Source organism: Bradyrhizobium sp. GW821-FHT12B03, from assembly GCF_058807535.1.
In genome coordinates this window covers 1-57,671 of sequence record NZ_JBXAQU010000010.1, presented here as the reverse complement: position 1 = coordinate 57,671, position 57,671 = coordinate 1, and the positions used below count along the sequence as shown (strand labels likewise).

The following is a 57,671-nucleotide window of genomic DNA, read 5'->3' as shown; positions in this document are numbered from 1 at the left end:
GGTGCTGCTCAATGACGGCCACAGTATCCCGCAATTGGGTTTCGGTGTTTGGCGGATCGATAACGCGGGCTCGCCCGAGATTGTCGGAACGGCGATCCGTGCGGGCTATCGTTTGTTTGATACGGCTGCAAACTATGGAAATGAAGCCGGCGTGGGGCAGGCTCTCAAGCGGGCCTCTGTACCTCGGAGCGAGATATTTGTTACCACGAAGCTCCGCAATGAAGCGCACGGCTATGACCAGACGATGCGCGCTTTTGATCTAAGTATTGCCAATCTAGGGTTGGATGTCATCGATCTCTATCTCATCCACTGGCCGTGTCCTCAACGCGGCGCCTACGTGGAGACCTGGCGCGCATTCATCGAATTGAAGAGGCAGGGCCGTGTTCGTTCGATCGGCGTTTCCAACTTTACCGCGGACAATCTGGAGCGCGTTATCGGCGAAACAGGTGTCGTGCCGGCAATCAATCAGATCGAATTGCACCCGGCCTTTCAGCAACGATTGCTAAGGAACGTCCACGAGGGCTACGGCATCGTGACGCAGGCGTGGAGTCCGTTGGGGCAGGGCCGCAGCCTCGCCGATCCGAGGCTTCAAGCAATCGCGGACCGCTGTGAGCGCACTCCAGCGCAAATCGTGCTTCGCTGGCATATTGAAAATGGCATCATCGCGATCCCGAAGTCGGCGGCGCCAGCTCGCATCGCGGAGAACATTGATCTGTTCAATTTCGAGCTGACCACAACCGACCACGCAGTTATTGCCGGGCTCGATCGGCCGGATGGACGAATGGGACCGGATCCGCTGGTTCATGGTCAGATGCGCTTCGTGCGCCGAGTAGCCCGCCGCTTGGGCGGATTGATCCGATCGCGATAGCGCCCTTCCGTTGAGTGCCAGATGGTGTGGCGGAGCAGTCTTGATGGACTGAGCCGATCGACGCTCGCGCTCTTCTCGTTTTCAGCTCCGATGTCGGTCAACCGATTTGATGGTCGTCAACTCGCTGCTCTGGCCGCGTCATACGGTTTGGTTGGCTCGCACCATTCGTATAGGGCGATCCCCGCGATTCAGGAGAGGCCAATGAAAGTTGTCATTCTTGCCGGCGGCTATGGCACGAGATTGAGCGAGCACACTTCGGTTGTCCCAAAGCCGTTGGTCGAGATCGGCGGCCGTCCGATCATCTGGCATATCATGAAGTTGTTTTCTCATCATGGCCTGAACGAGTTCGTCATTTGCCTCGGCTATAAAGGTCAGGTGATCCGCGACTATTTCTTGAACTACTTTCCTCATCAAGGCGATTTGACGATCGATCTTCAGCGTAATCGCATCGAGACCCATCGAAACGAATGTGAACCCTGGAAGGTGACTCTGGTCGACACCGGGGAGAAGACGATGACCGGAGGGCGGCTCAAGCGCGTGCGCGACTATTTGGGAGGCGAGACCTTCTGCATGACTTACGGAGACGGCGTGAGTGACGTCGATATTCGCGAATTGATCCGGTTTCATCATCAACAGGGCGCGCTTGCGACCGTGACCGCGGTACAGCAGCCTGGTCGTTTCGGGGCAATCAATCTCTCATCCGATCGTCCACGAGCAGCGCGCTTTCGCGAGAAGGATGCGCGGGACGGCCAGGTGATCAACGGAGGCTTCTTCGTCATGGAGCCCCAGGCTCTGGACGTCATTGATGGGGACGCCACAAGTTGGGAGAACGAGCCGCTGGCACGTTTGATCGAGCAGGACCAATTGGCCGTCTACAGCCACCGTGGATACTGGCAGAATATGGATACGCTTCGGGACAAAACGGTCCTGCAGGAATTGTGGGATACGGGAAATCCTCCCTGGTGCGTTTGGAACAAGGACTCGGCAGCTCCGAGTGAACCTGTCGCGGCGATCAAGCCGGCGTTTGCTGCCCAATCCAATCGTTGAGGAGAAGCCAAATGCGCGTTTTGTTTACGGGAGCTGATGGCTATATCGGCGCTGTACTCGGTCCCAAGCTGCTCGAGCATGGTTACGATGCGACCGGAATCGACACAGGCCTCTATCGTCGTGGCTGGCTGTACGATGACGGCAGGACGCGCCCGATGGTGATGTCCAGGGATACGCGGCAGTTGTCGAGATCTGATCTGATCGGCTATGACGCGGTCGTTCACCTGGCCGAACTGTCGAATGATCCCCTGGGAGAAAACGACCCCGAGATCACGATGGAGATCAACCATCGTGGGTCGGTCGAATTCGCGCGCAAATGCAAGGAAGCCGGCATTGGGCGGTTTGTCTACGCGTCGTCGTGCAGCATCTATGGGGCTGCAGGCGCCGAGATCAAATCCGAAACCTCGTCGTGCGACCCGCAGACCGCCTACGCGCGATGCAAGGTATTGGTCGAACGAGATCTCCTCGAAATGATCGACTCCAGATTTTCACCGGTGTTCCTGCGCAACTCGACGGCCTTCGGGGCGTCTCCACGCCAGCGCTTTGACCTCGTATTGAATAATTTGTCCGGCTTTGCATTCACGACGCGCAAGATCCGGGTCATGAGCGATGGGACACCCTGCAGGCCTCTCGTTCACGTCGAGGACATCTGCCAGGCGATTCTGTGTGCGCTTGAAGCGCCGACCGAAGCGGTGTGTGGCGAAGCCTTCAATGTCGGAGATGAAAGCCAAAATTACACCGTGCGCGAGATCGCAACGATCGTCAGCGAGACGTTTCCGGGTTGCGAGCTGACATTTGGCCCAAGCGGTCCTGACAGCCGCAGCTATCGCGTATCCTTTGACAAGATCAAGGCGCACTTGCCGAGTTTCCGCTGTCGCTGGAACGCCGGTCGCGGCGCGCAGCAACTGAAAGGCGTCTTCCAGCGAATTCAGCTGGATGAAGCAACTTTCAACTCGGCCCCTTTCACAAGACTATCCGAACTTCGGCATCTTCAACACACGGAGCAGTTGGACACCCATCTCCTGTGGACGCCGATGAGCGAAGTCATCCCAGCGCTGGGCCGCATCTGAGGAGTGCCTTGACTTGGCAATGACTTAAGGTTGCTTGACAGTTTTCAATGGTGAGATATGGTTGTGCACTGCGGAATTAGTTCGCTTAGCTTGCGCTGTGGGTCGATTCAGACTTCACGTCGGATCATTAAGTCCGCTTTTTTTGAGGGAATCGTTCTGCTGCGAGTGTGAGAAGTCCTCGGTGTACGGGGAGTTCGAGGATTGAGCAGTGTCAGTAATTTTATTGGTAGACGAACATAGTATCTATCGGACCGGCCTTCGGGACGTCATTCAGAGCCGGTTTCATTCTCGTGTGGTCGAGGCTTCCCAGCTGGAGAACTTCGACGCGGAGGTGAAGTTCGATTTGATTCTGATCGACTTTAATTGCCTCACGCCTGGCGCGCTTCGGGCGTTGGCGGAAGTCCATGATCTCAGCCCGGCGACACGAATTGCCGTGATGTCTACATCGCACACTCGGGCAGACGTGCTGAGTTGTCTATCGGCCGGCTTTCATGGATTTGTAGTCAAACTTCAATCCGATGAAGAGTTGCTCTCGGCCATCGAGGATCTTTTGTCTGGACGCATCTACGTGCCCAGATGGCTGGCGGAGGACGACCTTGACGTGCCGGCTGTTCCTCGGGTGGCGAATTTCGACCTTGAGGCGTTGCGGCTGACCCGCAGGCAGAACGAGATTCTCCCGCTCCTCGCCTTCGGTATGTCGAACAAGGAGATCGCGCGCGAGCTTAGTATTGCCGAGGGGACGAGCAAGATTCACACGGCAGCGCTTCTACGCGCGCTTGGTGCCCGTAACCGCACGGAGGCGGCGTTTATGGCCGCAAGACTTGTGGGATCAAGGGCGGGACTAGCAGCGCGGTCCAGGACCAAGAGATTTGTGATCGACGGGGCGTACAGTTCGACGGATGGCTTCGGCTTGCGCGCGAATTCGACGTCAGGTCCGCGGGCTGTGCCTCCTCCTCCTCGAAGGCCGACCAATTAATCCACCCTGGAGTGGCGGTTTCTGAAGGCGCCTGAAGCGAGCTGCCGTGATGGCGCTGGCTTGGTCAAAATGAGCACGAATGCTGACCGGTCAGCTGAGCCGCGTCGCATATGCAGAAGCAATCCGCGCAGGAATGTCTGGTTGTTTGCCAACAACCGGCGGAAGCTCGCTACGGCGATCGCTCCATTGCGGGCAGGCGCGTCTGCGCGGTGTCAGTTAGTTGCGAAGCCGCTTTAGGCAAGGGTCTTGTGCTGCCCCCGGGTGTGTGGACGACACCTGATTTTGCGATGGCCGGCGCTCCTGGCGTTGGCGCAACATCCGCGAGAAAGATGCGTCAAAGCGCCGCAAAAATCCAGGCAACCCGCTACAGCCGATTTCGATCCGCGAAGGCAACTGCGACAGCGCAGTTCGAGGCTTTGACTGATCGTGCCTTCGAAGGCACTGCCTCAAACTTCGTAAAGCGAGGGCTGGCGATGAACAGAGGCAGGCGGACGTGCACCTTGCCTGCGTCAGAGAGTCGCGTCGGGCCGGTTAAGGGCCACGTCTCGCCGAGGGGGCTTTCGACACATTGCGAAACACAAAAGTTGCATTCCGCTACAATAGCTGATGCACGCGCCAAAGACATCTTGCCGCTACCTTAGGCTCTTTCAGGGCGTGTATGGGCGGGAAAGCGGCACCGAATAGTTTTGGTGACAAACGGACTAGACTTTTAAGCCTAGCCGGAACCTGCAAAAACCTAGCGCATATGACTGAGTGTATTAACAATTCGTTGCGACTTAGACTGAAGCCTGTCGGATTTATGGCTGAGGTGAAGTACATGCTTAACGAAGCGATGTTTCCGGACAATTGCCATTCATCAAAAGTATCTCTTTTCAAGGCGACGCGGAACCCAGAACTACGCAAGTCCACATCTCTTATTCCACGCGGCCGCGCACTCTTCTGGGAAGGTGAAGAGGAAGCGCAAAAAATTCAGATCGTCGAAGGCGTAGTCCGCGCTGTCCGGCTTCTCGAAAACGGAAATCGCCAAATTCTGGCATTTTATTGGCCTGGCGATGTTGTCATGCCCACCCAATCGGCCTGTCAGCAATTTACCGCTGAGGCTGTTACGGACTGTCGCGTATTTCGGTCGAAAGTCTCCGGAGTGTGCCGCGGGGACGAACCGTGCGGTGCGCATCAGGTCCTGGCAGATACGCTGTCCCTCGTCCTGACCATGAGCCAGAAGAATTGTGTGGCGCGAATAGCTTGGCTCCTGCTGCGTATGCGAGCGCATCTTCCTTCTGATCCGAAGCGACCCGATGCGCTTCGGCTTCAGCTTCCTCGAGCGGACCTCGCGGATCACGTCGGAACGTCACTTGAGACAGTTTGCCGCACCCTTGCAGACTTCAGAACGAAGAGGCTGATCGACCTTCCGACCCGCAAGACCATTCGGTTCATTGACCTGAAGGGGCTGGAACGGATTTCCGGAGAGCAGGCTGGAGCTTGATGCAGCCCGCGGTACTGCTCGCTTCGGCGCGCGGCTGATGAGCGCGCCGGGCGGCGGTTGGCTGCCGCTCGGGAATTGACGATCGTAGACTCCAAACTGGCGACTTCGGATAGATGAGGAGCCTGGGGACTGCGCGTCTCGCGTCTAGAGAGATCGAGGAGAGGGCTGCATGGTCGAACGGAGCTTACGACAGAGAGCGAAGAGCGCTGCACTTCGTCTTCCAGGCGTTGAGAAATTAGTCTCGCTGACGCTGCCAAGGGCTCAGGTTTTCCAGGTGGCCTACGCTGCGCAGGCGTGGGGAAGCGCTGAAAGCGGCTCAGGCGTTGGATCAGAGCTTGCTGCCACGGAAAATGTCAGCGCCTATCTTCCCGAGTTGTTTCGTCGGCTTCAAATCTCCCGGTTCCTGGATGCACCATGTGGTGATTGGAATTGGATGAGAAAAGTTGACCTCGCAGGCGTTGACTACGTCGGGGCCGACGTCGTCGGCAGCGTCGTTGCCCGGAACGGACAGAAATACGCGCGTCCCGGTGTCCGGTTTATCCACGCAGACCTTACCAAAGATCCTCTACCTGCAGTCGATTTGATTATGTGCCGCGATTGTTGGGTTCACTTGTCCTTCTCGGACATGGCGGCGATGCTGAAGAATTTTCGACGAACGGGCGCGACGTGGCTGTTGATCTCTCACACACCCAGCCATGACAAGAACGAAAGCAAGGCGACCGGCATCGGATGGCGACACCTCAACTTGAACTTACCTCCCTTCAGTTTCCCGCCGAAGCTCGAGAGCCAGAAGGATCACTATCCTGACGTTCCGTTCGAGATCGCGCTATGGCGATTGGCTGACATCCCTGACATCAAGCTTTGAAGAAGGCTGCCCTTATTCCCCTGGCCTGGGTAGTCACGGCTCGCCTTCTGCCTGCGAAGGGGTGAGCAACTTCGATTGCTGCGCTTCCCGCTGCAGTAACGCCGCATCAAGGCGGCCACGTTATTGAGATTTGTCAGATTCGGGCAGACGGCGGCAGATACTCTGGATGCACAAGAGGCAATCTAGGGATGAGAAATCATGTCCAATGTGGGCGAACTCGGCCCTGTAGTGGCCCATGCACCTATCAAGGCAACAGCTGAGAAGCGACATTTCAACTGGCCGGCTTTTGCGATGGCGTTTGCGCTGGTCTGTACCCTGGCGTGGAACGTTGCTCTCCTATGGGGCCTGTTCCAAGTCTGCAAACTCGTGTTCGCCTGAACTCACAACGCTCGCCACAGCATGATATTCTCGGAAACCATCCTCGCCGGCGCCTACACGGTGGACATCGACCGGCACCAGGATAGCCGAGGGCATTTTGCACGCGTGTTTTGCGCAGACGAGTTCTCGGCTCATGGTCTAAAGCCAGTGGTGGCGCAGGGCAGCGTCAGCTTCAACGCAAAGCGCGGCACATTGCGCGGGATGCATTTTCAGTATCCTCCGGCGACGGAGACCAAGTACGTTCGGTGCACGAGGGGCGCGGCCGTTGACGTGATCGTCGATTTGCGGCCGGAGTCCCCGACCTATTTGCAGCACGTCGCAGTAAATCTGTCGGCTGATAACGGGCGTGGACTCTACGTGCCCGAGCGTTTTGCTCATGGTTTCCTGACGCTCACCGACGACACCGAGCTCGTCTATTTGATAAGCAATTATCACACGCCAGGCGCCGAAGGCGGACTGCCGTATGACGATCCAGCGCTGGGTGTAACCTGGCCGGTGCCGGTACAGGTCACGTCCGAACGCGACAAGCGGTGGAAGGCCTACAGCGAAATTCAGATCGAATTGAAAGCGCGAATGAGTCAAGCGCTGCGGACCGGTGAATAGGCCGCGTGCTCGTCATGCGAGTGTCGTGGGGCCGTTCGCACTCTTCCAATGATGCAAGATGGCGCGGACAAAATGAAATCCGATTTGACGGTCGTCAATTGCGTTCAATTGGTGAGAACTACGTTGGTTCCATGAACGCCGCGCATTGCGGAGCAGGAGCCAGGCGATGTTGAAGCAAGAAGCCGCACGTCCGTACAGCACGATGGCCCCTTCGGTGCCGGCGGCAAGGACGAGTTGCTGCCGATTTTGCAATGCTCCTCTCGAACAGGTCTTCATCGATCTCGGGCTTTCGCCGCTCGCAAATTCCTATCTCAAGAATGAGGACTTAAAGAGCGAAGAGCAGTTCTTCCCGTTGCGGGCGTACGTCTGTGGCGAATGCTTTCTCGTCCAGTTGGAGGAGTGGGAAACGCCGGAGAACATCTTCGGCGACTATGCCTATTTCTCATCCTACAGCGAGTCGTGGCTGCAACACGCAAAAGCTTACGTAAGGCGGGTCGTGGACAGATTTGGGATCGGTTCTCAGAGCAAAGTGGTCGAGATCGCCAGCAATGACGGATATCTCCTGCAGTATTTTGCCGAGAAGGAAATCCCGGTCCTCGGTATCGAGCCGGCGAAGAACGTCGCGGCGGTGGCTCGCGCGAAGGGCATCCCGACTCGCGTTGACTTTTTTGGCGAACGCACCGCCCGCACATTGCGAAGAGAGGGATTGCGAGCCGATCTTCTGATCGGAAACAATGTCCTCGCCCATGTCCCAAATCTGAATGATTTCGTAAAGGGTATGAGCATCCTCGTGGCGGACCAGGGAATCATTACGATGGAGTTCCCGCATCTGATGCGGCTGGTTGACGAATGCCAGATCGATACGATTTACCACGAACACTTTTCGTACTTTTCACTGATCTCCGTCGAGAAGATCTTCGCAGCGCATGGATTGACACTGTTTGATGTCGAGGAATTGCCGACCCACGGCGGTTCGCTTCGGATCTACGCGCAACACAGCAATACTGGATCGCATCCGATCTCGAGGCGCGTTAATGATCTCAGGACACGCGAGGTGGCCGCCGGATTCGCGCGCCTCGATCACTATTGCGCCTTCGAAGAGCGCGCACTGCGTACGAAGCACAAGCTGATCGAATTCCTGGAAGATGCCAAGGCGAGGGGTAAGACCGTCGTCGGCTATGGTGCCCCGGCAAAGGGAAACACGCTGCTGAATTACTGCGGTATCAGTCCGGACCTGATCGAATATACGGTCGACCGAAATCCTCACAAGCAGGGCTGCCTGCTCCCGGGTACACATATCCCGATTTGCGAGCCGGAACGGATCAGCGTGACCAAGCCGGACTACATCCTGATCCTGCCGTGGAATCTGAAGCAGGAGATCGTCAGTCAATTGTCATTTGCACGCAGTTGGGGGGCGCAGTTCGTGGTGCCGATCCCCGAACTTAGGCTCGTCGATTGACCCGCAGCAGTCTTCAGTTGAGGCGAGGGGCGAGCGATGCATGACATAGTCAGAGATACCAGCCTTGCGAGCCTCAAAGAAGCAGAGATGCCGGTGGACCTGTCAGCCGATGATGGCGGACAGGCCATGCATCGATTCATCTCGGAGATGTATCCGATCTGCCGCAGCATCACGGGCGATGGAGTCAGAAAAACGATTGATCTGATTCGTAAACATATTCCTTTGACGACCTGTGAGGTGCCATCCGGACTTCAGGTGTTTGACTGGACGATTCCACTCGAATGGAACATTCGTGATGGATACATCAAGAACAGCGCCGGTGAGCGCGTCGTTGACTTCCGCAAGTCAAACCTGCATGTGGTCGGCTACAGCGGCCCGGTAAAGCTCAGAATGAGCTTGGCTGAACTGAAGCTTCACCTATTCTCCGATCCATGCCGGCCCGACTGGATTCCGTATCGTACTTCCTACTACAAGCCGACGTGGGGCTTCTGCGTTTCGCACAACCAGCTGCTTGCTCTACCCGATGACGACTATGAAGTTTGCATCGAATCCTCGCTGGAACCTGGCCATCTGACCTATGGCGATTTGCGGCTGCTTGGACGTTCCACGGATGAAGTCCTCATCTCTTGCCATGTCTGTCATCCATCGCTGTGCAATGATAATTTGGCCGGCATTGCGGTGGCAACCGCGCTGGCCCAGCATCTGCGCAACAGGGATCACCGATATACTTACCGCTTCGTATTCGTCCCAGGAACGATAGGCTCGATCGCTTGGCTTGCGCTGAATCAGTCGCACGTCGGGCGCATCAAGCACGGCTTTGTTTTGACCTGTGCTGGTGATGCTGGCTCAGTCACCTACAAGAAGAGTCGCCGCGGAAGCGCCGAGATTGACAAGGCATGGTCGTACGTCCTGGAGCAGAGCGGGCATCAATTCGCGATTCAGGAGTTCTCTCCATTCGGCTATGACGAGAGGCAATATTGCTCGCCTGGCTTCAATCTTCCTGTCGGGTTGTTCATGCGTACGCCACATGGAAAGTTCGCTGAATACCACAGTTCCGCGGATAATCTGGATTTCGTGCGTGCTGACGCTCTTCGCGATACTCTTGAGAAGGCCATCGCCACGGTCGACGTCATCGAAAGCAATGGGTACCATCTCAACCAGAAGCCCTTCTGTGAGCCAAAGCTGGGAGATTACGGCCTGTACAGCGCGATGGGTGGTCTCTCGCCGCCCGACTACCAAATGGCGCTGCTATGGGTGCTGAACATGTCGGACGGGCATAATTCGCTCCTCGATATCGGAGAAAAATCGAAGCTGCCGTGGACGATGGTGAAACAGGCGGCAGCGGCCCTGACCGAGGCCGGCTTGCTACGGCCGATCGAACCCGAATTGGCCAGGGAAGGACGCATTCCTCGGCTAGCCGGAACCACGTGAGCCGTTTTCCATTGTGCGACTATCGCTCGCGCAAACTTTCCTGCCTGTATCGCAGCAGCGGAGAAAGAATGTAGCTGATGATGCTGCGCGAACCATACTTGATCTCGGCAGTCACCGCCATGCCGGCGGAAAGGTTAACGCGCCTGTTGTCGATATCCATTTGATTGCGATCGAGGGACACCCGCGCGGCATAAACCAGCTCTTGCCCCCTCGGTTCACTGCTGCTTGTCTCTGTGCCGGCGGCTCTCGCATTTGCATTCTCCGGCGGCTTGTTTCGAGGAATGGCGTCCTGCGAGATACTGACGATCTTGCCGTGCAGCAGGCCGTATCGGGTGAAGTTGAACGTATCGACCTTGATGGCAGCGTCCTGGCCAGCCTCGACGAAGCCGATATCCTGATTTGAGATCATGGCCTCCACCTCGAGATTGCTGTCGGTAGGAACAATGAGCATCAGCGTTTGCGCTGAGGTGACCACGCCGCCGACCGTGTGAACAGTGAGCTGCTGGACCACGCCATCGATGGGGGCGGTCAGATTTTGCAGTCCTGTATGCCGTTCGGCCTTGATCACATCCTGGGTCAGCCCAGCTGCCTTTTGTTCCGCTTTCGAGAGCTCCTCGAACAGCGTACGCTCATATTCGGCAACGGTCTTGGTTCGTGTTTCCCTGAGTACGGCGATCGCCGCGTCAGCCTCACCGTATTTGCTTTGCTGAACGAGGATCTCCTGGCGCTGGCCGACCAATTCCTGTAACTCCGTCAGATACAGTAGCTTGGAGCCGAGCTCCTTCTGGTATAGTTGCTCACGTATTTCGACACGCTGCTGCAGCGGACCGAGCGTGGCCTTCAATTTGTCGATCGAGGCCTTGGAAGTCGCTCGTTCAGCTTCCTTCTGTGCGATCTGCTGGTCAATTGCAGCGACCTTTGCATTCTGCTCCGCTGTTTGACTAACAAGAAAGCGACGCTGCATTTCGACCAACGACACGGGTGCCCCGGCAGGTGCATTGAGGACGGGATCGCTCTTTCCAGAGAGGGCGGCCGTTAGGCGCATAACATCGAGCTGCGCACTCTGGAGATCTCCCTTCAGGTGATTTAGTTCGGCCGTCGACATGGTCGTGTCGAGATCTATCAGGCGCTCGCCGGCGGCCACCGTTTGCCCATCGCGGACGTAGATTGACCGAACGACGCCGGCTTCAAGGGGTTGGATGGTTTTGGTACGTCCGCTCGGAATGAGTTTGCCTGGGGCGATGGCAACAATGTCTACCGTCCCGATACAAGCCCAGGTGAGCGAGACCGCCAGAATTGCTACAATGCTGAGGCTTATGGCCCGTCCGACGGGTGATGGGGGCGTTTCGACGATCTCGAGCGCCGCTGGCAGAAAGGCAAGTTCGTCAGCGGAACGGCGTTGCTCGCTTGGTCCCAACCTGGCTACAGCTTTCCCGAGTTTGCGTGCGTGGTCGGCGAAGACGATGACTGCGTTTGCCGAGCTTGTGGTTTGAACGGGCGCTTTCGGCTTCGAGGATCGCCGCTTGATGAGCGAGGATACATGGGCGGCCAGCGCGGCGGGGCGGGCAGAGATGTGTGAGAAGGACTGCAGCGCGGCCAGTCGCCAACCACGAAGGCGAAGAATAGACCAGGCGACAATCGGGCGGCGCTTTGTAATCAGAACCAAACGTCCATCCCAAAGACTTTCGAGTTCGGCCCGGGAAATCAAGCTCGGTCGCTCGGCGCCGGGAGCGAGAACGACTGCCTCGTCACCGGACACCTTTCCCAGGAGCAGATAGCTTGCGTTGCGCAGTGGAGCGATACCCGGCAACGGCTGCCTGGTTAATCGATCCCAATCGGTCGGCGAACAACGAGCCGAAAGGCCGGCCTCTTTCGCGTAGGCAATCATTTCCGGGACGCCGATCGATGCGCCATTGAACCGTTGCCGAAGACGGTCGTGATCGCTTTGGACACCTCGCAAGCGAAGGAGGATATCCAGGAGGAAAATCCCGGGATCGTCAACGTGATGGACGGTGGTTTGCCTCATCGACTGTCAGCCGCTCGTACGGCGCCGTTCAGATGCGAAATCCGGCAGGGCAGGAAAGTGGTTCCCAAAGAACAGGATGCGTTAGTACTGCTCATGAACCCCCGCCTGAAGACGATAGAGTTTTGAATAGCGTCCGCCGGCCCTGACCAGGTCCTGGTGCGAGCCGTCCTCCACCAGCTGGCCGTCCTCAATGGTGATGATGCGGTCGGCCATTCGCAGGGCGGATAGTCGGTGGGCGATGATGAGAACCGTGCGACCCTGTGAGATCTTGGCCATGTTCTGTTGCACGATCCGTTCGCTCTCATAGTCGAGAGCGCTCGTTGCCTCGTCGAAAATGAGGATGCGAGGATCGTTCACCAGAGCGCGTGCTATTGCAATGCGTTGGCGCTGTCCGCCGGACAGGCTGCTTCCACGCTCACCAACGATGGTATCGTAGCCTTGAGGCAATTGCAGAATGAAGTCGTGCGCCCCTGCGAGCAATGCCGCTGCAATGACGCGTTCAGTCGAGGTCGCTGGATCGGCGAAAGCGATATTGTCCCGGATCGAGCAGTTGAAGAGGATGCTGTCCTGCAGGACCACACCGATCTGCCGACGCAACCAGGCTGGATCCACCTGCGCGATGTCGATGCCGTCGATCAGGACGCGACCGCGCTCGGGTATGTAGAGACGCTGCGCGAGCTTTGCGAGCGTGCTCTTTCCCGATCCCGATGGGCCGACTATTCCCACGACCTGGTTCGCGGGAATGCTGAGATGCACGTCGCGCAGGATCTCGGCCCCGTCGATACGATAGCGGAACGTGACGTGCTCGAAGCTGACGTCCCCCCGAATTGTGCCGAGCGTCATTTTGCTGGGACTGTATACCGGTTCCGTTTCCGTATTCAGGATATCGCCAAGACGAGCAATCGAGAGCCTTGCCTGATGGAAATCCTGCCACGTTTGCGCGAGCCTCAGGACCGGCGCACTCACGCGGCCCGCGAGGAGGTTGAATGCGACCAACTCGCCCACGGTGAGCTCGCCGTCTATGACCAGTCTTGCGCCGAAATAGAGAATGCCGGCACTGACCAGCTTGCTGACGAATTGTACCGATTGACTCGCAAGGTTTCCCAGGCTGATGACCCGGAAACTTGCGGCGACATAGCCGGCAAGTTGCTGTTCCCAGCGGCGCTGCATCTGTGGTTCGACGGCCATTGCCTTCAGCGTCTCAATTGCGGTCACGCTTTCGACAAGAAAAGCCTGGTTCTCGGCACCTCGTTGGAATTTCTCGTCGAGGCGTCGTTGAAATAGCGGCGTGGCGCCCGCAGAGATCGCGATATAGATGGGAAGCGAGCCGAGCACGATCCACGTCAGGGATGGCGAATAGAAGAACATCACCGCGATGAAGATGATCGTGAAGAACAGGTCGATAATCAGCGTAAGCGCGGAGCTGGTTAGAAAGTTGCGGATATTCTCCAGTTCTCGGACCCGTGCGACCGAGTCGCCGACGCGTCGGGCCTGAAAATAGCCGATCGGTAACGCAAGCAGGTGGCGAAAGAGCCGAGCGCCGAGCTCCACGTCGATTCGGTTCGTGGTGTGGGAAAACAGGTAGGTGCGGAGCATTCCGAGCACGGTTTCAAAGAATGCGATCGCTACAAGTCCGATCGCCAGCACGTCGAGCGTGCTCATGCTTCGATGAACGAGGACTTTGTCGATCACGACTTGAAAGAATAGCGGAGAAACCAGAGCAAAGAGCTGGAGGCAGAACGATGCGACCATGACTTCGGTCAGGAGCCGCCGATACTTGTGAATCGCGCCGACGAACCAGGTGATATCGAACCGACGCGCGAGGTCGGAAAGCGACGCCCGCTTTGTCATAAGGATTACGGCGCCGTCCCACACTGCTTCAAGTGCAACCCGTGACATCAATTTAGGATTGGGCTGCCCCGGTTCGAGCACAATCGCGCTCTCTGCGTCTGCCTTCCCAAGGATCAGGTATTTGTCGTCGCGCAGGATGGCGAGTGCGGGCATGGGGAGCCCCGAAAGACGAGGCCAATTGCTTTTGGCTAGTCGTGCCTTCAGTCCAAGCTCCTTGGCGCAACGAAGCATCTCGGGAATCCCGATAGATCCGCCAAACTGGTGACGAATGCGTTCTGCATCTATCGCGATTCCGTGGAACCGAAGCATCATGACCAACGCGATCAATCCATGCTCGGAGATCGCACGAGTCGGCCCCAGATCTTTAAGCATCTTCTCTCTGCGGAGCGTAACGCAGCCGACGAATGCCTAGCTGCAAGTCCCACGACTATCCGGCGAATAGGGCGGCAATCCGACGCGATCGCAGGACGAAGCTACCTTATCGTACCGCCGGAGGCGGATTTGACGACCGTCAATACAGCTAAGAGGTGGCCACCTACGGTTCACTGATGTCTGGAGTCATATCCACAAGTGCAGCGCGATCAGTGCCAATCAGTAGGTTGGGTTGGACCAGTTGCGTGCGGTTTTCCAGTACCGGGGACCTCTGGGAACCTTCAGAGGGGAGGGCGTGATGACCGACTCTCCGGTGGATTGCGGTCAGGATGTCGCGGCAGTGCTACCGGGATTGCACTCGGTGGTTCGCTCGGTCCGGTCAGACCGATCTGTCGGGTCCGATCAAGCACGAGATACGGGAGTTTACGACAGGCCTAGGTTTAAAGTCCTTTTCGCCAATAAGTTCTTTTTCCGTAACGGCGGTTCCGAGGCCGTCATGTTCGACGAAATGGAACTGGTGCGGCGACAAGGCGTCGGCGTGATCGAATTCTCCATGAACGACGAGAGAAATATTCCGTCGCCGTATCAGTCCTATTTCGTCTCTCAGAAATCCTATCGGCACAGTTCGCGCGCAGACAAGGTCAGATCCGCCGTCTCATTCGTGCACTCCCGGGAAGCGGTGGCGAAGATCTCCAAATTGATTGCGGACGAAAAGCCCGACGTCCTGCATTGCCACAACATCTACCACCAGCTCACTCCGTCAATCATTGCAGCTGCGTCCCGAGCCGGTGTTCCAGTCGTTCTCACTCTGCACGACTACAAGCCGGTGTGCCCGGTCTACACTCAACTGAGCAACGGCAAGGTCTGCACAAAGTGTGCTGGTGGCCGCTTCGAGTCCTTGCTGAAGCAGCGTTGTGCGGACGGTTCACTTGCTCGAAGTGCATTGCTCTGGGCCGAGGCGCGCTACCATGCGATGGCCGGCAGTTACCATCGGGTCGACAAATTCATTTGCCCGAGCAGGTTCATGCGCGACGCCGTGGTCGGTCGCTTTGGTGCAGACAAGGTCGTGCATATTCCCAATGGAATTGACATCACTCGCATCGATGCATCCGGGAAGGATGAAGGATACGTATTGTATCTGGGGCGATTGTCATCGGAGAAGGGCGTCGAAACCCTGTTGCGAGCTCATGCCTCAAATGGATCCTCGTGGCGTCTGATGATCGCAGGAACCGGGCCCTTGCTGTCAGATCTGCAGCAAAGGTTTCCGTCGGCGGAATTCAAGGGGCATCTTGCCGGCGCTGAACTCGATGCCGCGATCAGGGGGGCGGCGTTGATTGTCGTGCCCTCCGAGTGGAACGAAAATAGTCCCATATCGATCCTGGAAGCGATGGCGCACGGAAAGCCGATCGTCGCGTCGAACATCGGCGGTATTCCCGAGCTCGTCAGAGAAGGAAAGACGGGCCTGTTGTTCGCTCCCGGCAACGTCTCTCAGCTGTCCGACAACGTCGCCACGTTGCTGGGCAATCGCCCCCTGCGCGAGATCTTGGGAAAGAATGCGCGGGACATGGTGGAGGCCGAGCACTCTCTGAAGGCGCATGGGTCCGCGCTCATTTCACTCTACGAAGACGTTATGCACCCGATCAGTTCACAAAAGAATATTGGATCATAAAATGGACTTGACCGTCATTTCAACGTTCCGATGCAATTCGAAATGCCAGATGTGTTACATCTGGCAGAATCCCACCGATCCTAGGGAGGAAATATCGCTGGAGACGCTGGCGAAGCTTCCCTCGGGATTTGACAATTTGAACGTTTCGGGCGGCGAGCCGACGCTGAGAAAAGACCTCGCGGAGATCGCCGATCTGTTGCACCCGAAGGCGAGAGTGATGGAGATCTCGTCAAACGGGCTTCATCCCGAACGATTGATACCCATCATCAAGAAGTACCCGAACATCAAGGTCCGGTTCTCGGTGGAAGGTGACCAGGTCACCAGCGACGCGATCCGTGGAGAGAAAGACGGCTACGCCACGAAGGTGGCAGGCTTGCGCATGCTCAGGGAGGCGGGCGGGACCGATCTCGGTTTCGCAATGGTCATCCAGGACGAGAACGTTGATCAACTCGTCAGCGTCTACGAATTTGCCAAACGCGAAGGGTTTGAGCTCGCGACGTCGACGCTTCACAACGCCTGGCAGTTTTACAAGAACGACAACTATTTCTACGACCGCAAAGCGGTGGCGCGAAAGGTGGAAGGGCTCGTAACAGCGCAGCTTCGTAGCGCCAAACCCAAGAACTGGTTTAGAGCGTATCTCAATCTCGGCCTGATTGAAAAAATCCTGGGCCATGATCGCCTGATACCGTGCAGCGCCGGAAAGGATTTCGCGTTCATCGATCCCTGGTCCGACGTGTGGGCTTGCAATGTTCGCTCCGATCTCCCGATGGGAAATCTGGCCCGTCAATCCTGGGACGAGATATTGAACGGCGAGGTAGCTCAGGGGACGCGCAAGAAGGTGGCCGGCTGTGAGCAGAATTGCTGGATGGTCACGACGGCCCGTACCGCGATGCGATCCAACCTCGTTCCGCAGTTGCCGAAGTCCGAACCCTTGAGGTGGGTTGTGAAGAACAAGCTCAAGGTGACGATGGGCAAGAGCATATGCTTCGACAGCTACATCGATTACGGCGACGTGAGGCCGTCTCCTCTCGTCGAACGCACGTCGTTCCTCAACAAGACGGTCAAGGCGCGGCTCGTCAAGGGGCGGAAGACCCCGGACGAGCACTATCCGCTTCGGAGTTTTCTGAACAACTAGACCCATGGAGGAGGCCCAGATGAAAAAGCGCGAAGTACTTATGTTCGGATTTCGTGGCTTCCCCCAGGTTCAGGGAGGAATCGAGACGCACGCCGAAAATCTAGCGCCACGTCTCGCAGGTCTCGGCGAACGAGTTTCAGTCTGCATGCGATCGCCGTATGTCGATCCAGAGGTCGCCAGGGAGTTCAACGGCGTGCGAATACTCCGGGTATGGACGGCACGAAATACCTACCTTGAGACCGTACTGCATTCCGTGATCTGTGCCGTCGTTGCCGGCGTCCGGAGACCCGCGCTCGTGCACGTGCATGGAATAGGTCCCGCGATCGTGACGCCGCTGCTGCGCGCCTTCGGCCTTCGTGTGGTCGTGACGCATCATGGCGAGGACTACAATCGGGAGAAGTGGGGCTGGGCGGCACGGACCGTTCTTCGCGTCGGCGAAGCGCTCGGAATGCGCTATGCCAACAAGCGCATAGCCGTAAGCCGCAGCATAGGAGATCTCATTGCGGCCAAATACGGCAAACCCTGTGACGTCATACCGAATGGTGTCGTCTTCTCGGAAGTGCCGCAGCAGAGTGATCGCGTGGCCGAGTTGGGATTGCAACCCGGCCGGTACATCTTGACCGTCGGCCGGCTTGTCCCTGAAAAGCGCCAACTGGACCTGTTGCGCGCGTTTTCTTCTGCCAATCTTGAAGGATGGAAGCTGGCTATTGTCGGTAAGATCGACCACAAGAACGAATATGCCGATCAGTTGGCGACGGAGGCTGCACGCTGCGAAAATGTAGTCATGGCGGGGTTCCAGACCGGTGAGACGCTGCGGCAGCTTTACGCGCATGCCGGCTTGTTCGTCTTGCCATCATCCCACGAGGGCCTGCCCATCGTGCTGCTCGAGGCACTCAGCTACGGACTGCAAGTGCTCGTCAGCGACATTCCTTCGAACCTGGAGGTCGTCGGCGACCCCGCTCATATCTTCCACGTCGGCGATTGCGAGGAGATGCGATCGAAGCTTTCCGCGTTGACTGCGCTGAAGTGGACGGCGGATCAGCGGGATGCCGTCCGCCGCGAAAGTACGATCCGATATGATTGGGCGGACATCACTCAAAGAACGCTGGAGGCATACGACGAAGTGCTTGGCCGCAAAGGCAGCGGGGTAAGAGACTTGCACGCGGCCGCAGCCTTGATTGGCAGGCAGCGACCGCTTTACGGGACACCGATGACGGCCGGCTATGGCTTGGTTTCCAGCCTGAATGACAACCTGGCCAAGCCGCTGACCGGTGGCGGCGCAGCGCGGATCGACGTGAAATGAGGGCCAAGTCGTCTGGCGCTGACCTCAGTCGCATTCTGGCGGCGCCTCACTTTCAGAACGACGATGACGCGCGCAAGATCCTCAGGAGCATCCTCTGGCCCGACGGCCCGGTATGTCCTCATTGCGGCGGCATTGACCGCGCTTACGCCGACAGACGCGGCGTGAAGTACCGCTGCGCCAGGAAGGGTTGTCGTAAAGAGTTCACTGTTACCATGCGTACCGTCATGGAGCGCAGCAAGATCGCCCTACACAAGTGGCTGCAGGGGTTCTATCTGGTGACGTCGAGCAAGCGACGCGTGTCGGCCTACCATCTCCACAGAACTCTTGATATCGGCTATGAGGCCGCTTGGTTCATGCATTATCGCATTCGTGAAGCAATGCGGGGCGGCGGCCTTTCCCTTGGCACGCCCGTTGGCGGAACCGGCGGAACGGCGGAGCCGGTCGCGGTCGATCGTGGTCTGCATCCGCACGGAGCGCGCCGCTCGCCGGGCGAGGCGACGGCTCACGCGGCCGCTCCGCAGGCTCCCGGATTTAACGCGGCTGTTGCAGAAGGCGCGGCTGTCTGAAAAGCCGCCGGCCGCGTATTCGCGCATGAGGTGTGGGTTACACGTCTTGCTTCCTTGCGGCCTGCGATTCCGGGCGCTTCTTCGGAATATCCGTCTTGAGCTTGTGGCCGGTGGTGCGGGCGCCGCGGAGCGCTGCTTCGAAGCGTCTCCCCGCTTCGTCCTCGTCGTAGAATTCGGCTTGTCCGTTACTCAATGCGATGTTCCTTTTAGACGACGTCCATGTGTTGACCTGCCGACGTGCTCGAGCAGTCGCGGAACCTGCTGAAACCATAAGGGGAAAGTTGCCGGGGATTTTGACGGGGGTCAAAAACGCGTTTTCGGCCATCGCCCGATTGCCAATGATTGGTGAGGTTGTTCCTGAAGACCGCCGTCATCGAGCAGGTGCGAGTTGGAATGGAAGAACCTCGGTCCGCGTGCTGCCATTATCGTAAGGCAAGTGGTTGGTCGTTATCGGATAATTCGCTTTCGGCAGTCCGGGCAGGTAGGAAAAAAATCCGGAAGGCGACTCGCCCCGGGAATATCGACTGGTCTCCATAACCTCGATAGTTTGCTATCAATGCGCGCGGGCGAGTCGGGGACGGCAGCCAAACGGGCCCGAAACCGGGGCTGCGAAACTGCATTTGTGAGCTGATCTCCGGTGCAAGAGCGGAAACCTGGTCATTGCGCCGGTCCTGATGGACCGAGCGTGGCGAATTCATAAGTCAAACGTTGGGCTCGGATCGGGCATGTCCAAACTGATAGATGCAGCGGTAATGAACTCGATCGACGCACAGGCGGCCAGTAAGGACAGTCTCGCGGGATTGATGGCGCCGATCGTGGAAGTTGCTGCCGAAAATCTGATGGGGCTCTCGGAGCCGGATTTCGAGTTTGTACCTCCCAAATTGCGAAGAGGAATGAGCGCCGTCCATCGTCAGCTAAGCGGGGAGATGAGAGCGCTCTTTGAATTGCTTACGGTATATGATGACCTCTTGGCTTGCCGGATTCTCGCCCAGGAATACCCCTGGCAGAAGAGCGAACTCACGCAGTACGAGCATCTGAGGCTGGCTTGGTGCCAGTGTGCTCGAATAGGAAGCAATTTTGACCGCTACATGTATGAGGCCGGTCATCGGCTCAGCGAAGCCATAGACTTGTTTTCTGCCGACTTCGAGTTGCCGGACCCAGGAGAGGAACCTGATCGAGCCGGCTTCGAGTGGGATGCGTCATGTCGGGAGAATCCGGTCGACCGATGGTACTCGGTCGCGCCCAAGTCGGCTGGCGCTGCGATCGTGCCCGAGATGCGGGTCGCGAGCACCTGGCCCGGCACTCTTGCTCCGTTCACTGAACACTACGCCGCGGCCCGGAGCGAGCTCCTGAGAGAGATTGATGCAAGAACTGCGGCGGTGGGCTCGGCCATTACCGGGTTCTTGGTGGCCCATGGTGCAGCGCTTCTCGATCTCGTTGGACGTTATAACGACATGATCACGAACTTTCGGCGCCTGTATCGTCCCTAGCACTTTGTCCGCCCAGGCCTTTGCCTGTCGCATTCCCGCGCAAAAGAAAAACCCGGTCGATACGACAACTTGACCGATCTCACGTCGTGGTCTCGAACCCAGGCCAACATCCAGCCAGCCGCCTCAAATTGCTCACGCCTTTGGTGCGGTCAGGTCCAGCGTCGTACGCCGCATCGGCGCTGGACCGCCTAGTCAGCCAAAAGGCGATGCGATTCCCCGCAAGAAGGTAAGTGGCGACGATCTCATGGGTGCTAGCCGTACTTCCTGACACCAGTTCGCTTCACTCCGAATGAGCGCAGCAGCAAACGAAGCGTGGAGGCACGCGATCGTACCGACCGCTCGGTTCGATCCAGCTCTTTCGAGATTTCGCGAAGTGAAGCCCCCCTCAAGATCCTCTGCTTAAGGACCTCATCTTCGGCGGCCGTCCAATTCTTCCCCTTATTCGACACGTTTGCCTCCACCTCAGCAAGAGATAGGCATCGCCGGGCCGGCCGTCGCCGGCGACCGACGGCTGGCTAAAATTCGTAGAGTCGGCCTCGTTGATATCGATCAGAAAGACCACTGCGAGCGTGAAAATGTCTCGGCCATGTGTCTTCGCCCTAGAGCATTTTTCGCTCGGGATCCCAAGAGTTTATTGACGAGCGTCAACTCAGAAATGCTTGCCTCGGAGAACTCTGCTCGGCTCGCGCGTATAAGAAAAATCCGAACAAGCGTTGGTAAAGGCGCCGCGCAATGGAGACGCACAAGGTGACGGGAGGATCGTCATTCTCGAACATGAAACGAGCTGGGACCGTGCCGCTCACAGGTCACGGGGCAAGACGATCGGGAGACACTACAACCCAAGCATGATCGCGCCGGCGTATTGGCGTCCAATGCCGCGCGGAAAAGATCTTCCGCCAATGGGCGATGGGGTAAGCGGGCCCCCTGCAATCGCATCCTCGTCGGCATTCTGGCGCCGTTTCTACCCCCTCATCGCTATAGCCATAGCAACGCTCGTCATCTCGATGAGTGTGGCGTTCGATGCCACTCAATCGGGCGCGCGAGCCGCGCAGCTTCCGGCAGCAGCCGCGCCGGCTGCGCAGCCGCCGCTGAAGGAGGATCGTGTTCAAGCTCTGGCGCAAGAGCTGACTGAGGCCAAACGTAAGATCGAGGTCTTCCAGGCGCAATTGCGGGCAGAGGCCGCCGAAAGCGCGCGATCCCTCGAACAGGAGCAGCAGAAGTCAGCCGCTCTGATGCAGGAGGTCGCGGCGGCGCGACAAGAGCTGGCCACCGCGACGGCGAAAAATCGCCAAGCGCTTGCAGAGGAGCGCGAGCGTCGTTCCTCGTTGCTCGACACTGCCACAGTCAAGCATCGTCAGGCACTCAACGAGGAACGCGAGCGATACAACAAGCTGGCGGGCGAGCTTGCCGAAAAGCGGCGCGAAATAGCGGCCCAGATTGTCCAGTTGCGCACCGTCAGCGCGGAAGCGACGGCCGCCCGACAGGAGCTGGCTGCAGCTGCGGAAACGCAGCTGAAAGCGCTGGAAGAGGAGCGCGTGCGTAACGGTGCGCTGGTGAGCGAGCTCGCGAAGATGCGGCGCCAGATCGAGACGCAGGCGGTGCAGCTTGGTGAAGGAAGCAAGGAAGCCGAACGGCGGGCGAAAGACCCGCAAGTGGCTCGTAGCCTCGAACAAGAGCGCGAGAAGAATGCCGCCCTGGTCATCGAGATTGCGGCAGCTCGGGAGGCGTCGACCGCGAACGCAGAGAGGCAACACCAGGAGTTGCGCCAAGAGCGTGCTCGCAGCGGTGCCCTCGAGGTCGAACTTGCGAAGGCGCGGCACGAGAGCGAAGCGCGGGCGGATCTGATCGAAACGACGAGCGCGGTATGGCAACGCGAGGCGGCGGAAGCAGCAAAGAGCGCGGAGCTGCTTGAAGACGAGCGCCGGAAAGCGGATGCTCTCGCGCGGGAGGTTGTGGCTTTACGGCAGGCGGTCACCACGAGCGCCGCGCAACATCAGCAGGTGCTCACCGACGAGCGCGATCGTCGCGCCGCGCTGTGGAGCGAGCTCGCGGGAGCGCAGCGCACGGTTGAGGCGCAGGCGGCGCTCCTGGCCAAGGCGACGGTCCCGGAAGTTCCGGACGATAAAGTGGAAGTCGCGAATAACGCGCAGTTGCTCGCGCAGGAGCGGATGAAGGCGGCTGCGGTCGCGGAACAGGCTGCAGCCGCTCGACTGGATCTGGCAGCGAGCACAGAAAAACACAGGCAGGCGTTGGAGGAAGAACGCGCGCGCAGCTTGGCGCTGTCGGGCGAAGTTGCCGCGTCGCACCGTAAGATGGAAACGCTGACGGAGCAATTGCGCGTGGCGAGCGAGGCAGAGCTGCAGGCGAGGCAGGCAATTGAGCGCACCACGATAGATTTTCGAAAATCGCTTCAGCAAGAGCACGACCGGGCCGAGGCAATGGCGCGGGACGTGCAGTCGCTGCGGCGCATGATAGCTGCACGCAGCACCTCCGAGGTTGCAGCGAGCATTCAGGCGTCCAATGCCGCACGGCCAGCCGAGATGGCACCGATAGCGAAACCGCCGGGCGATGAGGTGCACGACACTTCCGAGGTGACGAAGTCGATCGCACGTGCGCGGGTGCTTCTTGGTCAGGGAAATATCAGTGCAGCCCGGGTCGTCCTTGAACATGCTGCCGAGACCGGAAGCGCGTTGGCGAGCTTCGCTCTCGCAGAGACGTACGATCCGTTCGTCCTCCTGACATGGAAGACTTACGGAACGCTCGGCGATGCGGCGAAGGCCCGAGAGCTCTACGAAAGGGCCTATGCCGGCGGCGTTCAGGACGCGAAAAGCCGTGCTGATGCCCTGGATCAATTACGCGTTCAAGCATCGGCCCCGGGCACTAACGCCCAGTGAGTATACATAATGGAGCGCACGGATGAGTACGGTGTTCAGGTCCTGCGTCTTGCTCGCGTTCGGCCTATCGACGTCAATCGTCGGCGTGCTTCCGCCCACCAGGGTGGACGCACAGACTGTGAGCGCTCGTCAGCAGACGAAATCGGAGCAGGAAAAGATGAACGCCTGGACCGTCGGCCTTGCCGGCGGATTGCTCGAGGGAGCGCCCCTTCGGCTCGCGTCGGAAATGGCTCGCGTGGTCGATGATGGGCCGAATCTGCATGTCCTCCCCGTTGTGACCCGAGGTGCTACCGAGAACTTGAACTCCTTGCTTTACTTGCGCGGTATCGATGTCGCGATCATCAATTCGGACGCGCTGGATGAATACAAGATCCAGGTGCCAGACATCGGACGACGGATCACCTACCTGCTCAATCTGTTTCCGTCGGAGTTGCATATCTTCGTGCGGCCTGAAATCGAGAGCTTGCAGGATCTCGCGGGTAAGAAGGTGAATTTCAACACCCAGGGCACGGCCGCGGCCTATTCGGGTCCGTTGATCTTCAGCCGTCTCGGCATCAGGGCGGATAATACCTTCATTCCGCATCAGGTCGCGCTAGAGCAGATGCGTAAAGGCGAGATGGCCGCGGTCGTTTTCATCACGTCGAAGCCCATTGACGCCTTCGTGCGAGGGCGTTGGGACCCCGGGTTCAAGTTTCTCCCGGTGAACTACGATCCGAAGTTCGACGACTACTACCTCCCGGCGACGCTGGAAGGGAGCGAGTATCCCAACCTTATCAAGACGGGCGAAAGAGTGTCCACGATCGCCGTACCGACGGCTCTCGTCGCGTTCAATTGGCCCGCCAAATCGAACCGCTATCAGCGCGTCAGTCGGTTCGTCGAATACCTGTTTTCCAGGATCGACAAGCTACAGGGGCCCGGCTTTGACCCGAAATGGAAGTCGATCAACCTCGCAGCAACTGTTCCTGGACTTGCCCGGTTCACGGCATCGCAGGAATGGCTGGACCGTCAGGCGCGTGGAGCGCGGGCATCGCGATGAAGGTGATCTACCAGGCGCTGGCGTTCAAGCTGGCGATCGGAACGGCGTTGGCGCAAGGCGCGGCCGATCCGGTGGCGAATCTTCGCGCTTGTTCGGTGATGGAACGTGAGGCGCGAATGGAATGCATGGAGAAACTATCGCGGGACATTGCGCCGGCGGACCGGCCGAAGGCAGTCCCCGACAACTGGGTCATCAGCGAGACGACGTCCCCTGTCAACTATGCGCCCATCGTGGTGGCCACGACTGTTTCGCGTGGTGGGTCCGAGGGCGGATCGGTGCAGCTCGCCATTCACTGCCGCGGCGGCCGCACCGAACTCGCGATTTCTGGACCGGAGATGTTGGTCGGCGGCCCCAGCTCGGCCTTGTCGTACAGCATCAATGACGGTCCGCCAGTACAGGTTGCGGCCGGTTCACCACAGTATGGCGCCGGCATCGCATTCGCCGGGGATGTCGTGCGATTACTGCAGTCGCTTCCCGAGGAGGGCCAAGTAACCATCCGCATCCTTCGGGCAGACAGGAATCAAAGCAGCAGCTTTGCGCTCGGCGGCCTGAAGGCGGTCCGGGAGAAGCTGGCTGTGGCGTGCAAATGGCCGCAAGCCGTAGCCAGGCCGAGCAATTGAGGGTTCTCGAACTAACAAGGAAGGTACAAGATGGCCGGAAACAGAAGCGTGATAAGGGCGGTAGTGGGTGTCTCGGCATTACTTATCGCTGCGCCGCCCTGGGCGGTAGCGTCGGCAGCGCAGAGGCAAGCCACGTCTCAGATCGTGAAGCAACCAACTACGAAGAAGAAACCGCACTATCTGATCTTGCAGGTCAACACCAATGATACCGCAATGATGAATCTGGCGCTCAACAACGCGACCAACGTTTCGCAATACTACACCGACCTCGGCGAGGATGTTGTGATCGAGGTTGTCGCTTACGGACCTGGCCTGCATATGCTGCGAGAGGACACGTCGCCGGTCAAGGCGAGGATCAAGGCGATCAGCGAGAAAACACCGGCGATTTCCTTCAAGGCCTGCGGCAACACCAAGGAGAATATGAGCAGGACCGAGAACAGGGAAATTGCTCTGATCTCAGAGGCGGCAGTCGTGAAGTCGGGCGTTGTGCGCGTTATGGAGCTGCAGGAGCAGGGATGGGCCTATGTTAAGCCCTGATCGCTTGCGATCCATGTTGCTGCGCAATCCGATGGCCAAGGTGATGTATGGCCATCCGTGCTTTGACGAGACGCCGAGGTCGGGGATCCGGCACAAGCGGATCACCCGTGCGTCCAGATCGGCGCGGACAATGATCTGCGTTGCTGAGGTCAATTTTGGGCGGCCCGGCGGCGATATAGCAGGTCGACCGCCGGGCCTCGCCGGTCAGGAGAGTCTCCTGAACCGACTGTCGAGACAGATTAGGTCCGGCTCGATTCAAGAACTTGCCGTGCGTCAAGTTTCTCATGCGGTCAGATCCTAACAGAAGGTGGAAGCGAGCGACTGCACGCGGAGTCCAGACATGTCCGACCCTCAGCAACTGAAGGTGCGAGCGGCGATGTTCGAGCGACGGGCCGATGAAGCGGAAGAGCCTGTCTCGCGCGCGCACTACCGGGAAATGGCTGCGCACTACCGGGCCCTGGCAGTTGAGCACGAGTCGGCGCGACCCGAGCAACTCGTCGACCGGCAGGAGGCCGGGTTCAGTCGTGTGTGAATGCGCTCGGTAGAGCCTTGACGCGGGGCGGCCGAACGATCGCCGCCGGGGACGGCGCCCTCACAAGCTGCGATCGCTCATATCGTCGTGGCTATGTCAGGATTCGAGGACGTTTGTGCCGTCCGTTCGCTTGTGCCAAGACATCCTTGATGAGTTCGGGTTTGCGCCGGCTTGAGCGGCTCGACATCTTTTTGTCGACGCCGGCGTCCAAATCCTTCAGCGGTTGACCGGTAAACTGGAGCAGCCGGTCGCCTTTCGAAGTCTCGTCGTCATAAAGTGCGACCGCTGCCTCGGGCAGGTGAGTGAGATCGCTCGCTCTCAAGTAGTCGCGCATGACCGTCCCGGTGCATCGTGAGTCGAGGTTTGAAGCGCCACGGCGAGCGATGACGTCATCATAGTCGACCGTCCGAAAATCGATGCTGTAGCGTGCGAAGTTCGTCGTATTGGGAACGGTCTCGTGCAGTTGACTGCTGGAGAAGACGATAAGTCCTCCAGGCGGGGGAAGGAATCGCATCGTTACGGATTCCAGTTCCTGTTGTGGCTTTGGCTGTTCACGCGTGTCGCTCTTGACATGCTGTGCGGCGGTCGCGCGGTACTTCGTGTTCCATTCGTAATAATTGTAGATTTCGGAATTGTTCTTCACGGGCTCGTTGAAATAGCGCGGATAGAAGCCCAGCGAGTTGTCCGGCTCAATTGGATAAATCGGCAGCCACCAGTTGAGCTGACTCATCGGCGCGGAGTACCAGGTGTCACGATGGGGGTGAAAGGCGTATGCGATGCCGGACGACAGGAAATGCGACGGATAGGCCGAGCGCATTCGTGGAACGTCGAAGTACAGGCGTTCCGGATCGATACCATGTTCACGCATGATCTGCGGTATCAGGCGCTTGCACTGCGGATGGTGGATGAATTGGGGCTTGAGCTTCCCAAGTATCGCTGCCACTTCCTCCGGCGTTTTCCGCTCATGGATCGTCCTGGGATCATAAGGCGAAAACGCGTCCTCCAGCAGCGTGCGCGCGAGTTCGATCAGGGCGCGTGTCCCCTCAGTTGGCGAAAAGATGAAGATATCGCCGGCATAGAGCCGGGCACGACGCTCTTCGTCCGTAATCTTCGAATCAAAAAAAACTGAACTCATAACTTTTACCCCTCGCTCGTCGAGCTCGACAGCTACGTCTCTGAGACTGGTACGTCTGCCTAATCAGGAACGGTCAGCAAATAGGTGTCTTGATGCCTGCAGTCTTTCCTGCGATGGACGAACCAATTTGATCGTTGTCAAATCGTCATAGGCTGTCGCACCCGTACGATGAGAATGTATCCAAGCGCAGGCTCGGACGAATTGCACGGAAAGTACGCGCGGCGGACGTGCGTTCCGCGTCACCGCAAATGGCGTTACTGGCGACTGAGCTGGTTGCGCCGCCAGTTCAGAATTGGCGACAATATCGCCCGGCCGACCGGCGTGGCCTGCAAGCCCACCTTAATGAGGTCGACGGCGGGCGACGGGAGCGGCGGCATTAAATCGTTGCGGCGCACAAACGCACATTCTCCGAGATCCTGGTCACAATCGGCAGCGCTTCTTATCCGATCCTGCCAGCAAGCTGGCTCGAAGGTTGCGGTCCTGAAATACTCGTTGGACCAATCTGGGCGTAGGCTTGTTGGCACTGCGAGCGACCGATTGGCTTCGTGCTTGAAAAGAGCCGGCTGCTCTTGGCGCACTTCGAGTCGCCGGGCGATCTGCGAAGGAGACCGGTAGGGGTAGTGCTTGAGCCGAATGCGCGAGGGAAACGTCCTGCCGCGGTTGGCAGGCCATATGAGGCCATCCCACTGCAGGTCATTCCGATGGCGAACGAAGCGAGGCTCGCTCCAGTGATTTTGATAGAATTTCAGTCGTTCTTGAACCGGTCGAGCGAGCCATTGCGATGGATCGTCTTCATAGGCGCGAAGGTCGACGTCGGTGAAGTAAAAGTCGAACGAGGCAGAGAACACAAAACCGTACTTGGCGGAAATGCCCGGAAGAAAGCAGCTGGGATCGTCGATGTAGATCTCGTCGGAATCGAGCCTGCACCACCAGTCTCCAGGGGATGCGACGCCCTTACAGGACTCGAATATTTCGCCCCGGAGCTCGTCGGTGAAAGTGCGGCTGTCGTGACCAACAATCTCGATCTTGGAATTATGTCTCGCGAGGGCCTGTATCGTCTCCCACGTCCCGTCCACGCTACCATTATCGAACACGAAGATCCTGTCGTTCCAGGTCAGGGCTGCCGCCAGAGTCTCTTCAATGATGTCGTTTTCGTCTCGAACGCAGCAAATACTGAAGATCTTCATGATGTTCCCGGACCTGGAATTGAGCGTGGCTGCTGGCTTGGAATGATCCTAGCGGTTCGTAATTGTCGTCATGCCCCGGATATCGGCCCCATCCTGGCGACCGCTTCGCACGGGCGATCGGAGCCAGGGATGCTGCTTACGCTCGTAGACGGCCTCCCCTTGCCATATTTGAGCTTCCTCAACTTCGGGGTTCCTTGTGGGCCGTACGTTGCCGGCGCATGCCGGATGGAAGGCAATTCGAGCGCGCGAGCAATGCGATCCCGACGGGAGGGGGAGTGATGGTTAAGCTACAGAGGCCGAAATACCTGTGGTTTGGCGGCCGCATAGCTGACTGGGATGAGGCCCGATTCCACGTCTCCAGCGAAGCGGTGGTGCGAGGGCTGAATGTCTTTGAGGGCCTGCGCGGGTACTGGCAACCTGACGGGAGCTTCGGTTTCGTGGCGCTGCCACGGCATTGGGCGCGGCTCAAACGATCGGCCAAGCTGCTCCACATTCCATTTGAAATGACCTGCCAGGAGTGGATCGATGCAAATCATTCACTGGTCCAGACGATGTATGAACCTGGCAGGAGCATGTGGACCCGTGCGACCCTTTACGTAGAGGAGGGGCATTGGGGGGAAGGGACCAAGTCCAATCTTGTCCTCACGGCATATCACGTCTCGGACATGCCGGCGTCCATCGCGACGGGTGTGAGTACGTGGCAGCGCGGGGCCGACAACGCGCTGCCGGCTCGTATCAAGACCAGCAGCAACTACCAGGTGACCCGCCTCGCCAAGATCGAAGGGCGGTCACGAGGTTACCCCGAGATGGTGTTGTTGAACCAGCATGGTCGCGTGGCCGAGGCGATTGGATCCTGCTTGCTTATGGTCCGCGATGGGAAGGTAACAACACCACCGTGGTGGGAAGGTGCACTCGAGAGCATCACGATCGACATCATTGAGGAGCTCTGCAAGACAATGAGGATACCGTTCGAGCGTCGCCCGATCGAGCGAACGGAGCTCATCATCGCAGATGAAATGGCGTTCGTGGGGACGCTGAATGAAATCACGCTGATCAGCGAGGTAGATGGCAATAAGCTGGACGTATCCGGCGTGCTCAAAGATATCGCCGAGCGGTATCGCAGCGCCGTCCAGGGCTTGGAGGCTCATCCGGCCGTTGATATCGACTGCAGACCATCCGGGCAACTGCTGGGCGTTGCTGCCGAGTAGCACACGAGGAACGCTTCGGATAAGGAGGCGTGACTGGCCACGGCGGACGCCCGATCGCGGGCGATGTAGCCGGAAGTATCAAGCACGAGCACCTATCGCACGCCGTACCGCAAGAAGTCCTCGACGATCGTGGATCGAATTGCTTTTGCGGCTGAGATGTCCGCGTTGCCGCCTGTCATGTCGCCCTTCTTCAGTCTGGCCAAGCCCCTTCCGTAAAGGGAACTCGCAAGATTGGGGTCAAATGTCAGCGCCGAGCTGTAGTCCTCGACGGCCGCGTCAACTGCGCCCATCTTTAGATGGATCATCCCGCGCGAGTCATACGTGGCCGCCTTGTTCAGTTCGGATCGAAGCGCTCTGTTGCAGTCCTCCAGCGCGGCCTGCAATGCGCCAAGCACGGCTCTGGTCCAGCAGCGGCCGTTCCATACCTGGTCCAAATCCGGCGTGAGACGGATGGCCTCGTCATGGTCGAGCGACGCGCGATCGTACTCGCTCTTCTTCAAGTGCGCTTCGGCGCGATTGGCGAAGGCTTTTGCGTAGCCGGGGTCCAGCCTGATGGCTTGGTCGAGAGTCTGGATCGCGAGGTCGTATTCGCCCTTCAGTAGGTAGGCCACACCCCGGTTGTTGTAGGGCTTGACGAAATCAGGTGCCAGCTTGATCGATTCATTGAAGTCCTCGATCGCACGGTCGTAATCGCCCTTCGCGACATAGGCATTGCCGCGATTATTATATGGGATGGCCAGGGCTGCTGCCGTGATCTGATGCGAAGCGATCAGTGTTGAGCAGCCGGAAATCCGTGAGTCGAGCGAAATGCGCTCCGAGCCATTGCATAGTTCAAGATCCCTGAGGCTGTTAACTTCCGGCTTCTGCGCAGCAACCAACGACGGCAGGAGCAGCGAAGCAAGGATGGTTGTGATGATCATGCCCCTCGATCCGCGCGTTTGCGCGGCCGCCGTGCGGCAGGCGTGCGCCGAACTTTCTCGACGACGACTGCTGAACAACGCTTGCGCGTGGGGCAATGATCCTAGCAGCCTCGACATATGTTGAAATCGAACTTGTGAGTAGCTTTCTGATCGGATTTCCGCGTCGTGGGTACTGCCGGCTTCTTCTTGCCGTCCTCAATAAGGGTAGAGAATTTGACCGACCCGTCATCCGAAATTTCGACGTGCGGCGTGGTGCCTCGAATTCCCATGGTCGCGACGGGAGTATCGATCTTCATATCGCCCGTCTGTGCAACCTTGCCGGCGACAAAGGTAAACGTCCCCTTGGTTAGACTGAACAATGTCGAATTCGAGTTCCCAGCGGGTTCATACACGAACTCGTCCAAGACCATCCGGGCGTTGATCGACAGATTGAACGTTGTACCATCCGCGAAATTGATGCCGACCCGACCGTTGGCTCCGGTCTGGACGACATCGCCCAGATAGACGGGGTCTCCAACCTTGGTTGGGCCGGACACCGTGGCCTGAATGACGACTGCGGTCCCGTGTTCAATGGTCACCACGCCGGTGACGCTGACGACCCTTCCAATGAGCTTTGCAGTATCCTGAATCGCGGGAGTCGCTGCATTGACTTGCGCTTCCGCAGGATCAGCGAACACGCCTGGCATCGCCAAACCAAAACAAGTCACCAGCGCGGCAATCGTACGTATGAACATGATCTCCCCTTTCTGAGAAGATCGTCGATTATAACGTCTGCGATCCGTCTTTCGACTCCCAGATATCGAGTCCGGACTAGGCCTGGCGGACTAGACTGATGGACCTAGTTTTCCGACGCACGTGACGGCGTTCACGTCGCGCATAGACGGTCGCATTTCAGCCGAGTACATTGAATGAATAAGTTCTGAGGAAGCGTTGGGCTCTGTGCAGGTCACCTGGCATTAGGTGCTTATTCATTTCGCGTGAGGTCATTTTCAGCGGGCTGGTGTCGGTTGCAAGCGCTGAGCGTCTGTTCAAGGCGCAGGCGGCGGATATGACAAGGATGATCTGGCAATCGCACGCGGCTCGCGAATTGTGATAGGCGAGGCTGAGGCAATGTCCATTAGGCGCCATGGCGGTTCGGAGGAGGCACGTAAAGCAGTTGCGATCCCGCATTGTCGACCTGTCGATAGTCCCGGGATTGCGCCAACTGGTGCCGATCATTCGCGCGCCGTGTCAAACGAATACGTCAGTGACTCGAGCGGGCCATCCCGTTCGGGTTGGTTCGCATGGATCAGAAGGCGGCTCGCTTCGATCGCAAGTCGGGTACCGAGAGGGCTCGGGCTGGCGGGAACGGTTGTAGGCACCGCAACTCCATCCAGCGTAACGGGCATGCTGTGGATCACGGCCCTGATGTTGGCTGAGGCAAAGCAAGCCCATGCAGCCGATCCGGATGTCACCTTCCTGGACGATGATGTCATTACGTACAAGGACCTCGCGCACGGCGTGTTCGAGCTCGTGACCAAAGAGGCGGTCCCGCGACATATTCTGGTTGACGATCCCGGACAGACGATTGTTCTGCACGAAAAGGGATCCTCGGTCAGTGTGAACAAAGTCGTAAATACCGCTGCTCAGATGGAAGAGCTCCGCGCCGCACAACAGGACGCTCTCGGCAATCTTTCAAAGGACACGGGAGCAAAGGGGTCAAGCTCGCCTTCGTCCCTTAACCCTCTGACGCCCCAACGAATCGATTTCATCAGGCCTGATGCCCCGCTACCGCAAATTACGCCGGCGATACAAACGATCCTTGTCGTTCCCGTGATCGTCGATCCCCCGGTGCGGTCGTTGACCGTGACGGCTTTGCCGATTGTAAACGACACGTCTGCCTTTGACCATTTCACCCCGACCGCCGGTGCTCTGAAGGCGATCAACTTCAATGCCTCTGCTCCGCTGACCTACGGCATAAGCGGGGGTACCGCTGGCAGCGCGGAGCTGGGCGGTGTGACATATGATGTCTCCAAAGCGGGGCAATATGGCACGCTTTACGTCAACAGCTCGACCGGCGCCTACGCGTTCGTTCCGGATAATCGCGCGATCAATGCCCTGACTGCGACGACAACCGAAGGTTTCGTTGTCAAGGTCTCGGACGGTGCTTCCACGGCCGATCAGACCTTCGCGGTCACCATCAACGGTGTCAATGACGCAGCGATTATCTCCGGCGGCGCGACCGGCGCGGTGAGCGTGGCAGGTGACGCGACCAATGCTGCCGCCGGCGCGGCGAGGGCAACGGGCACGCTTACCGATACGGACGTCGACAATGCGCCCAACACGTTCAAGCCAGTCAGTGCGCCTCAGGCGAGTGATGGCGGGTACGGTGTCTTCACGATGACGGTGGAGGGCGTGTGGACTTACGTGCTGACCGATGCCACGGGTGCGGTGAAGGCGCTCGATGTCGGCGGCACGCTGACCGACAGCTTCACCGTGACGACCATCGACGGCACACCAAAGGTGGTGACAATCATCATCCACGGCGCCAATGACAAGCCAATCGCTCATGCTGACGTGCTGGCCGCACCTCATCCGGGCCAGCCCAATGTGAACCAGGACGCGTCGCTGACGATCGCCGCAAGCACTTTGCTTGCGAATGACACCGACCCGGACACCGGCGATCATCTGGCGGTCGTTTCCGTCGGCGGGACTAGCGCCGGCGGCGCTGCCGTATCGCTCTCCGGCACTGACGTCATCTACGACCCGACGAGCGCTGCTGTCCTTCAGGCCCTCGGGGCCGGGCAGATCTTCACCGATTCCTTCACCTATACGATAGATGACAGTCATGGTGCGGCCGCGTCAGCGACCGTGACGTTGGTCATAGCCGGGGTCAACGATGCGCCGGCGATCGTCAGCGAGACCGACCCATCGGTGCAGGCAGTCGTGGTCAATCCGATCGCGCTGGCCGAGGGAGTAAACACAAACTCGCTCGGGCTGGTCACCGAGACTTTCGATGGTCTGCCAACGGGATCCGACGGGTTCCACGGCAATTTCTACAGTGCTGCCCTGGATGCCACATTTTCGGGCTCGGGAAATGTCGGGGTCATCAACGGATCGATCCCCGGTGTCGCGGTGGCTCTGTTCCTTGGCCCAACACCAGGAAGCGTGGATACCACCGACTATCTGAGCCTCAGTGCCGGCAGCTTCGAGACGATCACGTTTGGCTCGGAGAGAAACACCTTCGGCCTGTATTGGGGCACGATCGACTCCATGAACACCATCAGTTTCTACGATGGCGTGGATCTTGTCGTGTCTTACACCGGTGCCGAAGTCGCCGGACTCCTGAGCGCACATCAGGGCGTGTTCGTTTCGAACGGCTATCTGGAATTTGTCGGCATCCATCCCTTCGATCGGGTCGTTCTGGACACCGGCAACACCAACGCATTTGAGCTCGAGAACATCTCTGCCGGAGTTGTTCCGGATCGCCACGCCGGCCTCGCGGCGCCGGTGGCGGGAACGCTGACTGTGTACGACGCCGATATCGGCGACACGCTCACGGCGTCTGTGATCGGAAACGCCACCATCGAGTTCAGCGGTTCAAACGGCTCAACGACGCTGCCCTTTGGCGTCGACGTCGCAGCGCTGGTCGACGCGAGCGACATCGCGTTCGACATGGTGCAGTCAAATGGCGGAACGCAGACGTTGAATTGGACCTACAAGCCGACCGATCCCAATCTCGATTTTCTCAAGGCCGGCGATGAGTTGACCATCCGGTATACGGCGCAAGTCACCGATGGTCACGGCAATGTGGGAAATCAGGCCCTGACAATCTCGATTGTCGGGGTCGGTACATCGCAGAATATGTCGCATTTGAGCGTTGTCAGCGGTACCGCTGCGGACGAGACCTTTCTCGACGTCGGCAACGGCGTCACGATCTTCGGCGCTGGAGGAAGCGACAATTTCGTGTTCAATGTGAATTTTGGAACCGCGACTATCGGCGATTTCGACGTCGCCAACGACACGATTGAACTCAGCTACAGTCAGTTCAGCAGCGTTGCCGAGATTTTGGCTGCAGCGGCCGAGGCCGGCCCGAATACGATCCTTACTTCGCCCACCACTCACGATGCTATAACGTTGAAGGGGGTGTCACCCTCGCAACTGCAGGGCTTTGATTTTCATCTGCTCTGACGGTCGAAGGCTCAGGGGTGCCGTTATCGCCCCTCCGAATTCCCTTGGGAGGTTCAGGCGTTAGCTCGGCTGGGAGGCGCCTGACGCAACAAGATCCGCTCGATCAAAAAGCAGAGGTGGCAGCTTCCGCCCATAGTACCAGCATCGGGACGGCCCCCCCGCCGGTCGGCGCCCAGGCGACCCCACGCAACAATTTACAATCATAAGTCGATTACCGTACAGACCCCCAGCGCATCTTGCGTTATCTAGCGGTGCGCGGGATAGTGCGCGACAGCCAAAACAATCGGGGACACGGGCGCTCGGCAGTCGGGGCCACATGTTCGGCCAAGAGCTGCGTTTGAATTGCCCCGAGGCCAGGCGCAGCAAGTTCTTCCAACGCGGTAGCTGCGCCTCCGGGCGCAATTGTCTACCCGCATCTATCCTTTCTTGTACCGCGGAAAAACCGGGGCAAAAGAGAGCACATTATGGCCAAGTCCAGGGACCGCGACTGCGAGTCCGTTTCCGACGCATTTGAGGCGGCTTCGCTCGAGCTGGAGCGGTTGTCCGCGCGTCCGCAGCGCAGACGCCGCAAAGAGACCGCACAGCAAACAGGCGCAAAGGGAGCTGCCAGGGGCACGGATGCCGACGGTCAGCGCGTTCCTGGAAAAGACTAGCTGATCTCTGGCGTAACCGAGAGCCCCTGCGCTTCGGTCTGCGTCCAGCATGCTCGCTGGTGCCGCGAGACTGGAGTGACTGCACCCGGCAGACAGACCGAGAATACCAAGGACAATCTGAGGTCCGTCAAGTTTAGGGACGGCAGCCGCTCATACCATATGCCACTGCACTCGGGCAGCATGGTTGGAGAGCGAGTAAGCGTTATGAGATCGTTGTTGATTGCCACATTGATCACTGCGTTAGTGCCGGACCTCGCCCTCGCGCAGCGCGTAACAAGCGCCCGGCCAAGTCTGGCGGCTGGCGGTTCGTCTTCCTCCCGAGACGCGAGTGACAGTCCCGGACCGCTCTGGACCCGACGATCTTCGGTCGAACGGCCTGTACCGGCTCAACCCAAGGCCGCTGCCATCGTTACCAAGACCGAAGCGATAAAGCCTGACACGGCGCAGGACGAGGACAGGTTGCTGGACAAGAAAATCCGAAGTATCTGCAGAGGATGCTGAGGTCGTCGTTCCAAGGTCCGCATTTGCCGTCTCCGGCGAAGCCGCGGCTAATCTTCGATTTCGCTCGCAATCTCTTTCGCCTTGAGATTCCAGGTCCATGAAAGGATCAGAAGCAAAACGACTGGGCAAGCAGTCATAAGCAGCGCTCTCACATGCAGCTCTCGCATGGACTGGAAGAAGAATGGGGCTTGCATCATCACTATCGCAACCAACGCGCTTCCAACGCTCAGATTGTTGAAGAACGTCGCCCTGAGTTTTCGTATCCCGTTGTTGGCGGCTTTCCCCATGATTTGCTCCTGTTCTCAATCTGCTGGCCCGGCCTATGCCGCTGCAGTCTAGCGCAATGAACCGGTCGTTTGAGGGGTGCAATCCGACCGGGACGGTGTCGGCGGCCTCATGATTGCACGTCGAACGAGACGTTCGTCGGTCCTGCCGAGAAGATCAGTCTAACGGTGATCGTTCTGCGCAACGAGCTTTCCCACGGCTTCGATCGTCTTCGCAAAAGCGTCGCGAATCCGTTGCGCGTGGGCTGCACCTTCCGGTTCGTTGAGACATGAGATCTTGACCAGAAGTGCATTCAGAAGACGCGCCGCGAGGGGGTTCTCCGAATGGCGAGAGCGCAGAGCGACCAGTTGCAAACGCATATCGACGAGATCGATGGCATTCTGGTCCACCAGTTGTTCAAGATCAAAGGCGGAGGTTAGCGGTCGCTGAGCATGCGGAGCAGCGACTTCGCTGTGTTGAATCTTGACGGTGTGATGTGCCGCGTGTCGCCGCATGGCTTTTCCCGAGCACACATCCGGCGACCCGAGTGCCCAACCGCGATGGTTCTCGCTCACACGCAGTCTGCATGGGCTGGCCGATGGTCAATTTGACGAAAGTCAAGTTGCAGAGAACGACCTGATCTTCCGACGGGAAATCACGCGTATTTAATCTTTCGGGCGCGTTTGGACGACCATCTGAACTAACCTTGTCGCCGCGCATCCCGAGAGACCCCCTGCCGCTTTCAGGAGTGCGTCGGTGAGGCGAGCGTGCCGATCGGGCGTCAATTGCTGTAGAGCCTCGAGCCCCAGAGCCATGACGACGACAAATATCGCGAACCTGACGTACTGATGGGGATAAGATGTGATGAATAGCGCGCCTAACAGCGCGTAAGCCAGGAAGCGCTCGAGCCCTACTGAGCCTGTCTCAGGTCGTAATCCTATCGGGAACAACGTCACAAGGCAGATCAGCCCGAACGCCGCCCACGTGGCGAATGCTACGAGTTTGTGAGCCATAGAGCACACATAGCGGCGCCAAGGCTTCACCGCAATCCAGTGGATCATGAGTTTCTTCGCACGCGTAAAGACAGAAGCATCCGCCGATTGGCGGGTCTACACCGAGCATCCCTTCACGAACGGATTGGCGGACGGCTCGCTCGCTGAAGCGGCGTTTCGTCACTACCTCGCTCAGGAATCCCTGTTCCTCATCGAGTTTGCGCGCGCCTACGCGCTCTCGGTCTACAAGTCGCCCAAGCTTGCCGACATGCGTGAAGCATTGGCCTGCCTCTCGACCATCCTGGATGTCGAGATGAACCTTCATGTGAAACTCTGTGCTGGGTGGGGGCTATCTCCGAGCGACCTTGAAGAAACACCTCCTGCGATCGAGATGTTGGCCTACACACACTACGCGCTCGACGCCGGATTGCGCGACGATCTGCTGGCACTCAAGGTGGAGCCTGCCCCCTTCGTGATCGGTTACGCGGAGATCGCAACGCGGCTCGTCTCGCGCCCCGATGTGGGACGCTGCGACGAATCCCTATCGCGTTTGGATCGCGGAGTACGCCGGCGTGCATACCAGGAGGTCGCAGCGAGAGCGCGGGCGCAACCGGACCATCTCGCCGATCTCTACGCCACGCCAGCCCGCGAGGCAGAGCTGATTGCGGTCTTCAAGGAAGCCACCCGGCTCGAGGCAGACGTCTGGCAGATGGGGTGGCGCGCAGGCCAGTATGTTGAATAGGCCTTCGGCAATCGCCGGGCGCATAACCTGAAGGTCATAGGTTTGGAACTGTGGATCCCCTTGCCCAGGGGCAGGAATGGTGTGCCTTTGCGATCGCTCGAGCCTGATCACCGCAAGCGCGACCATGTCGCCGGTTGTCATGAACTGCGGCAGTGTCTTCGCAAGCACGCCCTTCGCCAGACGTTGTCGGTAACACGCAATGCGCCGTTCCGCCCGCCACGGTCATCAATGCTTGGACCTCACGGGTTCGCATAAGATTGAAAGGTAGATCGGTCCGCTCGCGCCCCATCTCTGGAGACAAGAGATTGATATCGAGAAATCTGGTTGGCGACCCGAACCCAGCTTTGGGAGATGGATTTAAGAAGTCTTGCTTCGGTCTCGCTCTGCGCCGATTGCATTAACCGGTGATATTCTGCCGCCTGGGCTTCGCACTGCTTTACAGCATTCATGATCCTGCCCTCACTCGAGCTTCTAAATGAACCCGTCTAACTTTAACCTGTTCCCGGGCTCAGTCTGTGCGTTAGTTCACATACGGGTGACGCGCTGACAACCCTGACCTTGATAACCTCGTCATCAACAAGAAGCATCGGTAAATCCTCCGTCGGTGGGTACAAAGCCGTGCCGCTCCCGACATGGCGTCACGCGTAGACACCGTGCTCAAGTCGAACGAGAAAATCTTCCACCAACTCAACACCAGCCGGTGTGGCCAACAGATCGATTGGCTTATGCTGGTTCAAGCCGATAGCCGGCCGTTCCAACCATTGCTCAGCTTCCTGCATGGAACCGAAAATGGAGGTTGCTTTCGCCAGGACTTCCGCGAGCATAAAGCACCCCGCGTTCTCGGCGCGTTCGCAAATGCTATTATGGCAGTATATATAGCGCTATCAATAACTTATTAACTGCCAGGCAGGCGCGCTGGAGGGCGTAAGACTCGTCCTTCCAAGCTGAATACGAGGGTTCGATTCCCTTCACCCGCTCCAGCCCACGATTTTCGACGCTCCGCTGCGATTTCGTGTCTTCGGCGGGTGATACCCGGGCCGAGTGAGCTGCGTGTTGCCTTGAGGGCTTGCCCGATCGATCGGCCGCTCCGCAGCCCCGGTCAGAGCGCGACATCCCGGTTGACGTTCTTGTACAGAAGATAGACCGACTGGGTCGAACCGGTGGGGTAGAATTGCTGCGGACAGAACGATCCCATCCAGATGAAGTCATCGACCCAGATTTCGTGCCAGCTAGCGCCAAGATAGTACAAACCTTGCCCTTCCAGCATGAGCAAACCGTGCTCCATGATGTGGGTCTCGACGGCTGGGAAACAGACGCCGGGTTGGAAGAACATCAGGTTCATCTCGAAATCGAACCGCAAATCGCCCATCGGCAGCAGGTGCTTGAAGCCGCGTCCCTCCAGCCCTGTATGGTTCGTCATCGGCATCGATTGCTGTTGACCGGTGATGGCCGTCGGTGCCGCAATGCCCTCAACCGTCTCATAACGTTTCTTGACCGCGACAACGCGGGCGGGAGCGGTGGGATGGCAGCGCAACGTGAAGGACGTGCCCGGCGGAACATAGGCAAAGGCGCCTGACGTCAGTGAGGTCGGGGCTTCGGTGCCGATGCTGATGTCGACGGCTCCCGCCACGACGTAGAAGAAATGCTGAAGATCCACGCAGATCGGTTGGGCCGTGCCGCCCGAGGGGTCGATCTCCAGCATGAATTGGGCAAAATCGGCGCCGAGCGTCGGCGCCGCCAGAAAACGCACGGTCGTCGACGACCACGCCGGGAGCCGGCTCTTCAACACGCCTTCAGGAGGCATGAACGCGAAGTTGCGGCCGACGACGGCGCGGCTGTGGCCGATCGCGCCGGGACGAACGATGCCGGGTTTGGCAGGCAGATCGGTCGGGTGCATCCTGGATTCCTTGGTCAAGTCGCAACAGCGTGGCGCTGCGAAGCACGCAAGACCGGAGTGTTGCGACGCGCGCGAATGGGGTTCGTACCGGCTTCTTCAATTTGATAGATGAGCGCGATGTGTCCCGCAACGCCGCTCGTGCGGCGGCCGCCCCCGGAGCATTTCCGTCATCCGACGTTGTCTGGCGCCTGAGCGGTCTTCAGAGCCTTTGAGCCGCGCCGGCCGAAGATGCCGCCGGGCCGGCGAGGCCGGCGGCGCATTGCCATATTGGGTTGACCCCGGCGGTTGATATGTCAGAGAAGGGCGGGTGGGGGCCGGAACGGGCGGCCGGCGCCCCCGGGGCGCTGTTGGGAGCAGGATGCGGATATGACTGAGCGGATCGCTCTCATCACCGGCGTGACCGGCCAGGACGGGGCTTATCTCGCCGAATATCTGCTGTCGCTCGGCTATGTCGTGCACGGCATCAAGCGGCGCTCGTCCTCGTTCAACACCGCCCGCGTCGACCACCTGTATCAGGATCCGCATGTCGGCAACGTGCCGTTCCTGATGCATTACGGCGACATGACGGATTCGACCAACCTGATCCGCCTGGTGCAGCAGATCCGGCCGACCGAGATCTACAATCTCGCCGCCCAGAGCCACGTCGCCGTCAGCTTCGAGAGCCCGGAATACACCGCCAATGCCGACGCCATCGGCGTGCTGCGCCTGCTGGAGGCGATCCGCATCCTCGGCATGGAGAAGGAGACGCGGTTCTACCAGGCCTCGACCTCCGAGCTCTATGGCCTCGTGCAGGAGATCCCGCAGAAGGAGACCACGCCGTTCTATCCGCGCTCGCCTTACGGCGTGGCAAAGCTCTACGGCTACTGGATCACGGTGAACTACCGCGAGGCCTACGGCATGTTCGCGTCCAACGGCATCCTGTTCAACCACGAAAGCCCGATCCGCGGCGAAACCTTCGTGACGCGCAAGATCACCCGCGGCGTTGCGCGTATCGAGGTCGGGCTGGAGGACACGCTTTATCTCGGCAATCTCGAAGCCAAGCGCGACTGGGGCCACGCCAGGGACTATGTGGAAGGCATGCACAAGATCCTGCAAGCCGACAAGCCCGACGACTTCGTGCTGGCGACCGGCGAGACGCGTTCGGTGCGGGAGATGGTCGAATTGTCGTTCGCTCACGTCGGCCGGCGCATCGCATGGCGGGGCGCAGGCGTCGAGGAGACCGGTGTCGATGCGAAGAGCGGCAAGACCGTGGTGCGGATCGATCCGACCTATTTCCGCCCGACCGAGGTCGATCTCCTCGTCGGCGATGCCAGCAAGGCGCGCGAGGTGCTCGGCTGGAAGCCGAAGCGCAGCTTTGCCGAGCTCGTCGAGGAGATGATGACGAGCGATCTGGCCGAGGCAAAGCGGGATGCGGCCAATGGCAAACGCACCGTTTGAGTTGAAAGGCAAGAGCGTCTACGTCGCCGGCCATCGCGGCATGGTCGGCAGCGCGCTGGTGCGCCGGCTCGCGGGAGAGGACGTCAAGCTCGTCACGGTGGACCGTCGCGAGGTCGATCTGTGCAACCAGGCCGCCGTATCCGAGTGGTTCGCAAGGGTGCGGCCGCAGGTCGTGTTCCTTGCCGCGGCAAAGGTCGGCGGCATCGTCGCCAACGACACGCTGCGCGCCGAGTTCATCTACGACAACATCGCGATCGCGGCGAATGTGATCCACGCCGCGCATCAGAACGGCGCCGAGAAGCTGATGTTCCTCGGCTCGTCCTGCATCTACCCGAAGCTGGCGCCGCAGCCCTTGCGCGAAGACTCGGTACTATCAGGCCCGCTCGAGCCGACCAACGAGCCCTACGCCATCGCCAAGATCGCCGGCATCAAGATGGCGGAGGCCTATCGCAGCCAGTACGGCTGCGACTTCATCAGCGTGATGCCGACCAATCTCTACGGCCCCGGCGACAATTATCACCCTGAGATGAGCCACGTCGTCGCCGCGCTGATTCGCCGCTTCCACGAAGCGAAGGTTTCGGGCGCGGGAAGCGTCGTCGTGTGGGGCACCGGCACGCCGCGGCGCGAGTTCCTCTATGTCGACGACATGGCGGATGCCTGCGTGCACCTGATGAAGACCTATTCGAGCGCGGAGCTGATCAATATCGGCACCGGCGAGGACATCACCATCGCCAAGTTCGCGCGCGTCGTCGCGGAAATCGTCGGTTATCGCGGCGAGATCGGTTTCGACACCTCGCGCCCCGACGGCACCCCGCGCAAGCTGCTCGACGTCAGCCGGCTCGCGGGGCTCGGCTGGCGCGCGACGACCACGCTTCACGATGGCTTGAAGCGCGCCTATGCGGCCTATCAAGCCGGCGCGCCCGGGACGGGGCCCAAGTAAGAACCTTCACCGCAAACACGAGTCGGCCGGTCGGGCAGGCGAGGGGCACGAGGTTCATGTCAGCGTCCCCGGCCGCGAAGCCGGCGAGAATCCGTGGGGAATCTAGCTTCATCGCCGTGTGACCACGGACGCCGAACCTCGCATGCTCCAAATTTCATTCGCAGCCGTGCAATCTCGACATTCTGGTTGACGTATCAGCATCCAGGGGTTGTATTGTGACATCAGAGCATGAATTGCGGGAGAGGAGGAAGCCCACTTGCCACTCCGCGCGACCGCATGAGTGATGACGCCCCGTCCGGCAGGACCAAAGGCGAGGTGAGGTCATGGTGATCGCGTCAACCTGGGACACCGAGAGAGCCGATTATCGCGCCGTCGTCAACGAATGGCACGTGGTCCGCCGGAGCGAGGAGGTCGCGGAAGGCGCCATCGTGCCGGCGCGCCTGCTTGGCGAGGATATCATCCTGTGGCGCCACGACGGCGAGGTTCACGCCTGGAAGGACTATTGCCGTCATCGCGGTGCGCGCTTGTCGCTCGGCTGGGTGAAGGACGGTTGCGTCGTCTGCCCCTACCATGGCTGGGAATACGGCACTGATGGAGCCTGCCGCCGTTACCCGGCCCATCCGACGACCCGGCCGACGAGCCGGGCCGCGGCATTCCGGCATCATGCGGTCGAGCGGTATGGATACATCTGGGTCTGCATGGGCGATCCCGTCGCCGCTATTCCCAAGTTTCCCGTTTGGGAGGATGCGACCTATCGCAAGGTCCAGGCCGGGCCGTATTACTACAACGCAAACGCCCTTCGTGCCGTGGAGAACTTCCTCGACCCCGCGCACTTTCCGTTCGTGCACGCCAACCTCAATGGCAACCCCGACGATCCCGATGAGCTCGTGGATTACGATGTCGCGTTGACAGGCGAAGGTTTGCGCACCAGTGAGATCACCTTGTTTCAGCCCTACGGCGATCATCGCGGCATTCCGATCACGGCAGTTTATCGTTACTACTGCTTCCGCCCGACGACGGCCTATTTCAACAAGGAGACCGGTGAGGTCGAGCGCTTCTGCACGTTCCTCGCCGTCACGCCGGTCGATCTGGAAAATTGCGTGCTGCATCTGACCGCCGCCGTCAATTATGGCTTTGATGTCGACGCCGAGCAGATCGTGTCGCGCATGGACAAGGTGTACGAGCAGGATCGCGTGATCGTCGAGTCGCAACGCCCGAAGACTTTGCCGCTTCATCCCAAGGACGAGATCCACCTGAGAAGCGATCTTCTCGGCGTGGAGTATCGCCGCTGGATTCGTGCATTGGCGGGTGAGGGACTCATGCCGGATCGCGCGCAAGAGGCGGCGGACGAGGGCGCGGTCGCAAGCTGAGTGACCGGGCGAAGCGCAATGCGCGTGACGTTGCAGCAGGCACTTTGAGTGCGGCGGCCTTCAAACGTCCGTCGCGCAAATAACATCATGTTAGGTTTATCGCATAACTGGGTAATTGTGTTAGCCCGGCGATAGCCTATTGTCGCGACCAATCAGACACCTATCGGCAGTGGCAAGCGCTTGCGGAAACTCTGCAGAGCGCGCGGAGAGTGCTGCCCAATTTCCAGCGAAGCCCGTCAACGGGACGTCAGAAAACCCAGTGGAGGAATTTTCAGATGACCGCGATCCGACACATGAGTCAGTCCAGGAAGGCTGCTGCCAGCGGCTGGATCGGGTCGGCTCTCGAATATTATGACTTCTTCATCTACGCGACTGCCGCGTCGCTGATCTTTCCGCAAATCTTCTTCCCGTCGGACAATCCCACCGTCGCCATCGTCGCATCGCTGGCGACCTATGGCGTCGGCTACGTGGCGCGTCCCATCGGCGCCTTCGTCCTCGGACATTGGGGCGACACCCATGGCCGCAAGACCGTTCTCATCGTCTGCATGTTCCTGATGGGCATCTCGACCATGGCGGTCGGTATCCTGCCGACCTATCAGCAGGTCGGCATCCTCGCACCGATCCTGCTCGTCATCCTGCGTCTCATCCAGGGATTTGCCGTTGCCGGCGAAATCTCCGGTGCAAGCTCGATGATTCTGGAGCACGCCCCGTTCGGTCGGCGCGGCTTCTATGCAAGCTTTGCGCTCCAGGGCGTGCAGGCCGGACAAATTCTCGCCGCCGCCGTCTTCCTGCCACTGGCGGCCTACATGCCGACCGAGGCCTTCAACAGCTGGGGCTGGCGGATTCCGTTCTTGCTGTCCTTCTTCGTCATCGTCGCGGGCTACATCATTCGCCGCGAAGTCGACGAAACCCCTGCCTTTGCCCGCGAGGGCGAGCGGGGAGAAACGCCGCGGGCGCCCATCGTCCAGGCCATCAAGCTGAGCTGGCGCGACATGCTCAGGGTCATCTGCATGGCCCTGATGAACGTCATTCCTGTTGTTGCGACCATCTTCGGTGCGGCCTATGCGGTGCAGCCGGCCTATGGCATCGGCTTTGCCAAGGATGTCTATCTCTGGATCCCGGTGCTCGGAAACATGCTGGCCGTGTTCGTCATTCCCTTCGTCGGCCATCTCTCCGACAAGGTCGGCCGCAAGCCGCCGATCATCGTGGGCGCGCTTCTCTCCGGCTTGCTCGCCTTCGGCTATCTTTATGCCATCAGCATCAGGAACGTGCCGCTTGCGATCCTGCTGTCACTGCTGATGTGGGGCGTGGTCTATCAGGGCTACAACGCGATCTTCCCGAGCTTCTACCCCGAGCTGTTTCCGACCCGCACCCGTGTGTCGGCGATGGCGATCTCGCAGAACATAGGCACGACCATCACCGCGTTGCTTCCAGCCCTGTTTGCGATCGTGGCGCCTCCCGGCTCGGCCAACATTCCCTTGACGGTGGGCGCGATCGCCTTCGGCATCACTGTTATCGCGGCGCTGGCGGCCGTCACGGCTCGGGAAACCTATCGCGTCAGCATCGACGATCTCGGTAATCCCAAGGCCGTTCCGATGGCGCGGGCCGACTATGAGCGGCAGCGCACGGAGGCGGCGAACGGAGCGGCCGCAATTCCGACCTGACGGAAACGCAAGGAGGCCTCCGCTGCGATCGATGATGTTTGCAGCGGCAAGGCTCCACGCATGACAAGGCTCGACGCGTGACGCGACAGCTTGTTCGAACTCTGTGCGCGCGAGCGCGATCATCATGAGGTTGCAGAATGAACCCCGTCGTCGTTGCCGTCGCCATCACCGGCTCGGTTCCGCGCAAGAAGGACAATCCCGCGGTCCCGGTTCTGCCGTCCGAACAGATCGAGTCGACGCACCAGGCCTTCGAAGCCGGCGCCACGCTCGCCCATATCCATGTTCGCAACGATGACGAGACGCCGTCCTCCGATCCCGAGCGCTTTGCCCTCGTGCAGGAGGGGATCAGGAAGCATTGCCCTGACATGATCGTTCAGTTCTCGACTGGTGGGCGGGGCCGCGATCCCTCGGCGCGCGGATCATCGCTCTACCTGAAGCCGGACATGGCTTCGCTCTCCACCGGATCGGTGAACTTTCCGACGATTGTCTACGAGAACAGCGCCGCGCTGGTCGACACCCTCGCCACCGGCATGAAGGCGAACGGCATCCGTCCGGAGATCGAGATCTTCGATTTGTCGCATCTGCATGGCGCCCGCCGCCTGATCGAAGCGGGGCTGATGGACACACGTCCGCACGTGCAGTTCGTGATGGGCGTCAAGAACGCAATGCCGGCCGACGAGCATGTCCTCGACATCCTGCTGGGCGAGTTGAGGCGGCTGATCCCGAAAGCGACGTGGACGGCGGCCGGGATCGGACGCCATCAGGCCGAGGTCATGGGCTGGGCGCTTGCGCGTGGCGCCGATGCGGTTCGCACCGGGCTCGAGGACAATGTCAGGATCGACAAGACGCGCCTGGCCGCCAGCAACGCGGAGCTCGTGACCATCGCCGGCGAGGCTGTCGCGCGCCACGGCCGGCGCGTGGCGACCGCGGCCGAGGCGCGATCCCTGCTCGGGCTCGCGGGGTAGGGGCTACTGCCTCCTCCTGACATGCTCCCGGCCGCCTTCTGCCATTCGGTGGCCGGCGTTCCCGTGCGCTGAGTCTCCGGATAAGACAGGTGTCTCAGGCGCCATCTGCGCCTGCCGGGCAGGCGACGAGTGGAATGCGATTCCTGAAATCTGACAGCAGACTCCTTGGGGTCCTGCTGGTGCTGGCAATCACGCAACTCATTGGATGGGGGACGATCGGGCTTCCGCCGATCGTCGGCCGCGATCTTGCGGCCGATTTCGGCATGAGCCTGCCGATGGTGTTTGCAGGCACCTCCACGCTTTACGTCACCATGGGGCTGTGCGCCCCCTGGCTCGCCAAGGCGTTCGCACGGCACGGCGCCCGCAAGGTGATGATGGTGGGCACGGTCGTTGCCGTGCCGGGTTACATCGTGCTGTTCTTCGCGCGTGAGCCAATCCTCTATTTCGTGGCCTGGGTGATCCTCGGCATGGGCGGCAGCGCCACGTTGTCGACCGGTGCCTATATCATGCTCAACGAGGTTGCCGGGCGGCAGGCCAAGAACGCCATCGGCGCGCTCATGCTGGTGACGGGCCTCTCCAGCAGCATCTTCTGGCCGACCACTTCGTTTCTCAGCGGTCATTTCGGCTGGCGGGGCACCTGCCTCGTCTACGCCGCCATGCTGATCCTGGTCTCGCTTCCGCTCTATGCTTTCGGTGCGCCGCGCCGGAAGGTCGTGGAGGACGAGGGTGGGGAGGCTGCAAGACCTTCCGATGCGCCTGCGATTCCGCGCGGCACTTTCAATCTCGTCGTGATCGCGATCACGCTCAACGCCTTCGTCAATTTCGGCCTCGGCGCCGTCCTCATCGAGCTGCTGCGGGCCGAGGGTCTCGCACCAGCCCAGGCCATCGCCTTCGGCTCGATGCTCGGCGTGATCCAGGTCAGCGCCCGAGGGCTCGATTTCCTCGGCGGCGGACGGTGGGACGGAATCACGACCGGGCTTGTCGCCGGCACGGCGCTGCCCGTCGCCATGCTGCTACTGATGGTGAGCGAGGGGGCGACCTGGGCGGTCGCGGTCTTCATCCTGCTCTACGGCGCCGGCAGCGGCGCGATGGCGGTGGCCCGCGCAACGATCCCGCTCGTATTCTACGACCAGGCCGAATTCGCCAAGGCGATGTCGATGATCGCGCTGCCGCTCAATCTGGCATCCGCCATCTCGCCGCCGCTGCTGGCCGCTCTGCTCACCCAGTTCGGTAGCCGCGGCGCGCTGAGCCTGACGCTGGTATTCTCCTGCGCAACGGTGCTGATCCTGGTCCTGCTCGGCCGCCGCCGGCCGCAGGTGGCTGCGGCGGCCGCGACCTGAGCCCGACGAGGTAAATTCGCGGTGCGGAAATTCGCCGCCATGGCGATCCCGCTGCCGGCCGGTGGATGCCCGTATGCCCGCAGTGCAGTGCTCACGGCTTGAAAATAGTGTATCCGCAGGGAGCGCGGCCACGGCCGGACCTCAGCACTCGGGCCGCCGCGCCAAGATCCAGTTCCCCGGAGGAAACTTACATGTCGGCCCTGCCGCTTTCAGGCATCAAGATCCTTGACCTTACCCGCGTGCTCGCCGGGCCCCTGTCGGCCCAGATGCTGGGAGACTTAGGGGCGGAGGTCATCAAGATCGAGCGGCCGGGCACCGGCGACGACGCGCGCGCCTTCGGCCCGCCTTACCTGGCCGATCCCGAGGGCAAGGCGAACAACAACAATTCGTTCTACCTTTGCGCCAACCGCAACAAGAAGTCGGTCACGGTCAACATCGCCAAGCCCGAGGGCCAGGCGATCATCCGCGAGCTCGCCAAGGACGTCGACGTCTTCATGGAGAACTACAAGGTCGGCGATCTCAAGCGCTATGGCCTGGACTACGAGACCATCAAGGCGATCAATCCCCGCATCATCTACTGCTCGGTGACCGGCTTCGGCCAGACCGGCCCGTACGCGCCGCGCGCCGGCTATGACGCCATCCTGCAGGCGATGGGCGGCCTGATGAGCGTCACCGGCCACATGGATGGCGAGCCGGGCGAGGGCCCGATGAAGGTCGGTCCCTCGATCGTCGATTACATGACCGGCATGAACACCTCGATCGGGATTCTCTCGGCGCTCTACCATCGCGACGCCAATGGCGGCGTCGGACAGCATCTCGACGTCTGCCTGTTCGACACCGTGATTGCCTCGCTCAGCCACTGGCTCCAGATCTACCTCGTCAACGGCAAGACCCCGCCGCGCCGCGGCACCTGGGGCAATGGCGGGATGCCGGCCGGCGTGTTCCGCTGCACCGACGGCGAGCTGATGCTGGTGGTCGGCAATGACGGCCAGTTCCAGCGCACCTGCGCGGTGCTCGGTGAGCCCGAGCTCGCCAACGACAAGCGCTTCGTCAAGAACAACGACCGCGTCGTGCACGGCAAGGAGATCATGGCGATCTTCGCCGGCCTGTTCCTGAAGAAGCCGGTGGCCTATTGGCTCGACAAGCTGGAGGAGGCCGGCGTGCCGTCGGGTCCCATCAACAATTTCGAGCAGGTGTTTTCCGATCCGCACGTCCAGTCGCGCGGCATGCGGGTGAAGACCGAGCACAAGTTCGAGCCGGAGCTGTCGCTGATCCGCAACGCGCTGACCTTCTCGGAAACTCCCATCAAGAACTACCGCGCGCCGCCGCTGCTCGGCGAGCACACCCAGGAGGTGCTCGGCGGCAAGCTCGGCTATGACTCGGGGAAGATCGACGACCTGAAGAAGCAGGGGATCATCTAGTTCTGACGAAGCAGCGCGCGCTCTTACCCTCCCCTGGAGGGGGAGGGTCGATGCGCATGCAGCGAAGCGAAATGCGCAGCGGGGTGGGGTGACAGTCTCTCCGCGTCGTACAGTGCTCGTGTTGAGAGATCACCCCACCCCGGCGCTGCGCGCCGACCCTCCCCCTCCAGGGGAGGGTCAGGTAGATTTGCGCAAGGTACTTGAGCCACGACGACATCGGGACAGCATCGCATGACCGGCAAAACCATCATCACCTGCGCGATCACCGGCAACCTGACCAAGCCCGAGCAGTCGCCGTACCTGCCCATCACGCCCGAGCAGATCGCGACATCCGCGCTGGAGGCGGCGGAGGCGGGAGCGGCCATCGCCCACATTCATGTGCGTGATCCCGCCACGGGGCGGCCCTCCATGTCGATCGATCTCTATCGGGACGTGGTGGAGCGCATTCGCGCCCGCAACAAGAGCCTCGTCATCAATCTCACCACCGGTCCCGGCGGTCGTTTTGTTCCTTCGCACGACGATCCCCGCATCGCCGGCCCCGGCACCACGCTGCTTGCCCCCGAAAAGCGCGTCGAGCATGTCGAGCTGCTCAAGCCCGACATCTGCACGCTCGACCTCAACACGATGAATTCGGGCGGCGAGGTCGTGATCAACACGCCGCGCAACGTCCGCATCATGGCCGACCGGATGAAGGCGGCCGGCGTGCTGCCGGAGATCGAGCTGTTCGATTCCGGCGACTGCCATCTGGCGCGCGACCTGTTCGCCGACGGCACGCTGAACGGGCCCGGCCTGTTCTCCCTCGTGCTGGGGGTCAAATACGGCTTCTCGGCAACGCCGGAGACGATGTTCTATGCCCGCAGCCTGCTGCCGCCGGGCGCGATCTGGTCCGGCTTCGGCATCGGCCGCGCCGAATTCCCGATGGTGGCGCAGGCCTTTCTGCTCGGCGGCCATGTCCGCGTCGGCATGGAGGACAATCTCTATATGTCCAAGGGCGTGCTGGCGAAGAGCAATGCCGAGCTGGTCGCGCATGCCGCCGGCATTCTGAAGAGCCTGGGGGCGAGCGTTGCGACCGCGGCCGATGCGCGCGCGATGCTCGGGCTCGGCTGATCGCCATTGGACAAATCGTGACGCCATCGTGACGCTCGCGCGGCCTTTCGTGAAGCTTGCGCGCAATCCCCAGATAAACCCGGTCCGTACAGATACAGGCTTCCGCTTCGCGCGCGAGTCAGATTCGATCTCTCCATTGGGTTCGGGAGGGAAATACATGTCCTATACCATCGGGTTTCAAGCCAAGAACCAGAAGGCAATTCTGGCGACCGAGGCGGCAACCGCCAATCAGGCCGTCGCGATCATTGCCGCGCTGCGGCAAAGCGCCGACGAAATAAAGTTCATCCGCTCGCCGCAGGAAGGCGAGATGGGCATCGAGATGCTGCTGCTGCTCGCCAAGGAAGAGGCCGAGGAGATGCCGCAGCGGGCCTAACCCGCCGCTACGACCACACTTCGACCAGAAGCGAAACATGCCGGCTACAGAATAATGTAGTCAGGCCTCAGTCTCGCTTGAACCGAAGGTGGCCGCCCATGAAACGCGAAGCGCTCCGCGTCGAACCGATCTCGTCCTTTCTCGATCGCTGGAAGGCGCCGACCTCGCCGGTGACGCGCGCCGGCAACATGATCTTCGTCGCAGGCCTGCCGCCATTCGACCCCGAGACCGGCGAGATCGCCTCCGCGCCGATCGAGCGGCAGAGCGAGATCATCATGGAGCAGATGAAGCTGTGCCTTCAGACGGCCGGCGCCTCGCTGGACAACGTCATGAAGTGCAACGTCTACTGTACTTCGACCAGGCACTTCGCCGCGTTCAACGCGGTCTATGCGCGCTATTTCCCGATCGATCCGCCGGCGCGGATCTTCGTCTGCACGCCGGAATGGTTCGCTCCCTTCGACGTCGAGATCGACTGCATCGCGATGATGTGAGGCGCTAGCGCGCGTCTCGCGCGAGTGCGCGCGCCGGCGCCTTCGTCTCGTTGCGTCCCGCCGTCAGTGCCATCGTCGCCACGCTGACGACGCGTGCGACCACGTCCTCGACGTCGTCGAGGTCGCATTTGCCTTCCGATAGCTTCGTCAGCCGCTCGCTCTCGCGGATGGTGTGGTGGGCCATGGCGAGCGCGAAGTTGAGGCCCCAGTAGATATCGACGTCGCTGCGGTCGGGCAGGGACCTGCGCATCGCGCCGGCGAATTTGCGCAAATGGTCGATCTCGCGGTTCTTGATGCGGCGGATCGGCGGCACGGATTCGATCGAGGCGCGGATCATGAAGCGCGCCGCGGTCGAGCGCTGGTTCTCGGGGCCGAGGCAGCCGCGCAAGGTCGGGCCGACCAGCGCGCGCAGGATCACCTCGATCGGCGCGCGGCCGCCGCCTTCTTCTTCCGCAGCCTTCAATTCGCGCAAGCGCTCGCGATTGGTCGCGATCGAGCGGGTCACGAACAGCTCCGCGATCAACTCGTCCTTCGAGCCGAAATGATAGTTCACCGCCGCGAGGTTGACACTGGCCGCCGCGACGATGTCGCGCAGCGTCACGTCGCCGAAGCCGCGATCGGCGTAGAGCCGTTCGGCGGCCGCGAGAATGGCAGACCTCGTAAGATCGCTGGCCATGGGGCGCTCAGGGGAGGGAGTTGCAATTCAAACAGTTGTATGAAACTATCGTTTGAAGGCCGGGAAAAGTCAATCCGCAATCGGGACTCGTTCGCAACGCGCGAAGCGGGGTCTGGAGACTTGCAAGGTTTGCGCATTCGCGCTTGCAGGCCATGCGTGGCGGGAGGACAGTCCGGCGCAAAAGGATCAGCGAGAGAGAAACGAGGAGCGTCCCATGGATTTCGACCTGTCCCCCAAGCAGAAGGAATGGCTCGACCGCGTGCGGTCGTTCATGGCCAAGCACGTGCGCCCGGCGGTGCCGGTTTATGACGAGCAGGATCGCAGCGGCGAGCGCTGGAAGGTCATCCCGGTGCTCGAGGAGCTCAAGAAGAAGGCGAAGGCCGAAGGCCTCTGGAACATGTTCATGCCGCCGAACGAGCATGAGGATGACGAATTCCGCGGCGCGGGATTGACCAATCTCGAATATGCGCTGCTGTCGGAAGAGATGGGTCGCATCACCTGGGCTTCGGAAGTCTTCAACTGTTCCGCGCCCGACACCGGCAACATGGAAGTGTTCATCCGCTACGGCTCCAGGGAGCAGAAGCGCAAATGGCTGCGTCCGCTGATGGACGGCGAGATCCGCTCGGCCTTCCTGATGACGGAACCCGCGGTCGCCTCGTCGGACGCGACCAACATCGAGACCCGCATCGAGCGCGACGGCGACCATTACGTGATCAACGGCCGCAAATGGTGGTCGTCGGGCGTCGGCGATCCCCGCTGCAAGATCGCGATCCTGATGGGCAAGACCGATTTCAAGGCGGCCAAGCACCAGCAGCAGTCGCAGATCCTGGTTCCGCTCGACACGCCAGGCATCAAGGTCGAAAAGATGCTTCCCGTGTTCGGCTTCGACGACGCACCGCACGGCCATGCGCAGGTGCTGCTCGAGAACGTGCGGGTGCCGAAGGAGAACATCCTGCTCGGCGAGGGCCGCGGCTTCGAGATCGCGCAGGGCCGCCTTGGCCCTGGCCGTATTCACCACTGCATGCGCACCATCGGCAAGGCCGAGGAGGCGCTGGAGAAGATGGTGAAGCGGCTCGCCTCGCGTACCGCGTTCGGCAAGAAGATCATCGAGCATTCGGTGTGGGAGCAGCGCATCGGCGAGGCCCGCACCGATATCGAGATGAACCGTCTCTTGTGCCTCAAGGCCGCCGACATGATGGACAAGGTCGGCAACAAGGCCGCGCAGCTCGAGATCGCCATGATCAAGGTTGCCGGTCCTAACATGGCCTTGAAGATCATCGATCAGGCGATCCAGGCCTTTGGCGGCGCCGGCGTTTCGGACGAGGCGGGCCTTGCGAAGGACTACGCCCACATCCGCACGCTGCGTCTCGCCGACGGTCCGGACGAGGTGCACAATCGCGCCATTGCCAGACTTGAAGTTCGGAAGTATGCCAACTCTCCCGGTCACTAGGCGGGAGGGCCGCACGGCGCTCCCGATTTGAAGAAACGACAGGGCATGACCCGATCGGGGTGACCGCTTGACGCAAGTGCGTCGGCGGTTACCGATTAGGATCATGCTCGGCCTGAAAAGGTCAGGACTGAAGAGGGAGCGTCACCGTGGCTGACGGCGTCAGGAAAGACGAAGAGTTCTCGGGCACCAAGCCGGTCGAGGAGCGGCATCGTTTCGACGAGCTGCGCCTCGAGGCGTGGATGCGCGACAACGTCGAAGGCTATGAGGGACCGCTGGTCGTCCTGCAGTTCAAGGGCGGCCAGTCCAACCCGACCTACCGGCTCAACACGCCGAAGCGCTCCTACGTGATGCGCAGAAAGCCGTTCGGCAAATTGCTGCCGTCGGCGCATGCGGTCGATCGCGAATACCGCGTGATCGCAGCCCTTGGAAAGCAGGGCTTTCCGGTCGCGCGCGCCTATGCGCTGTGCCAGGACGACGCCGTCATCGGCGCCGCCTTCTACATCATGTCGATGGAGGAGGGCCGGGTGTTCTGGGATCCGACGCTGCCGAGCCAGGATGGCGATGCGCGCCGGAAGATCTTCACCAGCAAGATCGAGACGCTGGCCCAGCTCCACATGTTCGACCCTGTTGCGATCGGCCTTGGCGAGTTCGGCAAGCCCGGCAATTATTTCGCGCGGCAGATCGACCGCTGGACCAAGCAATATCGGGCGTCCGAGACCCAGCACATTCCGGAATTCGAGAAGGTCGCCGAATGGCTGCCCAAGACCGTGCCGGAACAGGCGCGGGTCTCGATCGTGCACGGCGACTACCGCCTCGACAATATGATTTTCCACGCGACGGAACCGCGCGTGCAGGCCGTGCTGGACTGGGAGCTGTCGACGCTCGGCGATCCCATGGCCGACTTCACGTACCTGTTGATGCAGTGGATCATGCCGGGCCTTGAGGGAGCCGACCTCAAGGCGCTGAACATCCCGAGCCTGGAGGAGGCCGCGCAGATCTATTGCAACGTCACCAAGATGACGGTGCCCGATCTCAACTGGTACTTCGCCTACAATCTGTTCCGCCTCGCCGGCATCACCCAAGGCATCGCCGGCCGCGTCCGCGACGGCACAGCGGCGAATGCCAAGGCGCTGGAGTCAGCCAAGCGCACCGTGCCGCTGTCGCAGGCGTCATGGGAATACGCGCAGAGGGCGGGCGCGGTTTAGGGGATGACAAGGGCGCGGTCGATGGCCGCGCTTTTTTGCTTCGTGATTCCCGGATGCTTCCGCAGCCTCCGTCATTGCGAGCGACTTGTCCGCCGTAGCTCGAAGAGCGAAGGCGGAAGCGAAGCAATCCAGAATCTTTCCGCGGTGACAGTCTGGATTGCTTCGTCGCAAGGGCTCCTCGCAATGACGTGGGGGGAGCTCGGAGTCCTCGCTAGCAGTCGCGCGAGGTCTGGAGCCCGGGTAAGCGCAGACAGCTCTTGTAGGGTGGGCAAAAGCGCATAGCGCTGTGCCCACCATATTTCCATGATCGCGGAGACGTCGTGGGCACGCTTCGCTTTGCCCACCCTACGGAAGACGGCCGGCTTGCCGCCGTGGTTGACAGCCAGCCCTTCGGCCATATCTCCGTTGCACGGAGACTGATCATGATCCAGCAACTGCGCATCTACGAAATCTTCGAGAAGAACAAGGCCGCATTCCACGCCCGCTTCCGCGATCACGCGGCGCGCATCATGCGGACCAAATACGGCTTCCGGATCGTGGCGATGTGGGAAACGAAATTCGGCGACCGGACCGAGTTCGCCTATCTGCTGGAGTGGCCGGACGAGGCAGCCAAGACGTCGGCGTGGGCGGCCTTCATGGCCGACGCCGAGTGGGCCGAGATCAAGCGGGCGACCCATGCGGAGCACGGCTTGATGGTTGGCCAGATCGAGGATCGCTTACTGGTGCCGGTGGATTATTCGCCGTCACGAAGCCTGCTGCGCTAGAACATGGTCCGGAAAAGTGCGAAGCGGCTTTCCGAAGAGACCATGCTCAAACAAAGACCGAAAGCGCGCGCTTGAGTCTCGCAGCCCGAGTGAGCGCAGCGATATCAGCGACAGCGGTCTCCGCATGTCGCTACGCTGCGTACGGTCGACATACTGATCGGTCAGCAGCGCTGTCCTTCACTCTGCATGATGATATTTGCATTGTGTTGTGTCGGGAACCGCACATAATGGGCGCTCGGCGGCCGCCGCGCCGCCGCCGCTCACGGCCCATGGAGGCTGCTATGGAGCGCTATGTCCACAATGCGAACATCGAGCTGTATCGGAAACTGATTGCCGAAAGCGAGCGCGATCCGGCTCGCGATGAGGATCGGCACCAGATGCTGCTGACGTTGCTTGCGGAGGAAAGAGAGAAAGACAAGAAGACGAGCTGCTAGTCGCCGTCCGGTCTTGCATGACCCGCTGTCTCTGAGGTGGTCACACGCTGCGCGGAAGCCGGATATGGACCAGCCGACCCAATCGTACCGGAACAGGTTGCTGCAACTGCTGCCGCAGTCGGATTTCGATGCGCTGCGTCCGGAGCTGGAAGCCGTTACCCTCGAATACCGGCAGCCGCTCTATGAAGCCAACCGGCCCCTGCGCAGCGTCTATTTCCCGGTGGCCGGCGTCGCATCCCTCGTGAACACGATGGCCGACGGATCCGCCGCCGAGGTCGGCACCATCGGCAACGAAGGTGTCGTGGGACTACCGGTCATTCTGGATGACGAACTCACGCCCGTGTCCGCCTATGTGCAGGTCCCGGGTGCAGGCCTGCGTTTGCGAGCGCAGGCGTTCCGTTCGGCGCTTCAACGCAGCGCGAGCATGCGCACCATCATGTCGCACTACGCCCACGCCTTCTTCAATCAGGTGGCGCAATCGGCCGCCTGCAGCCATTTCCATTCCGTCGACCAGCGATGCTGCCGCTGGCTGCTGATGACGCACGACCGGGTGCAGTCCGATCAATTTCTGCTGACGCAGGAGTTTCTCGGAATGATGCTTGGGGTGCGACGTAGCGGCGTCAATCTTGCCGCCCGCAAGTTGAAGGTCGACGGCTTGATCGACTATCGTCGCGGACGGGTGTCGATCCATGATCGCAGCGAGCTCGAACGTCGCAGCTGTGAATGCTATGCCGTCAGCAAGCAGGAGTTCGACCGGCTGTTGGGCGCGCCCACCGGCGCGCATGCCTGAACCGATGCGTCAGCCCTTCGCGCAATGCGCGATCAGCCTCTCCACGAACCCCGCGCACTTCTCCAGCTCCGCCATCTCCACGAACTCGTCCGGCGTATGCGCCTGCGCGATCGATCCGGGGCCGATCACCACCGAGGGGATGTCGGCGATGCTGGCGAACAGGCTCGCCTCGGTGCCGAAGGCGACCTTGGCGTGGTCGTTGCGTCCCGCAAGGCTCTTGGCCAGCGTGACGATCCCGGCATCCGCCGCGGTGTCGAGCGCGGGATAGTCGAGGATCTCCTCGAAATCGATGCCGCACTCCGGATGCCGCGCCTTCATCGCGGGCTCGATCTCGGCCTTGGCCCAGGCGACGATCGCATCCGTCACCTCGCGTGACTCGGTGATGCCGATGCCGCGGCATTCGAAATCCACGGTGCAGGTATCGGGCACGATGTTGAGTGCGGCGCCGCCATGGACGATGCTGGTTAGCAGCGTCGAATGCGGAACGTCGTACAGGCTGTCGGTCTCTCTCTTGCTTGCGAGTTGCACCGCGCGGCGGCGGATCTCGACGATCAGCTCAGCGGCATATTCGATCGCGTTGACGCCGTCGGGCGCGATCGAGGAGTGGCGCGCGAGCCCGCGAAACGTCGCGCGCACGCCGTGCTTGCCCTTGTGGCCAATGATCACCTGCATCTGCGTCGGCTCGCCGATGAAGGCGCCCAGCGGTCTGACCTTCTTTTTAGCAACCTCGCCGAGCATCGGCCGCACGCCGACGCAGCCGATCTCCTCGTCATAGGAGATCGCCAGATGAATCGGCGTTGTGAGCTTGGCTTCGATCATCTCCGGCACCATGGCAAGGCACACTGCGACAAAGCCCTTCATGTCGGTGGTGCCGCGGCCATAGAGCTTGCCGTTGCGCTCGACCAGCTTGAACGGATCGTGGCTCCAGTCCTGGCCCACGACCGGCACGACGTCGGTATGGCCAGACAGCACCAGGCCCGGCCGGTCCGCCGGCCCGATGGTGACCCACAGCGAGGCCTTTTGGCCGGTCTCGTCGACGATTCGCTCAAAGCCGACGCCGAGGTCGGTGAGATAGCTTTCGATATGGGCGATCAGGGGCAGGTTGGTGCGGTCGCTGACGGTGTCGAAGCCGACGAGGTCGGCGAGGAGCTTGCGGATACGATCGGGTCTTGAGCTTGGCATTGTCACGGTCTTGTCGGAGGAAGATGGAGGCTGAGGCGCCTGCATGAACCATACCAACGTCGAGGCCGGCGGCGCAAATCAAGATCGTTTCGCAGGGTGGGTTAGTACTACTGAGTCAGTTGGTCGCGGCGGCTTAGGTGTGAAAATCAAGTATCTGTAGGGATTCAGAATTTGGCACGCGG

50 protein-coding genes and 1 pseudogene (1 of these 51 running past the window's edge) are annotated in these 57,671 nt (G+C 60.2%); 38 read left to right on the top strand and 13 right to left on the bottom strand.

The genetic code is table 11. From position 1 onward, the window contains the following. The 10 genes from AC1RUR_RS20045 to AC1RUR_RS20000 form a co-directional block, all read left to right on the top strand. A protein-coding gene (locus AC1RUR_RS20045; protein ID WP_492847403.1) for an aldo/keto reductase crosses the window boundary here: on the top strand, positions 1–868 show its 3' portion. It extends 14 nt beyond the left edge of the window; 868 of the gene's 882 nt are visible here — the last part of the coding sequence; its start codon lies off the left edge, out of view; it ends in the stop codon at positions 866–868. 201 nt (positions 869–1,069) lie between these two features. Next, positions 1,070–1,915 (top strand): glucose-1-phosphate cytidylyltransferase, encoded by an 846-nt coding sequence (gene rfbF, locus AC1RUR_RS20040; RefSeq protein ID WP_492847073.1) that lies wholly within the window; start codon positions 1,070–1,072, stop codon positions 1,913–1,915. Between the two features lie 11 nt (positions 1,916–1,926). Next, positions 1,927–2,985: an NAD-dependent epimerase/dehydratase family protein gene (locus AC1RUR_RS20035; RefSeq protein WP_492847071.1), complete on the top strand. Its 1,059-nt coding sequence runs from the start codon at positions 1,927–1,929 to the stop codon at positions 2,983–2,985. A gap of 208 nt (positions 2,986–3,193) precedes the next feature. Further along, positions 3,194–3,961 carry a LuxR C-terminal-related transcriptional regulator gene (locus tag AC1RUR_RS20030; RefSeq protein ID WP_492847069.1) on the top strand — a complete coding sequence of 256 codons (768 nt, stop codon included), beginning with the start codon at positions 3,194–3,196 and terminating at the stop codon, positions 3,959–3,961. An 817-nt stretch (positions 3,962–4,778) separates the two neighbouring features. Next, positions 4,779–5,444 carry a Crp/Fnr family transcriptional regulator gene (locus AC1RUR_RS20025; protein WP_492847067.1) on the top strand — a complete coding sequence of 222 codons (666 nt, stop codon included), beginning with the start codon at positions 4,779–4,781 and terminating at the stop codon, positions 5,442–5,444. Between the two features lie 169 nt (positions 5,445–5,613). Beyond that, positions 5,614–6,309: a class I SAM-dependent methyltransferase gene (locus tag AC1RUR_RS20020; RefSeq protein WP_492847065.1), complete on the top strand. Its 696-nt coding sequence runs from the start codon at positions 5,614–5,616 to the stop codon at positions 6,307–6,309. A 198-nt stretch (positions 6,310–6,507) separates the two neighbouring features. Further along, on the top strand, positions 6,508–6,687 hold the full coding sequence (locus tag AC1RUR_RS20015; RefSeq protein WP_492847063.1) for a hypothetical protein: 180 nt from the start codon (positions 6,508–6,510) through the stop codon (positions 6,685–6,687). Between the two features lie 21 nt (positions 6,688–6,708). Further along, positions 6,709–7,290, top strand: coding sequence for a dTDP-4-dehydrorhamnose 3,5-epimerase family protein (locus AC1RUR_RS20010; RefSeq protein WP_492847061.1), 582 nt, complete (start codon positions 6,709–6,711; stop codon positions 7,288–7,290). A 202-nt stretch (positions 7,291–7,492) separates the two neighbouring features. Continuing rightward, entirely contained in the window at positions 7,493–8,749 is a 1,257-nt protein-coding gene (locus AC1RUR_RS20005; protein ID WP_492847401.1) for a methyltransferase domain-containing protein, read from the top strand. 36 nt (positions 8,750–8,785) lie between these two features. Beyond that, positions 8,786–10,180: a DUF4910 domain-containing protein gene (locus tag AC1RUR_RS20000; protein WP_492847059.1), complete on the top strand. Its 1,395-nt coding sequence runs from the start codon at positions 8,786–8,788 to the stop codon at positions 10,178–10,180. A gap of 19 nt (positions 10,181–10,199) precedes the next feature. Here AC1RUR_RS20000 and AC1RUR_RS19995 read toward each other — a convergent pair whose 3' ends face one another. Both AC1RUR_RS19995 and AC1RUR_RS19990 read right to left on the bottom strand, forming a co-directional pair. After that, on the bottom strand, positions 10,200–12,206 hold the full coding sequence (locus AC1RUR_RS19995) for an HlyD family type I secretion periplasmic adaptor subunit (protein ID WP_492847057.1): 2,007 nt from the start codon (positions 12,204–12,206) through the stop codon (positions 10,200–10,202). An 81-nt stretch (positions 12,207–12,287) separates the two neighbouring features. Then, the gene (locus tag AC1RUR_RS19990; RefSeq protein WP_492847055.1) at positions 12,288–14,429 is read right to left on the bottom strand and encodes a type I secretion system permease/ATPase; all 2,142 of its coding nucleotides are present in this window, start codon (positions 14,427–14,429) and stop codon (positions 12,288–12,290) included. A gap of 298 nt (positions 14,430–14,727) precedes the next feature. On the opposite strand from AC1RUR_RS19990, the gene AC1RUR_RS19985 reads away from it, so the two are divergent. From AC1RUR_RS19985 to AC1RUR_RS19970, 4 genes are read left to right on the top strand one after another with little or no spacing between them, the layout of a single operon-like run. After that, positions 14,728–16,098 carry a glycosyltransferase family 4 protein gene (locus tag AC1RUR_RS19985; protein WP_492847053.1) on the top strand — a complete coding sequence of 457 codons (1,371 nt, stop codon included), beginning with the start codon at positions 14,728–14,730 and terminating at the stop codon, positions 16,096–16,098. A 1-nt stretch (position 16,099) separates the two neighbouring features. Further along, positions 16,100–17,233 (top strand): radical SAM protein, encoded by a 1,134-nt coding sequence (locus tag AC1RUR_RS19980; protein WP_492847051.1) that lies wholly within the window; start codon positions 16,100–16,102, stop codon positions 17,231–17,233. 19 nt (positions 17,234–17,252) lie between these two features. Further along, positions 17,253–18,536 carry a glycosyltransferase family 4 protein gene (locus tag AC1RUR_RS19975; protein WP_492847049.1) on the top strand — a complete coding sequence of 428 codons (1,284 nt, stop codon included), beginning with the start codon at positions 17,253–17,255 and terminating at the stop codon, positions 18,534–18,536. Further along, entirely contained in the window at positions 18,533–19,102 is a 570-nt protein-coding gene (locus AC1RUR_RS19970) for a transposase (protein WP_492847047.1), read from the top strand. The genes AC1RUR_RS19975 and AC1RUR_RS19970 overlap by 4 nt, the downstream gene beginning before the upstream one ends. Before the next feature lie 37 nt (positions 19,103–19,139). On the opposite strand, the gene AC1RUR_RS19965 is transcribed toward AC1RUR_RS19970, so the two are convergent. Then, entirely contained in the window at positions 19,140–19,427 is a 288-nt protein-coding gene (locus tag AC1RUR_RS19965; RefSeq protein ID WP_492847044.1) for a hypothetical protein, read from the bottom strand. Between the two features lie 400 nt (positions 19,428–19,827). Here AC1RUR_RS19965 and AC1RUR_RS19960 point away from each other — a divergent pair, with 400 nt between their 5' ends. From AC1RUR_RS19960 to AC1RUR_RS19935, 6 genes are all read left to right on the top strand, one after another. Next, positions 19,828–20,592 (top strand): hypothetical protein, encoded by a 765-nt coding sequence (locus AC1RUR_RS19960; protein WP_492847042.1) that lies wholly within the window; start codon positions 19,828–19,830, stop codon positions 20,590–20,592. A gap of 1,004 nt (positions 20,593–21,596) precedes the next feature. Further along, positions 21,597–23,486: a coiled-coil domain-containing protein gene (locus AC1RUR_RS19955; RefSeq protein ID WP_492847039.1), complete on the top strand. Its 1,890-nt coding sequence runs from the start codon at positions 21,597–21,599 to the stop codon at positions 23,484–23,486. Positions 23,487–23,508: 22 nt separating this feature from the next. After that, a complete protein-coding gene (locus tag AC1RUR_RS19950; RefSeq protein WP_492847036.1) occupies positions 23,509–24,522 on the top strand; it encodes a TAXI family TRAP transporter solute-binding subunit in 1,014 nt (337 codons plus the stop codon). After that, entirely contained in the window at positions 24,519–25,142 is a 624-nt protein-coding gene (locus AC1RUR_RS19945) for a hypothetical protein (RefSeq protein WP_492847035.1), read from the top strand. Before AC1RUR_RS19950 ends, AC1RUR_RS19945 begins: the two co-directional genes overlap by 4 nt. 30 nt (positions 25,143–25,172) lie before the next feature. Further along, positions 25,173–25,679, top strand: a complete 507-nt coding sequence (locus tag AC1RUR_RS19940) for a DsrE family protein (protein ID WP_492847033.1) — start codon at positions 25,173–25,175, stop codon at positions 25,677–25,679. A gap of 340 nt (positions 25,680–26,019) precedes the next feature. Beyond that, positions 26,020–26,211, top strand: a complete 192-nt coding sequence (locus AC1RUR_RS19935; protein ID WP_492847032.1) for a hypothetical protein — start codon at positions 26,020–26,022, stop codon at positions 26,209–26,211. A 91-nt stretch (positions 26,212–26,302) separates the two neighbouring features. On the opposite strand, the gene AC1RUR_RS19930 is transcribed toward AC1RUR_RS19935, so the two are convergent. Further along, entirely contained in the window at positions 26,303–27,346 is a 1,044-nt protein-coding gene (locus AC1RUR_RS19930) for a hypothetical protein (protein WP_492847029.1), read from the bottom strand. A gap of 254 nt (positions 27,347–27,600) precedes the next feature. Beyond that, complete coding sequence (locus tag AC1RUR_RS19925) at positions 27,601–28,533, bottom strand: glycosyltransferase family 2 protein (RefSeq protein WP_492847027.1); 933 nt, start codon at positions 28,531–28,533, stop codon at positions 27,601–27,603. 278 nt (positions 28,534–28,811) lie between these two features. Between AC1RUR_RS19925 and AC1RUR_RS19920 the strand changes: the two genes are divergently transcribed. Beyond that, the gene (locus AC1RUR_RS19920) at positions 28,812–29,741 is read left to right on the top strand and encodes an aminotransferase class IV (RefSeq protein ID WP_492847025.1); all 930 of its coding nucleotides are present in this window, start codon (positions 28,812–28,814) and stop codon (positions 29,739–29,741) included. A 92-nt stretch (positions 29,742–29,833) separates the two neighbouring features. Here the strand turns inward: AC1RUR_RS19920 and AC1RUR_RS19915 are convergent, their stop codons facing one another. Next, the gene (locus AC1RUR_RS19915; protein ID WP_492847023.1) at positions 29,834–30,661 is read right to left on the bottom strand and encodes a tetratricopeptide repeat protein; all 828 of its coding nucleotides are present in this window, start codon (positions 30,659–30,661) and stop codon (positions 29,834–29,836) included. Between the two features lie 101 nt (positions 30,662–30,762). After that, positions 30,763–31,395, bottom strand: a complete 633-nt coding sequence (locus tag AC1RUR_RS19910; protein ID WP_492847021.1) for a FecR family protein — start codon at positions 31,393–31,395, stop codon at positions 30,763–30,765. Positions 31,396–32,047: 652 nt separating this feature from the next. On the opposite strand from AC1RUR_RS19910, the gene AC1RUR_RS19905 reads away from it, so the two are divergent. Further along, positions 32,048–34,831, top strand: coding sequence for a VCBS domain-containing protein (locus AC1RUR_RS19905; protein WP_492847019.1), 2,784 nt, complete (start codon positions 32,048–32,050; stop codon positions 34,829–34,831). Positions 34,832–36,032: 1,201 nt separating this feature from the next. Here the strand turns inward: AC1RUR_RS19905 and AC1RUR_RS19900 are convergent. Together AC1RUR_RS19900 and AC1RUR_RS19895 are read right to left on the bottom strand one after the other, a co-directional pair. Next, positions 36,033–36,272, bottom strand: coding sequence for a hypothetical protein (locus tag AC1RUR_RS19900; RefSeq protein ID WP_492847017.1), 240 nt, complete (start codon positions 36,270–36,272; stop codon positions 36,033–36,035). 159 nt (positions 36,273–36,431) lie between these two features. After that, the gene (locus tag AC1RUR_RS19895; protein ID WP_492847015.1) at positions 36,432–36,764 is read right to left on the bottom strand and encodes a hypothetical protein; all 333 of its coding nucleotides are present in this window, start codon (positions 36,762–36,764) and stop codon (positions 36,432–36,434) included. Positions 36,765–37,308: 544 nt separating this feature from the next. Here AC1RUR_RS19895 and AC1RUR_RS19890 point away from each other — a divergent pair. Further along, positions 37,309–37,983: a TenA family protein gene (locus tag AC1RUR_RS19890; RefSeq protein WP_492847013.1), complete on the top strand. Its 675-nt coding sequence runs from the start codon at positions 37,309–37,311 to the stop codon at positions 37,981–37,983. A gap of 638 nt (positions 37,984–38,621) precedes the next feature. On the opposite strand, the pseudogene AC1RUR_RS19885 reads toward AC1RUR_RS19890, so the two are convergent. Continuing rightward, positions 38,622–38,801: pseudogene (locus AC1RUR_RS19885) on the bottom strand (antitoxin Xre/MbcA/ParS toxin-binding domain-containing protein); the annotation flags it as partial. 281 nt (positions 38,802–39,082) lie between these two features. After that, the gene (allE, locus tag AC1RUR_RS19880; protein ID WP_492847011.1) at positions 39,083–39,880 is read right to left on the bottom strand and encodes a (S)-ureidoglycine aminohydrolase; all 798 of its coding nucleotides are present in this window, start codon (positions 39,878–39,880) and stop codon (positions 39,083–39,085) included. Between the two features lie 366 nt (positions 39,881–40,246). On the opposite strand from allE, the gene gmd reads away from it, so the two are divergent. From gmd to AC1RUR_RS19830, 10 genes are all read left to right on the top strand, one after another. After that, a complete protein-coding gene (gmd, locus tag AC1RUR_RS19875) occupies positions 40,247–41,317 on the top strand; it encodes a GDP-mannose 4,6-dehydratase (RefSeq protein WP_492847009.1) in 1,071 nt (356 codons plus the stop codon). Continuing rightward, positions 41,298–42,257: a GDP-L-fucose synthase gene (fcl, locus tag AC1RUR_RS19870; RefSeq protein ID WP_492847006.1), complete on the top strand. Its 960-nt coding sequence runs from the start codon at positions 41,298–41,300 to the stop codon at positions 42,255–42,257. Before gmd ends, fcl begins: the two co-directional genes overlap by 20 nt. A 323-nt stretch (positions 42,258–42,580) precedes the next feature. After that, positions 42,581–43,627, top strand: coding sequence for a Rieske 2Fe-2S domain-containing protein (locus AC1RUR_RS19865; protein WP_492847005.1), 1,047 nt, complete (start codon positions 42,581–42,583; stop codon positions 43,625–43,627). A gap of 275 nt (positions 43,628–43,902) precedes the next feature. Then, entirely contained in the window at positions 43,903–45,291 is a 1,389-nt protein-coding gene (locus AC1RUR_RS19860) for an MFS transporter (protein ID WP_492847002.1), read from the top strand. 137 nt (positions 45,292–45,428) lie between these two features. After that, a complete protein-coding gene (locus AC1RUR_RS19855; protein ID WP_492847000.1) occupies positions 45,429–46,256 on the top strand; it encodes a 3-oxoadipate:acetyl-CoA acetyltransferase in 828 nt (275 codons plus the stop codon). 134 nt (positions 46,257–46,390) lie between these two features. Beyond that, entirely contained in the window at positions 46,391–47,596 is a 1,206-nt protein-coding gene (locus AC1RUR_RS19850) for an MFS transporter (protein ID WP_492846998.1), read from the top strand. A gap of 191 nt (positions 47,597–47,787) precedes the next feature. After that, on the top strand, positions 47,788–49,017 hold the full coding sequence (locus AC1RUR_RS19845; RefSeq protein WP_492846996.1) for a CaiB/BaiF CoA transferase family protein: 1,230 nt from the start codon (positions 47,788–47,790) through the stop codon (positions 49,015–49,017). Between the two features lie 231 nt (positions 49,018–49,248). Further along, complete coding sequence (locus AC1RUR_RS19840) at positions 49,249–50,124, top strand: beta-keto acid cleavage family enzyme (RefSeq protein ID WP_492846994.1); 876 nt, start codon at positions 49,249–49,251, stop codon at positions 50,122–50,124. 28 nt (positions 50,125–50,152) lie between these two features. Then, positions 50,153–50,497 (top strand): hypothetical protein, encoded by a 345-nt coding sequence (locus AC1RUR_RS19835; protein WP_492846992.1) that lies wholly within the window; start codon positions 50,153–50,155, stop codon positions 50,495–50,497. Between the two features lie 98 nt (positions 50,498–50,595). Continuing rightward, positions 50,596–50,988, top strand: a complete 393-nt coding sequence (locus tag AC1RUR_RS19830) for a RidA family protein (RefSeq protein ID WP_492846990.1) — start codon at positions 50,596–50,598, stop codon at positions 50,986–50,988. A 4-nt stretch (positions 50,989–50,992) separates the two neighbouring features. On the opposite strand, the gene AC1RUR_RS19825 is transcribed toward AC1RUR_RS19830, so the two are convergent. Then, positions 50,993–51,664, bottom strand: coding sequence for a TetR/AcrR family transcriptional regulator (locus AC1RUR_RS19825; protein ID WP_492846988.1), 672 nt, complete (start codon positions 51,662–51,664; stop codon positions 50,993–50,995). Between the two features lie 214 nt (positions 51,665–51,878). On the opposite strand from AC1RUR_RS19825, the gene AC1RUR_RS19820 reads away from it, so the two are divergent. From AC1RUR_RS19820 to AC1RUR_RS19800, 5 genes are all read left to right on the top strand, one after another. Further along, positions 51,879–53,114 (top strand): acyl-CoA dehydrogenase family protein, encoded by a 1,236-nt coding sequence (locus AC1RUR_RS19820; RefSeq protein ID WP_492846986.1) that lies wholly within the window; start codon positions 51,879–51,881, stop codon positions 53,112–53,114. A 146-nt stretch (positions 53,115–53,260) separates the two neighbouring features. Further along, complete coding sequence (locus tag AC1RUR_RS19815; RefSeq protein ID WP_492846984.1) at positions 53,261–54,319, top strand: phosphotransferase family protein; 1,059 nt, start codon at positions 53,261–53,263, stop codon at positions 54,317–54,319. Positions 54,320–54,741: 422 nt separating this feature from the next. Then, positions 54,742–55,083, top strand: a complete 342-nt coding sequence (locus AC1RUR_RS19810) for an NIPSNAP family protein (RefSeq protein ID WP_492846982.1) — start codon at positions 54,742–54,744, stop codon at positions 55,081–55,083. A 281-nt stretch (positions 55,084–55,364) separates the two neighbouring features. Beyond that, positions 55,365–55,517, top strand: a complete 153-nt coding sequence (locus AC1RUR_RS19805) for a hypothetical protein (protein WP_492846980.1) — start codon at positions 55,365–55,367, stop codon at positions 55,515–55,517. A gap of 64 nt (positions 55,518–55,581) precedes the next feature. After that, positions 55,582–56,307 (top strand): Crp/Fnr family transcriptional regulator, encoded by a 726-nt coding sequence (locus tag AC1RUR_RS19800; protein ID WP_492846978.1) that lies wholly within the window; start codon positions 55,582–55,584, stop codon positions 56,305–56,307. Positions 56,308–56,316: 9 nt separating this feature from the next. Here AC1RUR_RS19800 and argE read toward each other — a convergent pair whose 3' ends face one another. Then, positions 56,317–57,489, bottom strand: coding sequence for an acetylornithine deacetylase (gene argE, locus AC1RUR_RS19795; protein WP_492846977.1), 1,173 nt, complete (start codon positions 57,487–57,489; stop codon positions 56,317–56,319). Positions 57,490–57,671 lie beyond the last annotated feature (182 nt).

Excerpts from the sequence above, each read along its gene's own strand:
- rfbF (WP_492847073.1), top strand. The coding sequence starts at position 1,070 with ATGAAAGTTGTCATTCTTGCCGGCGGCTATGGCACGAGATTGAGCGAG.
- AC1RUR_RS20035 (WP_492847071.1), top strand. The coding sequence starts at position 1,927 with ATGCGCGTTTTGTTTACGGGAGCTGATGGCTATATCGGCGCTGTACTC.
- AC1RUR_RS20025 (WP_492847067.1), top strand. The coding sequence starts at position 4,779 with ATGCTTAACGAAGCGATGTTTCCGGACAATTGCCATTCATCAAAAGTA.
- AC1RUR_RS20020 (WP_492847065.1), top strand. The coding sequence starts at position 5,614 with ATGGTCGAACGGAGCTTACGACAGAGAGCGAAGAGCGCTGCACTTCGT.
- AC1RUR_RS20015 (WP_492847063.1), top strand. The coding sequence starts at position 6,508 with ATGTCCAATGTGGGCGAACTCGGCCCTGTAGTGGCCCATGCACCTATC.
- AC1RUR_RS20010 (WP_492847061.1), top strand. The coding sequence starts at position 6,709 with ATGATATTCTCGGAAACCATCCTCGCCGGCGCCTACACGGTGGACATC.
- AC1RUR_RS20005 (WP_492847401.1), top strand. The coding sequence starts at position 7,493 with ATGGCCCCTTCGGTGCCGGCGGCAAGGACGAGTTGCTGCCGATTTTGC.
- AC1RUR_RS20000 (WP_492847059.1), top strand. The coding sequence starts at position 8,786 with ATGCATGACATAGTCAGAGATACCAGCCTTGCGAGCCTCAAAGAAGCA.
- AC1RUR_RS19995 (WP_492847057.1), bottom strand. The coding sequence starts at position 12,206 with ATGAGGCAAACCACCGTCCATCACGTTGACGATCCCGGGATTTTCCTC.
- AC1RUR_RS19990 (WP_492847055.1), bottom strand. The coding sequence starts at position 14,429 with ATGCTTAAAGATCTGGGGCCGACTCGTGCGATCTCCGAGCATGGATTG.
- AC1RUR_RS19985 (WP_492847053.1), top strand. The coding sequence starts at position 14,728 with ATGACCGACTCTCCGGTGGATTGCGGTCAGGATGTCGCGGCAGTGCTA.
- AC1RUR_RS19980 (WP_492847051.1), top strand. The coding sequence starts at position 16,100 with ATGGACTTGACCGTCATTTCAACGTTCCGATGCAATTCGAAATGCCAG.
- AC1RUR_RS19975 (WP_492847049.1), top strand. The coding sequence starts at position 17,253 with ATGAAAAAGCGCGAAGTACTTATGTTCGGATTTCGTGGCTTCCCCCAG.
- AC1RUR_RS19970 (WP_492847047.1), top strand. The coding sequence starts at position 18,533 with ATGAGGGCCAAGTCGTCTGGCGCTGACCTCAGTCGCATTCTGGCGGCG.
- AC1RUR_RS19965 (WP_492847044.1), bottom strand. The coding sequence starts at position 19,427 with ATGGCCGAAAACGCGTTTTTGACCCCCGTCAAAATCCCCGGCAACTTT.
- AC1RUR_RS19960 (WP_492847042.1), top strand. The coding sequence starts at position 19,828 with ATGTCCAAACTGATAGATGCAGCGGTAATGAACTCGATCGACGCACAG.
- AC1RUR_RS19955 (WP_492847039.1), top strand. The coding sequence starts at position 21,597 with ATGAGTGTGGCGTTCGATGCCACTCAATCGGGCGCGCGAGCCGCGCAG.
- AC1RUR_RS19950 (WP_492847036.1), top strand. The coding sequence starts at position 23,509 with ATGAGTACGGTGTTCAGGTCCTGCGTCTTGCTCGCGTTCGGCCTATCG.
- AC1RUR_RS19945 (WP_492847035.1), top strand. The coding sequence starts at position 24,519 with ATGAAGGTGATCTACCAGGCGCTGGCGTTCAAGCTGGCGATCGGAACG.
- AC1RUR_RS19940 (WP_492847033.1), top strand. The coding sequence starts at position 25,173 with ATGGCCGGAAACAGAAGCGTGATAAGGGCGGTAGTGGGTGTCTCGGCA.
- AC1RUR_RS19935 (WP_492847032.1), top strand. The coding sequence starts at position 26,020 with ATGTCCGACCCTCAGCAACTGAAGGTGCGAGCGGCGATGTTCGAGCGA.
- AC1RUR_RS19930 (WP_492847029.1), bottom strand. The coding sequence starts at position 27,346 with ATGAGTTCAGTTTTTTTTGATTCGAAGATTACGGACGAAGAGCGTCGT.
- AC1RUR_RS19925 (WP_492847027.1), bottom strand. The coding sequence starts at position 28,533 with ATGAAGATCTTCAGTATTTGCTGCGTTCGAGACGAAAACGACATCATT.
- AC1RUR_RS19920 (WP_492847025.1), top strand. The coding sequence starts at position 28,812 with ATGGTTAAGCTACAGAGGCCGAAATACCTGTGGTTTGGCGGCCGCATA.
- AC1RUR_RS19915 (WP_492847023.1), bottom strand. The coding sequence starts at position 30,661 with ATGATCATCACAACCATCCTTGCTTCGCTGCTCCTGCCGTCGTTGGTT.
- AC1RUR_RS19910 (WP_492847021.1), bottom strand. The coding sequence starts at position 31,395 with ATGTTCATACGTACGATTGCCGCGCTGGTGACTTGTTTTGGTTTGGCG.
- AC1RUR_RS19905 (WP_492847019.1), top strand. The coding sequence starts at position 32,048 with ATGCTGTGGATCACGGCCCTGATGTTGGCTGAGGCAAAGCAAGCCCAT.
- AC1RUR_RS19900 (WP_492847017.1), bottom strand. The coding sequence starts at position 36,272 with ATGGGGAAAGCCGCCAACAACGGGATACGAAAACTCAGGGCGACGTTC.
- AC1RUR_RS19895 (WP_492847015.1), bottom strand. The coding sequence starts at position 36,764 with ATGCGGCGACACGCGGCACATCACACCGTCAAGATTCAACACAGCGAA.
- AC1RUR_RS19890 (WP_492847013.1), top strand. The coding sequence starts at position 37,309 with ATGAGTTTCTTCGCACGCGTAAAGACAGAAGCATCCGCCGATTGGCGG.
- allE (WP_492847011.1), bottom strand. The coding sequence starts at position 39,880 with ATGCACCCGACCGATCTGCCTGCCAAACCCGGCATCGTTCGTCCCGGC.
- gmd (WP_492847009.1), top strand. The coding sequence starts at position 40,247 with ATGACTGAGCGGATCGCTCTCATCACCGGCGTGACCGGCCAGGACGGG.
- fcl (WP_492847006.1), top strand. The coding sequence starts at position 41,298 with ATGGCAAACGCACCGTTTGAGTTGAAAGGCAAGAGCGTCTACGTCGCC.
- AC1RUR_RS19865 (WP_492847005.1), top strand. The coding sequence starts at position 42,581 with ATGGTGATCGCGTCAACCTGGGACACCGAGAGAGCCGATTATCGCGCC.
- AC1RUR_RS19860 (WP_492847002.1), top strand. The coding sequence starts at position 43,903 with ATGACCGCGATCCGACACATGAGTCAGTCCAGGAAGGCTGCTGCCAGC.
- AC1RUR_RS19855 (WP_492847000.1), top strand. The coding sequence starts at position 45,429 with ATGAACCCCGTCGTCGTTGCCGTCGCCATCACCGGCTCGGTTCCGCGC.
- AC1RUR_RS19850 (WP_492846998.1), top strand. The coding sequence starts at position 46,391 with ATGCGATTCCTGAAATCTGACAGCAGACTCCTTGGGGTCCTGCTGGTG.
- AC1RUR_RS19845 (WP_492846996.1), top strand. The coding sequence starts at position 47,788 with ATGTCGGCCCTGCCGCTTTCAGGCATCAAGATCCTTGACCTTACCCGC.
- AC1RUR_RS19840 (WP_492846994.1), top strand. The coding sequence starts at position 49,249 with ATGACCGGCAAAACCATCATCACCTGCGCGATCACCGGCAACCTGACC.
- AC1RUR_RS19830 (WP_492846990.1), top strand. The coding sequence starts at position 50,596 with ATGAAACGCGAAGCGCTCCGCGTCGAACCGATCTCGTCCTTTCTCGAT.
- AC1RUR_RS19825 (WP_492846988.1), bottom strand. The coding sequence starts at position 51,664 with ATGGCCAGCGATCTTACGAGGTCTGCCATTCTCGCGGCCGCCGAACGG.
- AC1RUR_RS19820 (WP_492846986.1), top strand. The coding sequence starts at position 51,879 with ATGGATTTCGACCTGTCCCCCAAGCAGAAGGAATGGCTCGACCGCGTG.
- AC1RUR_RS19810 (WP_492846982.1), top strand. The coding sequence starts at position 54,742 with ATGATCCAGCAACTGCGCATCTACGAAATCTTCGAGAAGAACAAGGCC.
- AC1RUR_RS19805 (WP_492846980.1), top strand. The coding sequence starts at position 55,365 with ATGGAGCGCTATGTCCACAATGCGAACATCGAGCTGTATCGGAAACTG.
- AC1RUR_RS19800 (WP_492846978.1), top strand. The coding sequence starts at position 55,582 with ATGGACCAGCCGACCCAATCGTACCGGAACAGGTTGCTGCAACTGCTG.
- argE (WP_492846977.1), bottom strand. The coding sequence starts at position 57,489 with ATGCCAAGCTCAAGACCCGATCGTATCCGCAAGCTCCTCGCCGACCTC.